Raw genomic sequence first — 55,667 nt, 5'->3', positions numbered from 1 at the left:
TTGCCAGCGCCCTGACGGCGGTATGCGCCTCCAGAGAATAATCGCCGAACTCCATGTAACCCCGAGCAGCGGCTGCGGCATCGTTTTTGACTTCTTTTGCTGAGTACCCCTCGGCGATACAGACGCTAAGCGCGTAGTTTTTGAGGTACTCGGCAGGGGAATAGTCAATTTCTGTCGCTGCATTGACGTTCAACGTTGCGGCGATGGCCACAGTCAGTGAGATTTTTTTCACTGATTATTTCCGAGGAGGATTTTCATTTACTCTGTCCGGATTGTCTTTCACCCAATTATCATTAGGGCGCTGTACATAATCTTTCGCAAGTTTATCAAGCTCTTCACTATGGTACATATCCATGCACTTCATTAAGTCTAAGCGGCTTTTCCCATCCTTAGCATTGTAATTCTTTTGCAAGTACTGCTTTGTCAGATTGATGATAGGGGATTCTTCATCACGAATTGCATAGTATGACCAAGCATCGATACCATTCGATGAGGTAATTGCATCTTTGCTAGCCTCTGGTGATGTCTTATAAGCGACGGAAATGCAGTAGGTTAGAGCAATATCCTTGTAGTTTTGCAAATAGCTTCTGTATGCCGCTTGCGGCGGCCAATTTTCAATCGACTCTTCTTGATTTTTCTGCGCTATAGCACAAGTGGCATATAGACAAAAAAAGGAGATAAGGATTTTTTTCATCTCAACACTCCAAAATCCGTATGGTTTGTGCAGAGTAATACATAACCAGCGCATGAGTATCTCAATGCTTGATGGCTAATACCCAGTGAAAATAATTAATAAAACTCTAATTTTCTTAAGTTGATGGTTTTATAAAATTGCAACTTACAATATTAATTATTAATTAGAGTAACGTTCGAAGATGGCTTTAGCCTCACTGGAACTCTGCAGCGAAAGGCAATCTAAAGTATGATAACTTCCTTTAACTGATCCTTGACTATTTTTATTTGCGTACTGTTCAGCCAGTTTTTCGCCTTGTTCGAATGCATCCATGGGGAGTTTACTGAATTCTAAATAGGCGGAAGCGGAACGGAAGGCATCTTGCTTGGTTTTTTCTGAGTCAGTAGATTTCCCAATGCAGCGGCTAATCAGCCAATTTTCATAAATTTCGCTTTGAGGTAAGTTTTCTATTTTTATATCTTCCGCCAGCAACATAGGAGAAACGAGAAGAAGAGCAAGGGCGATGTGGGTAGTCTTCATTTTAATATCCAAAGTGATGCGACTTCAGGAACAAAAGATCCATTCTCAGGATCCCCCATGAAATGACAAGAGTCAGAGCAAATGTCACCGTTCCATAATGTGACATGTCCTCTGGCATTTCGCCAGCCATTTCCTTGTATAACCATTATCCCTTTTTTACCTGAGAATTTAGCTGGGGTAGGGGATTTCACCGTGATATCAGGCTTGCCGAAGTTCTTTTCTAAAAAGAGAATCATATCGTTAACACGATAAAGATACCATTTTTTATCTTTACCAGACACAGTCGCATAACCGGAGTTAGAGGGAATTGGTATGCCTGTATAGTTGAGTACATAACTCATTCGTATAGGACAAGCATTTTCAAAAATACCGTTTTCAATATTGCTTTCTACTTTTCCACCAATCAATGCACCCACTTTTTTTACATTGATATTGACTTCAGAAAAACGAATCCATGCGGGTCCAAATAGAGGTTTTTTCATCCTGACTCTCCATTGTATCCATGTTATGAACCCCCGGCCGTAGCCGGGGGCAGACAAATTAAGCTTCGCGGTTTTCCTTGATGTTCCAACCTGCGCTGCTTTCGGCGCCTTTGCCGCCTTTGTCGCTCTGCTCCCAGTACTGCTGTTTCACTTTCGCCGCCTGGAAGGAGTAGGTGACGCCCACGGTGTCTTCGCCGCCTGCACCGGTGTACTGCACGGCGGTGACCAGCACGTCTTCCAGGGTGATTTTTGCGTATTCAACCTGGGTGCCGCCCGCCTTGCAAACCGACAGCTCAATCTTGGTCAGGTGTTTGCCGCTTGAGCAGTGTTTCAGCAAGGCCGGGGTTGACTTGTCGATCAGCGCGTTGACGTGCAGATCGTTGAAGCACACTTTACCGGCGCCACCGCCGCCGCCAACGCCCATATTGCCTGGTTGAGAGGCGCCCCAGGAGAAAGAAGTAATGTCGGTCCAGCCTTTGTGATTCGAATCTTTGGATTCGCCGCTGGCACCTTCAACTTTCAGGAACATATCAATAGCCATAGTTTCTTCACTCTTTATTAAGGGTTAACAGTAGTATTAACGTTACGTTGAAAAACTCAGGTAATAGCAGCAGGAATTGCAAGTGTGGTAATGCATTACCAATTTATATCCTTGTGCCATGCACCTTCTTAAATACCGAAAACTATCGGTACGGGTTACCGAGCCATTATTAAAATGATAATGGCTCAATGCTTAATTATTTCGCGTTATCTTGGTTCCACATGCGATCCGGGTTTTCTGCGATAGGCTGACGATGAGGTTGATACATCAGCCAGGCCGCGCGATCGCGGCCTGACTCCAGTCCATCAGGACGCGTCGTTTTGCTTCAGCGAAGGCAGCTTCGACACCAGGCGCAGGGAGACGGTCAGGCCTTCCAGCTGGTAGTGCGGGCGCAGGAAGAACTTGGCGCTGTAGTAGCCCGGGTTGTCTTCGATCTCTTCCACCTGCACTTCCGCCGCGGCCAGCGGTTTGCGCGACTTGGTTTCCTGCGATGAGTTGGCCGGATCGCCGTCCACGTAGTTCATGATCCAGTCATTCAGCCAGCGCTCCATATCGTCGCGCTCGCGGAAGGAGCCAATTTTGTCGCGCACAATGCACTTCAGATAGTGCGCGAAGCGGCAGCAGGCGAACAGGTATGGCAGGCGCGCGGAAAGCTGGGCGTTGGCAGAGGCGTCGGCGTCGTAGTATTCCGCCGGCTTCTGCAGCGACTGCGCGCCGATAAAGGCGGCGAAGTCAGAGTTTTTGCGGTGCACCAGCGGCATAAAGCCGTTTTTGGCCAGCTCGGCTTCGCGACGATCGCTGATGGCGATCTCGGTCGGGCACTTCATGTCCACGCCGCCGTCGTCGCTCGGGAAGGTATGGCACGGCAGGTTCTCCACCGCGCCGCCGGATTCCACCCCGCGAATGGCGGTGCACCAACCGAACTCTTTGAACGAACGGTTGATGTTGGCGGCCATGGCGTAGGCGGCGTTGGTCCAGGTGTAGTTGCCGTGGGTCGCGCCGTCGGTATCTTCTTCGAAGTCAAACTCGTCCACCGGATTGGTGCGGATGCCATACGGCAGGCGCGCCAGGAAGCGCGGCATCACCAGGCCCAGGTAGCGCGCGTCTTCCGATTCGCGCAGGCTGCGCCAGGCGGCGTATTCGGTGTTCTGGAAAATCTTGGTCAGATCGCGCGGGTTGGAGAGCTCCTGCCAGGACTCCATCTGCATCACGCTTGGCGCGGTGCCGGCGATGAACGGGCAGTGCGAGGCGGCGCCGATCTTGGCCATTTCACCCAGCAGCTCCACGTCCTGCGGGCTGTGATCGAAGTAGTAGTCGCCCACCAGGCAGCCGAACGGCTCGCCGCCGAACTGGCCATACTCTTCTTCGTAGATTTTCTTGAAGATCGGGCTCTGATCCCAGCCCACGCCTTTATAACGCTTCAGCGTGCGGCCCAGCTCCTGCTTGGAAATGCTCATGAAACGGATCTTCAGCATCTCGTCGGTTTCAGAGTTGTTGACCAGGTAGTGCAGGCCGTGCCACGCGCCTTCCAGCTTCTGGAAATCGTCGTGGTGAATGATCTGGTTGATCTGCTGCGACAGCTTTTCGTCGATTTCCGCGATCAGCGCCTGGATGGTGCGGTAGGCGTCGGAAGAAACGGTGACGGTATTTTCCAGCGCCTGCTGCGCCAGAGTTTTCACCGCGTTCTCGACCGCTTCTTTGGCCTGATCGGTCTTCGGCCGGAACTCTTTGTTCAACAGCGCGCTGAACTCATCGCTGGAAAAAGTCTCGGTGGTTTGCAACGCATTTTGTTGCTGAGGCGAGTTGCTCATCGATTAATCCTCACGCTCGTTGTTGTCATCGTTAACCGCCGGCTTCGGCGCGTCGGTCAGGGATTTCAGCAGCGCCGGGTTTTGCAGGATCTTGGAGATCAGCTCCTCGGCGCCGTTTTTACCGTCCATGTAGGACAGCAGGTTGGAAAGCTGGGTGCGGGCGTCCAGCAGATTGTCCAGCGCGTCGACCTTGCGGGCGATAGCGGCGGGGGAGAAGTCTTCCATGCTTTCGAAGGTCAGATCGATGTTCAGCTTGCCTTCGCCGGTCAGGGTATTGTCAACCTGATAAGCGACGCGCGGCTTCAGCGATTTCATGCGCTCGTCGAAGTTGTCTACGTCGATTTCCATGAACTTGCGCTCCTCCACGCTGGCTTGCGGATCGACCGCTTTCCCCACCAGATCCGCCATCACGCCCATCACGAACGGCAGCTGGATTTTGCGCTCTGCGCCATAAATTTCGACATCGTATTCAATCTGTACGCGCGGCGCGCGGTTGCGGGCGATGAATTTCTGCCCGCTGCGGGATTTCGAGTTTGACATGATTTACTCCATCTAATGGCGATTGGGAACGCGCCTCGTCCGGCTGGGAGAGTCAGGTTCTGATTCGGGTCTGCGCAGGGGCAGACGGTATCGGGTGTCGTCAAGAGAACAAAAGTCGGCGGCTAGCTGTTCTCCTCGTTGTCGGGGCGACCGAGAATGGTCTCCAGTTGGTTAAGCCCATCGGGCGCCAAATCGCGGACGATTTGCATAAAGTCCAGCGTAATCAGTCGCTGTACCCGATCGATCATCAGCGGCGCCGGGTGGCTTGGCTCATGAAGACGAAAATAGTTTTTCACCTTGTCCAGCATCAGCTGGGCGTCATCGCGCGACTGGATCTGCGCGCTGCGCCAGTTGAGTGGGGCAGAGGCGCTCTGCACGGCGGCCGGTGGCTGCTCAGCGGCGGTTTCCTGTGTGGCGTCCGCTTCGGTGGCGGCCGGGGCCTCGCTCTGGCCGGCAAGCGCCACCAGCGAAAAGACCTTGGTCAGCGCGCTCATTTCCGGCAGCGCGCTTTCACCCAGATGGCGGGTGACTTCGCTGCGAATGGCGGCCAGGGTGTTGGCGATATGCATCACCAGCGCGCCTTCGGGGCGATCCTGTTGCGCCAGCTCATCCTGCAGCCGTGCGCGGCCGCCGGGAAAGTTGGGGCACTCTTGCTTGCTGCCGTCGAGCAGGGCGCCGGCATCGCGCAGCGAGATTTCACCGGCGGCGCTTTTCAGCAGCGGCGCGGCGCGCACGCTGACGGCCAGCGCGGCCTTGTCGCCAAGGTCGGCCAGCGCGTTGATGCGGAACAGCGGGTCGGCCTCACCGTCGAACTCCAGCGGCGGCTGCAGGGCATCCCAGTAGCGGAGTATCGCCTGGTGGATCAGCGTCAGCCCGTCGGCATAGCCCGGCAATCCGCGCAGCTGGGTCCAGGCGCGGGTGAGATACAGCATGACGCGCAGGTCTTTGGTGCGCGCCAGCAGCGAGCTTGCGAGACGCTCGACCTGCACCCAATCCGGCGCCTCTTCCGGAATGATGGTGCTGCCGAATTGCTGTTCGGCTTTGCCGGTGGCGGCACGCGCCATGGCCAGAAAGTCGGCGTCGTATTCCAGGTTGTCGCCGCAGGGCGTATCCGCGTCAACCGGGGCCAGCAGGGTATCGGTGTCGATAGCCATAAGATTTCCTTCAACGAGCGATGTTAATCAAACATTTGCGGGTACTGGCCGCCGCGGCCTGGGCGCGCCCAGCCGTTGGGTTCGAACAGCAATGAAAACAGCTGCACGGTGAGGTTGCCGCTGTGCACGTGGGTGTAGAGCGGGTGCCCGTCGGCCTGATTGGTCCACCAAAAGCTGGTGTACTGCGCCGGATCGAAACAGTCGGCGGCCTGCTGCCAGCCGAGGCCCGGTACGTCCGGATGCTGGAAACCGATAATCGACAAGATCTCGGAGTCCGCTTCCGCCGGCGGGCTGGGCAGCGCCGGGATCGCCTGCAGCGTGCGGTCGATCTGTTCGGCGGAGAAGCCGTTGCGCACGCCGTTCAGCAGGGTATGGCCGAGCTGTTGGTACCAGCTCGCCGCCATGTTCAGCTGTTGCGGGCGCCAATCCTGTTGGCTGAACAGGCGCAGCGCGCAGATGGGGTAACGCCGCCCGACGCGGTCGCGCGCCGGCAACAGGCAGCCCATCTGCACGTACTGGCTGCCGAGCGTGGCGGGGATCACGAAGTTCCACACCGGCGCGTTGCTGAACGGGTGATCGTTTGGCCCCTGTGCATCGCGCTGCAAATTCACCAGCCCGTTATGGAACCAGTGGGCCCAGTTGTTGACCACCGGGTCAGGCAAACGGCGTTGCAGGAAGTCACCGGCGGAAGGAAGTTTGCCGTACCAGCCGATGCTCGTCGGGGCGCTTGAATCAGTGCTCATGGTCATGTCCTTTCGGGGCTACGGGCACGAGAAGGCCGGCAGTTGGAACGGATTGCGAATGCTGTTGGGCGTGAACTCCAGCGTGACGCGGTGGCCGTCGAGATTGAACGTCGCTTGACGGCCGAGGCCGCCGGTGCCCGAAGACTGCGCCATATCCACCAGGCGGTTCAGCGCCCACGGCCCGCTGGTCACCAGACTGGCGGTGGTGCCGTTGGCCAGCGCCAGCTGCAGATGCACCTGGTTGGTATTGCGGGTGCCCGGCCAGCTGACCACCAGCGGCACCTGCGGGCCGTGGCTGTATTTGAACAGCTGCCCGTCGATATCCAGCGTCAGGTTGAGGATGTCGTTATCCATCCGCACCGGCCGCACGGTCACGCGGTAAGAGGGCGTCGCCGTGCCGTTGGCGAAAAAGGCGTCGCGGATGCGCTGCGCCTGCTGGAACGACCGCAGGATGCCTTCGCCGCCGGGCAGCGTCTTGCCGTCCACGCCGGGCGTGAAACGCCAGTTGGCGCGGGTGGTATCGACCTTGCCCTGCAGGTTGTCGCGGAAGAAGCTGTCCATCAGCCCGCTGTTCGGCGCGAACATGCGCGCCAAATCGTCCGGCGTCACTTCCTGGCGCGCCCGGGCCACCAACGGATAACGCCCGGCGATCGCCTGGCGGCAGAAGCTGCCGACCTCGAAGCTGATGCGCTTTTTCACGTTCTCCATCTCTTTGCGCTGGGTGTCGCTGCTGGCGCCGATCGCCAGCGACAGCAGCATCTGTTTGAACGGCACCGGCAAGCGGCCGGATTCGGCCTGCAGGCGCGGGATGATGTCGCTCGGCGGCGCCGACATGCCGCTGTTGGCCGCGCCTTGCACCGCCGTCAGGTAGCTGTACAGCTCATCGACCTGTTTCAGCACGCTGTCGAAAGGGATCGCCTTATTGCCTTCGCCCTGGCTTTGCGCCAGCTCAAGCAGCGGCGCGAAGTGCGCCATCACCAGCTGTTCCGGCTGGGCCGACACGTCGCCGTCGGCGTTGGCCGGCCGGTTGGTGAACAGCGCCTCCAGCGTGCGGTTGGCGTTTTGATTCAGCTTGTCTTCGGTTTTGGCCAGCAGCGAGCGGGAATCGGCGTCGCTTTTCTCGTCGCGCAGGGTGACGTTTTTGCTGACGTTAACCAGCAGATTGCGCATCGGCGACGGATTGCCGGACAGCAGGCGCGCGCTGCTGATGCGCTGGGTCAGGTTGCCGATGTTGGCCAGTTGGATATCGCCCAGCAGCTCATCCCAGGCGCTGATAAAGTCCTGCATGTACAGTTGGCGGATGGTCTTGGTCAGATCGGCGCTTTTCTGCTCCGGCGTCTGGCTGTTCAACACCCAGACGTCTTCCTTGCGCAGGGTATCGGCCACCGGATCGATGTTGTCGTTGAACGCTTTCCAATACCCCTGCGAGGTGAACAGGCCCGGCACGCCGTCGGTCACCGGTTTGCCGCTTTTGCGGCTGAATGCCAGTTCGGTCTGCGGACCGGCCAAATCGACCAGGCTGACCGGCTTGATGTCGGTCTGTTTCAGCAGCAGACGCTTAAGGCGGCCGTAGACGCGTTGCGACAGCGGCGCCCGATTGAGCGCGGCCTGCGCCTGCGCCACCAACGGCTCGTCTTTGGCGTAAGGCGAGGCCTGGATCTGCGTATCCAGCAGTTGGCTCAGGTGCCATTCGATCTGCTGCAGCTGTTTTTGGGTACTGCCCTGCGGCAGGTTGCGCTGCAGGTTGAGCATCACCCAGGCGCGCAGGAATTTGCCGTCGTACTGCTTCGGCAGATACAGCATCTGGTAGGCCTTCAGCGCTTCATAGCTGAAGTCCGCGTCGCCGTGGTTATCGTTGCGCAGCGTGGCGGCGATCTGTTGCGCCACCTGCGGCAGCAGCAGTTCTTTCAGCGCTTTTTGGTACAGGGCATTGCCGGCGTCGCCGACCTGATCGCCGCGGAACAATCCCATGCGATAGGTGAACGGCGGATCGTCCAGCGAAAAGTTCTGGCTGTCCGGCAGATGCAGCAGGCTGTTGAGGAACGGCAGCAGCGAGAACATATCGCCGTTGCCCAACTGGGTCAGGCTTTGCCCCTGGCGCTCGACGCCGGGCACCTTGGCGGCCACTTCCGCCAGATAGGCCTTGTTGTTGCCGTAGCTGGTGAACCACAACATCGCCAGCACCGCCAGGATCACCGCCAGCGCGATGTACCCTGCCCAGTGCAGGGCGCGGTTGCGGTATTCCCACCAGCGGTTGCTGCCCGCCAGCCCGGACTCCTGGAAGACCACCGATTCCAGCGTCTCTTTCAGGAAGAAGCTCTGGCCTTTGGCTGCCGGGATCGGCGTTTCCTGGCCCACGCTGTCCCAGGCCGCGTTGGCCTGCGCCCCTGAGTTGGCCGGCGGCAGCTGCAGGTAGCGGTTCAGTTCGCCCATCACTCGGTCAAACGGCAGACCTTCCTGAGTGCCGCTGGTGAAGTAGATGCCGCGCGGGGTAAAGCGGGTTTCAAAACTGGAGGTGGCGAACACCTGTTCCAGGTATTGACTGAGCAGCGGGCGCAGGGCAGCGAACTCCTGCGGGAACAGATAACTTTCAGCGCGCTGGCGCGCGTCGTGCTCCATCAGCAGCGTATCCGGCAGCGCCGCGTCCAGCCGCTGTTGCAGCAGGGCGTATTGCTGTTCGAAAGCGGCGTTCAGATTGAAGTCCGGCTGCCGCGAGCGCTCGTAAGGGAAGGTGAACCCCCAGATCTGGTCGCGCTGTGCTTTGTCGAAGCTGCCGAAGTAGGCCATAAAGCCGTTGAGCAGGTCGGTTTTGGTCACCAGCACATAGACCGGGAAGTGAATGCCCAACTGCTCGTGCAGTTCGATCAGGCGTTTGCGCAGCGCGCTGGCCTGGGCGGCACGCGCTTCGGCGCTGTCGCTCAGCAGATCGGCCACGCTGATGGTCACCATCACGCCGTTGATCGGCTGGCGGGTGCGGTATTTTTTCAGCAGCGCGACGAAGCTTTGCCACTCGCCGGCATCTTCTTCGCGCTGGCTTTCCTGCGTGGTGTAGCGGCCGGCGGTGTCGAGCAGCACGGCGTCGTTGGTAAACCACCAGTCGCAGTTGCGGGTGCCGCCCACGCCGCGCAGCGCGGCTTTGCCGAAGCGATCCGCCAGCGGGAAGTGCAGGCCGGAGTTGACCAGCGCGGTGGTTTTACCGGCGCCGGGCGCGCCAATGATCACATACCACGGCAACTGGTACAGATATTGGCGGCTGAAGCGGGTCATCCAGCGATGTTTGCCGTCGCCTTGGCCCGGTGCGAAGCGCGCCTTTTTCAGCAGCTGCGCCGCTTCGTCGAAGCGCTGAGCCAGCTGATCGTCTTGTTTGATCTCGGGCTTGCCGTCTTCCGCCGGCACCGCTTCGGCGGCGCGCAGGTTGCTCAGCAGGCGACTGTTGAACCAGGCGCTGTAGAGGCGCGGGATCAGGCGGCACAGGAACCAGATCAGGTAGATAACGCCGATGGCGATCTGGCGGTTGAGTTCCGGCTCCAGCGGGCGATAGTCGCCGATGGCCACCAGCGGGCCGATCATCCAGATGATGAACGCCAGCGCGGTGATGCCGACAAAGCCCCACAGCAGGCGGCTGGTGATGATGGAGAATAACGTACTGAGCATTACTTTCCGGTTCCTTGCGGCAAGCCGTTGATTTCCGCCTGGGTATTTTCCGGGGCGACCAACAGCGTAATTTCTACCCGGCGGTTCAACGCGCGGTTCACTTTGTTATCGTTCGGCGCGACGGGGTTGCTTTCGCCGCGGCCCTCGGCCTTGACCCGCTGCGGGTTGGTGAGGTGCTTTTGCAAGCGGGCGCTGACCGCTTCGGCGCGCGCCAGCGACAGCTCCCAGTTGGAGGCGAAACGGGCGCTGCGGATCGGCACGTTGTCGCTGTAGCCGGTGACCAAGATCTTGCCGCTGACGCCGTTCATGGCGGCGGCGATGCGGTCGATGACCGGAATATAGTTGGCGCGCACCGTGGTGGCGGCGGAGTCGAACAGCCCGTCGCCTTTGAGGATCACCACGCTTTGCTGCGCTTCGTCGCGCACCACCACCAGCCCTTCGGCGATCTCTTTGCGCAGGAAGCTTTTCAGGCTCAGCGTCGGCGGCGCGGCCGGCGCCGGGTTACCGATCGCCACCTGCGGCAGATTGATTTGGTAAATCGCCGCCAGCACCGGGCTGGTGTTGTCGCCCAGCCGCCAGTTGAGGGCGATGAACAGCAGCGAAGCCAGGAAGCCGGTCAACGCCACGCAGGCCCACAGCGGCACCAGCGGGCGCCACAGCTTCTGCTGTACCGGCAGATCCAGCGCATGAGGCGACAGCGGCGGGGCATAACCGCCGCGCACCGACCGGATCAGCTGCAGCAGGCGCTGCTTCATGGTTTCCAGCTGCGAGCGGCCGTTTTCCATCACCCGGTAGCGGCCTTCAAAGCCCAGCAACAGGCAATAATTGATCAGCTCCAGCAGGTTGATGTGCTCGCGCGGGCTTTGCGACAGCTTGGCCAGCAGCTGGAAAAACTTCTCGCCGCCCCAGGTTTCGTTATGAAAGGTCACCAGCAGCCCGCTGCCGGACCACACGCTGTTGCTGCCCCACGGGGTCAGCGCCGCCGCTTCATCCAGCGCGGTGCACAGGCAATAACGCGCGCCGATGATCACTTCGTACGGCAGGTTGGCGCGTTGGCCGCGGATCTCGAAGCGGCGCATTTCGTCGATCAGCTGTTGGCGCAGCTGCGCCGGGTTGGCGTGCGTGGCCGACTGGCGGATCTGCGAAATGGCGTTCAGCAGCGGGTTGGCGGCGTCCACCAGCGGATTGGCCGCCGGTGCCATGCTATTTTCCTGAGTCATAGGTTACCGGTCCGTATGGCTGCGAATCGCCCAAAATTCCATGTCCAGCCCCGGGAATTCGCCGGCCAGGTGCAGGGCGAAGGCGCTGGATTTTTCCATCTGTTTCCACAGGTCGCCGCCTTTTTCCAGCTCGAAATAGGTGTAGCCGGCGTGATAAGGGATCTGGCGCGGCGCGACGGGCATGGTGCGTAGACCGATGCCCGGCAGCTGCAGCTGCACCAGATCGCGGATGCGCGTGACCGGGGCGATCTTCATCTGCGCCGGGAAGTGGGTCAGCAACACCTCGGCGGCCACGTCGGCGCGCACCGCCAGCACGAAGCCGAAGTCGCGCATCATTTTGGCGTCCTGCACGGTGGCGACGTTCAGCCCGTGGGAGCGTTCGACCAGCGTCAGCTGAATGGCGTTGTCTTCCAGCACCACCGACAGCCCCTGACGCAGCAACAGCATCAGCTTGCCGAAGCACAGCGCCAGGTTGTCGTGGTCATACACCGGCAGGCGCCCTTCCGGGGTGCGCTGCGCCGAGAAGCTGGCGAGCTCGGTGGCGAACTGCAGCCAATCGGCGAACAGACGCTCCGGGTGCAGATGGTCGAGGTGGTAGGCGTGGCTCACCTGGCCAAGATGGCGGTTGATCAGCTGCAGCAGCATGAAATCGACCATTTCGGAACTGCCGCCGCGGCCCGGCTGCAGCAGGCGTTGGCTCATCTGCTGGCTGCGCTGTTGCAGCAGGCCCTGCAGATCGTTGATGAAGGTTTTCAGGACCGGGTTGCCCTGGCAGTTCAGCATCGGCGGGATCTGCGCGGTATCAAGGCGCAGGCTGTTGTCGCCGCGTTTTTCCAGCACGCGGGTCACGCCGAGCGCGGTCCATTCGGCGTTGAGTTCGCTCTCCAGCATCAGCCGCAGGCGCAGGCGGCCAAACTGCAGCGCCGCGCTGCCCACCGAAACGGCGTTGAGATCGTCGACTTCGTTCTCGTAAGCCAGATAGCGCGCCAGCGCCTCCGGACTTTCCTGAAAGATCACGTCTTCACGTCCCGCGCGATAGGTCGGCAGGGCCAGCACCACGTTTTCACCGGTCTTGTTTTCGGCGATGGTCAGCGGCGCGGGTGCCTGCTGGGCGCCGGCGAAGCGAAACGGCGTGCCGTCCGGCATGATGCCGCTGGCGGCGTTGAGCGCAATCTTGCCCTGGCGCAGCAGCGTTTGGTCCAGATCCAGGGTCAGAAACCCCCAGAAACAGCCGCTGTGGGCCTGGCCCCAGTTGCGCATATAGCCTTCGAGATAGTTTTCCGCCTGCTGGAAATGGTGAGGGCGCAAAAACATTCCCTCAGTCCAGACAACCTTATGAGCATCTTTCATCATCACACCTATAGTTACTTCGCTTCAGCGCAGCGGTAGGTCAGTCGACCTTTTTTACGGGGCGCAGGCCATTCACGCCCGCGACGATATGCGCTTCCAGCTCATCCGGCGAGAATTGCCATACCTTGTAGAAATTGGTTTCGGTGGGTTCCGGCAGCGGCAGTGAAATGCGCCAGGTCTTGCCGTCCAGATTTTGATACTCGGCGATTACGCCGATGTAGCGCGCATCCAACGCGCTTTGCCCGCCGAGCTTCTTGCCGGTCTGGCCCGGCGTCAGGAAGAACTGATCGCTGTCCAGCAGGCTGTTGCCGAGCACGCTTTTGGCGTCGTTTTGCAGACTGAAGAAGTCGGCATCCATAAATTCCGCATCCGAACGCAGCACCAGCACGCGGATTTTGATCGGCGCCGGTTGCGCGCCGGCGGCGGCGTTGACCTGGCGATCGGCATCGAACACCAGGCTGTAACGCGACGGCACGCTTTTGGCGGAAGACATGCAGCCGCCGAGCGCCAACGCGCCCAGCAGCAGAAACAGCATCCCGCACCAGCGGGAAGCGATAGGAGTCGTCATCATGGGAATCTCGTCGCCCGCAGGCGTGCTGACTACTGGAGGATCCAGGTAGCTGAACCGGCGTTTTTACACGCCTTGCTGTCGCCGCCGACTTTGACGCAGTCCTGTTTGGCGGCGCGTGCGCGGCGCGGCAGATCTTTGCGCAGCGTCGATTTGTAGCGCGCTTCCGGTACGCCGGCGTTGGCCTGGATATACCCCACCAGATCGCCACCGCGGATGGCGGAGATCGCCAGCCAGTTGTTTTCCACTTCGCCCAGCGCGTAGAACGCGGCGGCGTTGTCCAGGCTGCCGACGGCGGTGCCGGTATAATTCGGGCTGCTCATGATGCTGGCGGCGTACAGGCTGCGGTACTCCTCACCGATCGGTTTGAACTGCTTCGGCGCGCTCACCGCGGCGCGGTGCTGCAGCGTGACGCCGTTGACTTCACTGCTGACGATAGCGTCGTTATTGAGCGCCGGCGGCGGTGGCGGCGGGGTGGAACAACCGGCAAGCGTCAGGGCGGTCAACAGCGTCAGGGTAATCCGTGTTTTCACAATGTCCTCTTTTCTTGATTGAATGGCTGTGTAATAAGGCGCCGTCATCAGGGCGCAAGCAGCAACACTTTTAATTGGCTCGGCACGATGCGCATGCCGAGCGCGTTGGTGGAATTCTGCAGGCTGAGGCTGGTCAGCCGGGTGGCCGGGGTGCCTTTGAGCAATACGGTAAAGGCGCCGGTCAGGTGGCGGGACGGCCCCATCACCGTCCCGGAAGCGACGCCGGTGGCCACGCCGGGGTTGTCGCCGTTGGTCAGCGGCGTCACCGTCGCCATGTTGTGCGCCGGGGTGCCGACGAACAGAATGTTGAACGCGTTCGGGATGGCGGTCGGCGCCAGGGCGATATCCGGGTAGGGCACGGGCACCGGCGCCGGGCTTGGCGTCAGACAGACGTCGGGAAACGCCAGGTCCACGCCGATCATTTGGCTGTTGGCAAACATAAAAGGCCTCCGCAGGTTATCCGACGTGGATTTGTTCCGAATCCAGCTTGGTAATGTCTTTTGAGGTAATGAGCGTGTTGCGGGCATGAATGCGGGCGTAATCTTCCGCCTGATAATCCAGCTGCCCGGCGCGCACGTGCTCGGTTTGGCGCACTTTGCGGAACAGCGAATGGCTGATCTGGCTGACCGAATGCCACAGCGACTCGCAGCGCTTGCCGACCAGGCGGCTGATACTGACGAAGGCCGACAGTTCCTCGCCGCTGTATTTCATCTTGTCGACGTGGCAGTCGCCGCTGTTGGCCTGCAGCGTCATGGCGTCGCCGCTCAGCTTTAGCGCCTGCGCGCTGTGCAGCGACAGCGAACCGCTCGGCGTTTCAATTTGCAGATCGCCTGTGACGCAGAGCCGCGCCGCGCTTTGCGGCTCCGCACGTTCGAGAACGGCGATCGCCCACAGCTGGTGGCCGCAGCCGGCGACCAGCACGTTATCGCCGAGGGCCGGCGTCAGCAGGCAGCTCGCCGCCCGGCGGCAATGCCAGCCGCGGCCTTCGCACTCCACCACCAGGCTGCCGTCCGGCAACAGGTTGACGACCTGGCCGGCGGCCTGCTGGGGCGGTGCGATGTTGACGGCGCGAGTTGTGTTGGCAACGCTCATGGTGATCCCCTCGTGAAGTGGTCAATGCATTCAGATTCGGCTCTGGCGCTGTGCGCTCCAGGTTTCGGCGGCGTACAGTTCTTCGTCGCGCTCGAGAATTCCGCTGCGATCGCCCCAGCGCGTTTGCTGCTGGTGGGCGCGGTGCATGCGGGTGCGCATGAAGCGCGCACGCCGAAAATCGGCGGCGCCGATGTCGGCATAACAAAAATCGGCGTAGGTCAGGTCGCTGTCGCTGAAATCACAGCGCGCCGCGCGGCTGTGCTGGAACACGCCCTGATACAGACGCGCCTGGTTGAAGTTGGCGGCGTCCAGCGTCGCTTCGCTGAAAATCGCCTGATCGAACTGCCCGCTGCGGCACTGCGCCTGAGTCAGGTTGGCCTCCAGCCACAGCGACTGCTGCGCCTGCACGCCCGTCAGGTTGGCGCGCCGCAGCGAAGCGCCCTTGAAGTTGCTTTGGCGCAGCGTCGCCTGGCTGAAGTCGACGTCGTCCAATTGGTTATCGGTAAACTGGCAGGCGATCAGGCGCTGCCCGGCGTAACTTTTGCCGCGATGGTCGCATTCGAAAAACGTGACGCGGTCGAAATCTGCCCCTGCAAATTCTGTGTTACAGAGGGTTAAGCGAAAAAACGTGACAAGCGAAAGTCGGGCATGCTCCAACGTAGCGCCGTCGAGCGGGCTTTCGTAAAACGTGGTGCGATCGTGCTGAGTGGCGGAAAAGTTCGCGCCGGCCAATTGGCATGACATCCAGTGGCTTTGGGTGAGCGGCAGACGGCTGAAATCACCCTGTTCAAGCCGGCATTCGTTGAACATCGTCAGCTCGATATGACTCTCACTGAAGCGGCTGGCGGACATGGCGCACTGATTGAAGGCCGTTTGCTTGAGGTTCGCCCGAGTAAACAGAGCGTGCTCGAGCCGGCAATCGCTGAATACGCTGTCGCGCAGATCGCAATCGGAGAAGTCCACGCCGTTCAGGTTCAGGGCGTTGAACATTGCGCCGGCCAAATCCATACCCGCGAATGACAGGCCGTGCAAATCCTCACCGGAAATCGGTTCGCCGCGTTTCACACGCTGGCGTATCTGCTCTGGCATTGAGGTCATACTTCTTTCCCGTTGTGGCGAGGCAATGTTTTCACTCTGGCGGTATAGGCATCGTCGAGCCGGGTCGCCTTGTCCACTTTCGACTGCGACAGATCGGCCCGGAACAGATTGGCGCCCTGCAGGTCGGCGCCTGACAGCACGCACTTTTGCAGGATCGCCGCAATAAAGTTGGCGTCGCGCAGGTTGGCGCGCGTCAGATCGCTGCGAATGAACAGGCTGCCGCTGCCGTTGGCCTGATTGAAGTCGGCCTCGTTCAGCCGCGTTTCCGACAGATCGCAATTGTTGAGGCGCGCGCGGCTGAAACTTGCCCGCTGCAACGGCATCTGACGCAAGTTGCACTGGTTCAGCGTCGCGTCGCTGAAATCCGCCTGGGGCAACAGCGTCTTTGCCGCAAAGGCGCAGGCCGTCAGGCGCGCGGCGCGGAAGCTGAGGTTTTGCGTTTCGGTATCAACCCAGGCGCAGCTTTCCAGCCGTGCCTGCTCGAATTTCACCGCCAGCAGCCGGCATTTGATGAAGCTGACTTTGTCGAGCCGGGCGTGACTGAATGTCAGTTGCTCCAGCTGCAGCTCCATCAGCGTAATGTTGGCCAACGTGGCGCGGCTGAAATCACACTGTCCGAGCAAGGTTTCGTACCCCAGCAAATCGCGTAAGGACGCCATCGTGAAGTCGCAGCGTTGAAACAACGTTTGTTGAATGTTGGTTTCATGCAGCTGCGCGCCGCCGAAATCCGCCGCTTCGCATTTCGCCAGGGCCAAAGAGGCGTGGCTCAGATCCGCCTGCTGCAAGACGGCACCGCAGAGATCGGCGCGCGCCAGCATTGCCTCGCGAAGGTCACAGCCCACCAACCGGGCTTGGCGCAGATTGGCGTTTTCCAGCAACGTGCCGCGCAAGGTGGCATGGCTGAGGTCCATGCCGGACAGATCGGCGCCGGTGAGGTCCAGGCCGCTGAGATCTTTATCGCGCTGCATGGCCGCGGTGACGCGTTGGCGAATGATCTGTGCCAGATCGCCGCTTAAACGCAGCGCCGGGCTTTGCGCCTGTGCCGACATTAAATACATTTGGTGCAGCGCGCGCTCGCTTTCCCCCAACTGCTTGTCGCTAAACGCGTCGGGGCGTTGACGCGCCTGTTGAAACAGCTGGTCGCGCTGCTGTTGGTAGCTTTCCGCGCCGGAAAGGTCGGCGGGGCCAGGGCCGTCAATATCAATGCCGTTTGCCTGCGCGTCATCGCGGATTTCACGGTAATGCGCTTCAGCGCGCTGTTCCATGCCCTCGACAAACTCGGCCAGCTGATCCAAAGCGGGCATCGGTTCAGCTGGCGGCGCGGCAAACATGTCGTCGATGTCTCGGCCTTCGCGCTGCAGACGTTGGCGGTGTTGTTCGCGTTGGTGATGCTCGTAGGCGGCGATGTTTTCCACCATCGGGCTTTGCTGCGTCGGCGTTTCCGTATCGAGCCAGGGGCCAATACAGCACTCCGGCAGCAAATCTTTTTCACGAAAAGCGTGCAGAGCGCCATGCTCTTTATCAAGCCGCCGATCGAGCACCTGCCGATAATGCCCGACGGTGCGGCTTTTACCCTCAATTTCCAGCGCCGGCATGAGCTGCATGACGTCTGCGGCATCGTCTTCATTGATGTGAAGGCTGCCCTGGTAGATCAACAGCATTTGTTCGCGATGGGGAAAGAACCACACGGTGGTGTGGCGCATCGCGACTTCCCCGAAATGCGCTTCGCCGCCGCGCAGCCGGTTAATGAAGCAGCGTGCGCGCCACGGCGGCAAACGGCCTTGCTGAACCGGCTCTGAAGGGTGCATGTTCCATATCCGGTAGGCAGCCTGAAGCGGCAAGCTGTCGCGTTGGGGAAACTGCTGATCGCTTTCCGCCATGTTGAACAGGCGCCAGTCGATATCGTTGGCGAAGCCGGGAAAACCGTGTTTCAACCAGTCGGCGTCGTAGTTTTTACCGATGCGTGAGAAGCGGCGCGGCCAGGTGATCTCCAACGCGTCAAAGCTTGCCGGCTGCGCGCTTTGCCGAGGAGACGCGAGGCGCTCCTGCAGCGGTTCAACATTGGGTAGGCGATGAATGCGGCCCTGCGGAAATGTTTCTGGAGTGGCGCCGATGCCGTGCGGATTATCGGCGAACTGAGCCCCGCCGTAAGCCCGGCGCCAGTCCAGACGCATTTCTGCAAAAGGGAGAGGAGAGGAGGGGCGATCGTTGATCCAATGACGATCGCCGAAAACCACCAGCGTTTTCTCCAGCGAATCAAGCTGGATCTTCACGGCGCAGGCGGTTTTGTCTTGTTGATGGTGGGTGTAAGCGTTGCCGGTGGCGAGAAACTCCGCACAGGCTTTCGGAATAGCCAAATCGAGCACGCCGCCGCTCAGCGTAAGTTCGTCGGCGGCCAACTGCCACAGCTCCGGTTCGGGGCGCAGGCGCGGGGAAGCCCCCATGTCGGCCAAGGCCAAAATGGAAACGCCCAGATGATTTTGCCCTTGCCAAGAGAAGGGGCGATGAAGCGCGCTGAGGCGCAGAGGTTTTACGACTTTCATTGTGTGTGTAAAGCTTCCTGTGGATATCAGCCGGCAGCCAGGCTGCTTGCTCAAAAACAATCCGTTTTTCGGTTTAATAGATATCAGGCTATGTCACAACAGATGAAGAAAACGATGCGGCGTCCAGAGCCGATCGCGAATGCGGGGAGCATTTCCTCGCGTCAAAGGGATTATCAAGAGGACAGTGCGTTGTCCTTCCCGCTTATTTTACGAGCCAGCAGTACGACGGCGACGGACAATGCCGCGGCGATCGCCTTGGCGGTAAATTGGCCTGTGCTCTCCAGATGATAGGGGGCAAAAAAGCCGACGCCGGCGGTGCCCAGAATCAGCAGCGCGGCGAGCGGGGCAAAACAGCACAGTTCTATCGCCAGCGCCAGTCTGCCGGGGGCCGCCGCACCCAGGTAACCCATCAAAAAACCGGGCAAAATCAGGAACCCGATCAGCTCCGCGGGCGCGTTCACCGCAGACATCACCTGCTGGTTGTACTTCAGGATCGCCAGCATCAGTGCGACAAAGATCAGCAACCGGACGGACAATGCCGCCGTTCTGCCCGCGGGTAAGACGGTCTTGCAAATGGCGGCGATCAATACGCCGCCAACCAGGATGCCTAAGAAGGTAAACAGGATTTGTCCCCAGAGGCTGTCCTGAGTCGAAAAGGCAATAAACGCGCCCATCGTGACACTTCCTTATGCAAGGTAATTTAGCGAGCTGATGGACGACAAGTCGTTTTCACAACGTTGAAATCGGATCGCGTTGATTGAAAAGGTTCTTTTCGCTCAAAGTCGGGATAACTCTTCGATCACCGCTTTTTTGGGGTTCTTGGGATCGTACTTTATCGCGGTGAAATGACCCGGCTGATAACGCGGCAGATCAACGACGCTGATCGGGCCTTTCGCGACGGCCGTATGGTTTTTTCCGTCTTGGGCGATGTATTTGACTTCCACTTCGCAGACCGGCCGATTCCCGTCCCACAGGTTGGTCTGGCGGATGCTGACGATTTGCCCGGAGGCGGAAACTCCGTTCTCCATCACGCTGAGAGAGGAACCGATGTGTTTGAAATAGCCCCAGATATCGACCGTGATGAATTTGAAAAAACCCACCAGGCTGAGAATAGGGGCCAATAAAATCAAACCGATTACGGTGAAGATATTTTTGGCTTTGGACATGGGCATCCCTACTTATAAAAAGATCGCCAGCGCCTTGCTGCTCAATCGCAAAGAACCGTTGGTTATTAAGGCCCCAAGCTGCGTGAACGTCATGGGATCGTTGCTTAGCTTGAAATTGGTTTTGCTGATCGAAAGCGGGTTATGGGAAACATCGAACATCGTGTGCTTGACGCTCAGCCCCGTTAAGGCAAGGTTGGCGCCTATCGCGGTCCACTTATAGCCGTGGCAGTTATCTTTCCAGGTGGGCGCCGAAATAGACACGCCGTCCTCACTGGTAATGCTGATGGTTTTTGCCGTGATGGTCAGCGAACCGCTAATGGTCGTTTGCTGATCGTTTTTGTAGGTTTCTTTGACATTCCCCGTGATGTCGGTGGTCTGGCCGCCGGCCTCCACCGTCAGCGTCTGACCGCCTGCGGTGACGGTAGTGGTTTGCCCGCCGGCGGTGATGGTGGTGTGCTGCCCGCCGGAGGTGATGTTGACCGTCTGCCCCTTGTTGATGGTGTTGGTCTGTTGCCCCTCGGTAATGTCGAGGGTCTGGTCGCCCTTCACCGTGACATGCTGGGTTTGCGTAATGTTTTGCGTCTGCGCGCCGTCAAGCTTGAAGGACTGATTGCCGGTGATGTCGATCTTATCGCCGCCGTCGATAATCGTCAGGGCGCGGCCGCCTTTGATGTTCACCGTCTGGTGAGCGTTCAGGTTGGCGGTTTCCAGCCCATCGACGGTGGTGGTGCGTTTCGCTTTGTACAGGAACGTGGCGTCGCCGGTGACGGTATCGTTCTGCTGGCGACCGATGGTGGTGGTGCGACTGCCGTCAATATTGACGTTCTTGTCGTTTTCCACCGTCATGTTCATGTTGCGTTCGGCGTGCATGTCGAAAGATTCGTTGCCGGGCGAGTCTTCCAGGAACAGGAAGCTGGCATTGTCGACGCCGCCGCCTTTGCTGCGGCTCATAAAGCCCATTTTGGTGGCGTCGCCGGGAAGATCCCAAGGCGGCATGCTGTCTTCGTTGTAAACGCGGCCGGTGATGATGGGGCGATCCGGATCGCCGTTGATAAAGTCGACCACCACTTCCTCACCCACGCGCGGGATTTGGATCCCGCCGTATTTCCAGCCGGCCCAGGCGCTGGAGACGCGCACCCAGCAGGAGCTGGTTTCATTGCCGCTGCCGTGGCGATCCCAACGGAACTTGAGTTTCACCCGGCCATATTTATCGGTCCAGATGCTTTCGCCTTCCGGGCCAACCACTTCGGCGGTCTGCGGGCCATGGGTTTTCGGCCAGGGTGTGGTGCGCGCCGGGCGCCAGTTGATGTCCGCCGGCACCACCTGAAATTCGGTATGTTGTTCGCCAACGTCGTTATCGTTGCTGGCGTAGCTGTTTTCCTGCATGAAGTAACGCGCGCTGACCACCAGATAGGCGCGGTTGTCTTCCATGCGCGGCGCCTGGATCAGCTGAAAACGGTAGCCGGGCGCAATGCCCTGCGAACTGCCTTCGCCGCTCATCTGCTCATGCTGCGCTTCGAACTCCTGTTGGCGCACCTTGACGTAAAACTGGCCGTGGGCGTGATCGGTATAACGCCCGGGCCAGTCGAACACCTCGGCTTTATCCTGTGCGAACGAGGCGGGATTCTGCCGGGCCTCGAGCAACCGCGCGCGCGGTTTGCGAAAATCGTAGTCATCCAGGCTATACAGGCTGGGCGTGATGGCGTCCGAGACGCTCCAGCTGTTGATGCTGTCCTTGTTTTCCACCAGACCGCCTTCCGCGAGCTGATAGGGGATGCTGGCATAGCCGGCGAGTTCCTGATGCGCCGCCGGCGCGTCGGCCAGCACCAGCGTATGGCCGTCCTGCTGGTGCGTGAAATAGTAATAGATGCCTTCATGTTCCATCAGACGACTGATGAAATCGAAATCGCTCTCCTGATACTGCACGCAGTACCCCCAGATGCGGTAGTCGTAACTCAGACGGTTATCGATCTTCACCTGATACTGCCCCAGCACCTGGGTCAGGATGTCGGGAACGGTCTTTTCCTGATAGATGCGAAAATCGCGGTTTTGCGTCAGGTACCACAGCGTGGGGCGCAGCACGGCGCGGTAGATATAGTAGCGGTTGCCGCCGGCTTCTCGTCCGGAGAGGGTCATACGCGTGATATTGCCGTTGAGATAACGCGGGGCCATCGGGTTGCCCCGCAGCTCCAGCGTGATTTTTTGTCCCAGCAGCGATTTCAGATCGAGGCGATTGTCAGGGCTGAGCAGCTCGACGTCGAACTCGAACAGCCCGGCCAGTCTTTCCTCACCGGAAAGGCTTCTGAACAACAGCTGATAGGCGGGCAAAGGTGTGTGCGCAATGATAAGGCGATCCATACTATATCCCCGGTTTAGGCATAGCTACCGCACGAGATTTGACGCGCGATCCCGATGGCGTATCTGTCACGAATTGAGACAGGGGCTGACGAAAGATTTAACAAAGTTTACACAAAGGCACGATTTGTGCAGTCTACAATAGAGCTCTGCATTTGCAAAATAGCCTTGTGGATCAATGCTCAATTCGTTAACTTGCTCACGATCTGGTTTTTTATTATCTAAAACATATGGATACGAGCAGATCTTTTTTTATCCAAAATTATTGGGAAAATGGTAATACCAAATAATAAATCTGTAACACTTAAGTCAACGTGTTTATAAAACAACTCTTTTTTTCCGTGAAAAAAGTCACTGAGTATTTTTTATCCTTACCATTCGTTAGTTAAAGATGATCAAATATATAAATTTACCGAATGTTAATTCGGATGATTCCTATTTGGCCTGCGTGAAAAGCCCGCGGTGTGGGCCTCCGACGGTGAGTCTGAATGGTTGATAAAGCAGCAATTGATGCGGTTAGCGCGGAAGGGGATCGAGGGAAAGTCGGCTTATCAGGTCACAGAGCCAGATTAAGGCCGGGTCGCGTTGCGCCTGTCGGCCGGCGATCAGCTCAATGGGGAAAGGCGCGATGGCCAACTCCTCAGGCAGCGGGAGAATGCGTACGCGTTGCGGATCGGAAAAACGCCGGGCCACGCTGGCGGCCAGGGTGGCGATCAGATCGCTGTCGGCGACCACCGCCGGCAGGGCGACAATGTGTGAAAAGGTCACGGCGACGCGCCGCTGGCCGCCGATTTCCGCCAGGCGGCGGTCGACCAAGCCTCTGGCGGAGCCGTCGTCAGCCGGCGCGTACAGCCCGTGCGGCAGGCTGAGGTAGCGGGCCAGATCCCAGCGGCCATCCGCCAATTGCGGGTGTGAACGGCTGGCGATACAGACCAGATGCTCTTCAAACAACGTGCGCACATAGTGACTTTCCGCCCCGGAAAGATGCCCTCCCAGCGCGACATCCACCTCCCCGCTATCCAACTGACGGTAAATATTGCGGCGATCCAGACGCGAAACGCGAATATCGATGCCGGGTGCCGCCTGACGCAAACGGCTGATGATGGCGGGCAGCAGCAAGATATCCGCATAGTCGCCGGCGGCCAGCGTAAAACGCCGCTGCCCGGCGGTGGCCGGATCGAAACGGGCAGGGGGCGCCAACGCCAGATGGATTTGCTCAAGCACCCGCTGTATCTGCGGCATAAGCTGGTGGGCGCGCGGCGTGGGCGCCATGCCGCCGCCGCTGCGGACAAACAGCGGATCGTTGAGCAGAATGCGCAGTCGCGCCAATGCATTGCTGACGGAAGGTTGCGCGCGGTTAAGACGCCGGCCCGCGGCGGTGACGTTACGAGTCTGATACAGCGCTTCAAACACCACCAGTAAATTGAGATCGACGTTGGCTAAATTCATTTTATGAATACTCTATATACAGATAATCCATTTCCAGAATCTTACAGCGTTCCCTAGGCTGGTAGCACACGTATTTAGCCTTCAATCAGGGGAAATGATGAACAAAGTGTTAATCACCGGCATTGAGCCGTTCGACGGTGACGCGGTGAACCCTTCCTGGCAGGTCGCGCAGGCATTGGCCGGAGAGCGTATCGCCGGCGCGGAGATCGCGGTGCTCGAGTTGCCGTGCGTATTGGGCGTGGCCAACCAGCAGCTGATCGCGGCGATTGAGGCATTGCAGCCGCTGGCGGTGATCTGTCTGGGGCTGGCCGGCGGCCGAGCCGAAATATCCCTGGAACGGGTAGCCATCAATTTGATCGATGCCCGCATTCCCGACAATGCCGGTAAACAGCCGATTGACGTGCCGGTGGTTGCCGGCGGGCCGGTGGGCTATTTCAGTACGCTGCCCGTCAAGGCCGCGGTGCAGCAACTGCGCCGGCAGGGGATCCCGGCGGGTGTTTCTTACACGGCGGGCACCTATAACTGCAACCATATTTTTTATGGTCTGCGTCACTATCTGGAGACGCGGCATTCGCGGGCCAGGGGCGGATTCGTGCACATTCCGTACAGCCATGAACTGGCGGCGGCGCATCCGGGCAAGCCGAGTATGGCGCTGGCGACGATGGTGGAAGCGGTGCGCACTCTCGTGCAGGTGACGCTCACGGTAGAGGAGGATGTGCAATTCGGCGACGGTGCCGTGCATTGACAAGCAGGGCGTGGCGCGCCACGCCCTGATGCGCGTTATTCGTCAGCGACGCGGATCACCAGTTTGCCGAAGTTTTTGCCCTGCAGCAGGCCGATAAAGGCCTGCGGCGCCTGCTCCAGTCCATCGACGATGTCCTCGCGGAACTTGATCTTTCCTTGCTCGACCCAACTGCTCATCTGTTGCAGGAATTCATCAAAGCGTGAACCGTAATCGTCGAAGATGATAAAGCCCTGCATGCGGATACGTTTACGTAAGATCAGCCCTTCCAGCAACGGTAAGCGGTCCGGCCCGGCGGGTAACCCGGTGGCATTGTAATGGGCGATGATGCCGCAGACCGGAATGCGCGCTTTGGCGTTCAACAGCGGCAACACGGCGTCGAATACGGCGCCGCCGACGTTCTCATAATAGATGTCGATGCCCTGCGGACAGGCGGCGGCCAGCTGTTCGGCAAAGTCGGGGGCACGGTGATCGATACAGGCGTCGAAACCCAACTCTTCCACCACATAGCGGCATTTGTCCGCACCGCCGGCGATGCCGACGACGCGGCAGCCTTTTAGCTTCCCGATTTGGCCGACCACCGAACCGACCGCACCACTGGCGGCGGCCACCACCAGCGTTTCACCCGCCTGCGGTTGGCCGATGTCGAGCAGCCCCATGTAAGCGGTAAATCCCGGCATACCCAGCACGCCGAGCAGGCGGGAAGGGTGCGGCAGGTGCGGGCCGAGGTTGCGCAGGCCGCTGCCGTCAGACAGGGCGTAATCCTGCCAGCCGTCATAACCCAACACCCAATCGCCGACGTTGAAATCGGGATGCTGTGAAGCCGCCACGCGCGATACCGTGCCGCCCACCATGACCTGACCGATCTCCACCGGCGGCGCGTAGGAGGGGGCATCGCTCATGCGCCCGCGCATATAAGGATCCAGCGACAGATATACGGTGCGCAGCAGCAGCTGGCCGGCCTCGGGTTGTGGCACGGCGACCGTGTCGAGACGGAAGTTCGCCGCCGTCGGTTCGCCGTGCGGACGCGAAGCCAGCAGGAAGCGGCGGTTCTGTTGAGAAGGGGACATCGAAAGCTCCTTTGCGTTGCGACAAACAAGATTCGTTAAGCCTAGTCCAGGGGCGGCAAGGCAACGTTACCGAATGTGCTTAGCCTTAGAGCGGAACGATCAGCACGTCGATATGGCTTATATTGATAAAGCGGGCGGCGGAACAGGAGACCTTATTCATCATGCCGTCGCGATGATTGCCGCAGAGCAGCAGGTCGAACGGCTGATGCCGGCTGGCGTATTCCAGGCTGTCGCCAAGCTCGCCATGCACGATAAGGGTATCGGCGATCGGGTAGCCGGCGCGTTGGCGCAGTTCCTCCATAAACAGCCGGGTTTCCTCTTCCATCAGCGTGCGCAAATCGGCCAGCATCGGCCCGGCGAAATTATTGTACATTTCCGGATTGGCGAGGGTGCTTAACAGGGTGATGTTGCCGCCGTAGGGGCGGACGATAGAGACGGCCTTTTCCACCAGGCGATGGCTGTCAGGCGCGACGGCGACGGTAACCAGAACGTTTTGATACCCCATATTCCACTCCTTGTTGCATCCGTCGTGTTTCAGGCTGCCGCGTCGGGGCCTTGGATGAAATGCTGCGCTCGGATAAAGGGTAGAACCTGGCGGGGGGAATAAATGTGTTTCGCATCACGCGCGGCAATAAAAGCTGAGTTTGCTCCGGTTATATAGCAATAAAAGATAAAACCGTTGCCGCACGTAATTTCACTGAATTAAAGCACCTGCGCCCACAGCGTTTTCGGCACCTTGCCCAGATCGAACAATTTACCGGCAACCAGCTCGGCGCGACGGTGGTCGGCAGCACGGTACATATTGCTCATTTCTGTATCGTTTTCAATGGAATAGTTCAGTTTGTCGTACACCTTCTCCAGGCTGTCCAAAGAGGAGCATTTACGGAATGTCAGCAGATATTCGAGCGTATCGGTCATGATTAAAATATAGCCTGTTAATAGTTAAAGCCGGGTGAATAACACATAGCGGCTCACGGCGACGCCGTCGAGGCAGCGATGTACGACCTGACAAAAATCATTTCAAGTGAATAAATTGCACTGGGTAATAATGTGACGCCGCCCGTGGCGGCGCTGGGATAAATCATAATATGCAAGTGCGCCATCAGCAATCTCATCCTGCTGATAAATGAAGAAATAGGGAAAGTCTCAGGGCGATGCGTCACGAACGAGAAGCTTAAGCGTCGACGTTTCGCTGCATGCAAGCGCGCGAAGCCGCGCTCGCTCTCCTTTGGCGGCGTTTTTTTCGCCTGTCCGGAGGGCGCTCGCAGCACGAGGCGATGTATGTTGCCGCTGTCGGCATTGAAACTACGCCTGTTTGGCCTGCGCGATTATGGCAAGTAAAACAAAACTGCGTTTTATTTTATTGCAATGAAACGATGGGGCGCGGGAATTTTAATAACGTCTGGAACGGCGTGGTAATTAATGCGCCGGCAAAAAAGAAATAAAAAAACGCTAAAGCTTTAGGATGTGCTGCCGATATGTCGTTTTGGGGCAATTTAACGTTAAAAAAACATTCTTGCGCCGCGCTAATACGGAAACATATCGTTACGTCTATTGGCTTGTTCACTACGCCAGCGAATCATTGATAAGCCATAATCACCTGATGTTGAAAATTAGAACAACCCTCTGCGGAGGGTTTAAGTCAAATCCGATAGCTAATAACCTTATAGTTTACATTGGTTATTTTTCACCTGGGATATTTTTTAGCGGCTCAAATGGTTATTTATACTAAGATTGTTGCCTATATGCAGATTTTTGTTCTGTTATTTTGGTTTGGTGATGGTTTTGTTCGAATTGATCTAAAAAAGATAATTTTTTGGCTGATAAACATTGTTTTTAAGACGTTTTTTTACCTAAGGCGATTTTATGAGCAAAATGCGGGTCATAAAATGTGCGAATTTAGGGGTATTTGGCTTAATTATTTTTTATTTTTGTGATCTATGTCACATTGTATTTAAAATTGCCTCTCACTTACATTGTGTGTGCTAATGGTTCGGGGGTAGAGTTGCGCTGCTTTAGGAATAATCTTATTAAATTTGTAAAAATAGTTTCATGGTGACTAAACACTATCGAAGCAGAATGCTGTACATCCATACACGTTGGTTTACGCTCGTAGCAAATACTGAACAGTGGTCGAATTTAGCGATTGGCGAAAATTATAGCAGTCGTTTTTGAGAGATTAATTTGCCAACTTTGGGAAACAACCCAGGTCACGGGCGATAAAATTTATCACCCAGCGTATGTTTTTAAACATAGTCTGTCGGGATGGGGAATATGGGTACGTCTGAATTACTTAAGCATATTTATGACATCAATTTGTCATATTTACTTTTAGCACAGCGTTTGATCAACGATGAAAAAGCGTCCGCGATGTTCCGCCTTGGTATTGATGAGACCATGGCCGATGCGTTGGCGCAGCTGACTTTGCCGCAAATGGTCAAACTGGCCGAGACCAACCAGCTGGTTTGCCACTTCCGCTTTAACGATCACCAGACCATCGAACGCCTGACCAAAGAGTCGCGCGTCGACGATCTGCAACAAATCCATACCGGCATTTTGCTATCAAGCCATTTACTGCAAGAGCTATCGAGTAAAGACGCTAGCCCGACGAAGAAAAGAGCCTGATGATGGTTGAGAAAAGCATTGTTCAAGAAGCCAAGGACATTCAGCTCGCCATGGAGCTGATTTCGCTGGGGGCCCGTTTGCAGATGCTGGAGAGTGAAACCCAGCTCAGCCGCGGGCGCTTGATTAAACTTTACAAGGAGTTGCGCGGCAGCCCGCCGCCAAAAGGAATGTTGCCGTTCTCAACCGACTGGTTTATGACTTGGGAACAGAATATTCATTCCTCGATGTTTTATAACGCCTACCTGTTTCTGATGAAAAGCGGACAGTGCAGCGGGGTGGAAGCGGTGATCAAAGCCTATCGCCTCTACCTGGAGCAGTGCCCGCAGCAGGCCGGCGAGGCGCCGTTGCTGGCGTTGACCCGCGCCTGGACGCTGGTGCGCTTCGTCGACAGCGGCATGTTGCAGCTCTCCGCCTGCAGCTGCTGCGGCGGCGCATTTATCACCCACGCGCACCAGCCGCTGAACGGTTTCATCTGCAGTTTATGCCAACCCCCATCCCGCGCCGTAAAAAGACGTAAACTTTCGCCGCAACTGGCCGATATTATTCCTCAACTGCTGGACGAGCAGGTCAAACGCGCCATTTGAGCCGCCACGTTGCCGGCTCTCGGCAATGAATACCGACGTGTGATACGCAGGGGCGGCATGCCGCCCCCAGACATGCAGCCTGGTCTGTCGCGCCAGGGCGCGTTTGCCCCACCTTCCATCCACATTGTTAATTTAAGGAATGCGTGTGCTAGTTATTTTGGGTTATCTCGTGGTATTGGGTGCGGTGTTTGGCGGCTACCTGATCGTGGGCGGTCATCTCGGTGCGTTATATCAGCCGGCGGAGTTTCTGATTATCGGCGGGGCGGGGGTCGGCGCTTTCATCGTCGGCAACAACGGCAAGGCGATCAAAGCGACGCTGCGCGCCCTGCCGCGCCTGATGCGCCGTTCCAAATACAACAAAGATCTGTATATGGATCTGATGGCGTTGCTGTTCCGTCTGCTGGCCAAATCGCGTCAGCAGGGCATGCTGTCGCTCGAGTTCGATATCGATAATCCGCAAGAAAGTGAAATTTTCTCTAATTATCCGCGCATCCTTGCCGATAACACCCTGGTGGAGTTCATTACCGACTATTTACGGCTGATGGTGAGCGGCAATATGAATGCGTTCGAGATCGAAGCGCTGATGGACGAAGAGATCGAAACCTACGAGCAGGAAAGCGAAGTGCCCGCCGGCAGTCTGGCGATGGTGGGCGACTCCTTGCCGGCGTTCGGCATCGTCGCGGCGGTGATGGGGGTGGTGCACGCCCTGGCTTCGGCTGACCGTCCGGCCGCTGAACTGGGCGCGCTGATCGCTAACGCCATGGTCGGTACTTTCCTCGGCATTTTGCTGGCCTACGGCTTCATCTCGCCGCTGGCGACGTTGCTGCGTCAGAAGAGCGCCGAAAACGTCAAGATGATGCAGTGCATCAAAGTCACGCTGTTGTCGAGCCTGAACGGTTACGCGCCGCAGATCGCGGTCGAGTTCGGCCGTAAAACGCTGTATACCACCGAACGTCCTTCTTTCGTTGAGCTGGAAGAACACGTGCGCCGCGTGAAAGCGCCGGCGCAGCAGGCGACGGAAGAAGAAGAAGCATGAAACAGAATCATCCGGTCGTTTTGGTCAGAAAGCGCAAGTCGCATCATGCCGCCCATCACGGCGGCTCCTGGAAGATCGCTTATGCCGACTTTATGACGGCGATGATGGCGTTCTTCCTGGTGATGTGGCTGCTGGCGATCGCCAGCCCGCAGGAGCTGACGCAAATCGCCGAATACTTCCGCACGCCGCTCAAGGTTGCCCTGACCAGCGGCGACAAGAGCAGTTCCGAAAGCAGCCCCATTCCTGGCGGCGGCGACGATCCAACGCAACAGCATGGCCTGGTGAAAAAACAGGTCGATTCGCCGGACTCGCGCGCCGAAGAGCTGCGCCTGAACAAGCTGCGTGAAAAGCTGGATGAGTTGATTGAGTCCGATCCGCGCCTGAAGGCGCTGCGACCGCATCTGTTGATCAACATGATGGACGAAGGGCTGCGCATCCAGATTATCGATAGCCAGAACCGGCCGATGTTCAAAACCGGCAGTGCGCAGGTCGAGAGCTACATGCGCGATATTCTGCGGGCGATAGCGCCGATCCTTAACGACTTGCCGAACAAAATCAGCCTGTCCGGCCACACCGATGACATCCCTTACGCCACCGGCGAACGCGGCTACAGCAACTGGGAACTGTCGGCCGATCGCGCCAACGCGTCGCGACGCGAGCTGATCGCCGGCGGCCTGGCGGAAGGTAAAGTGCTGCGGGTGGTAGGCATGGCGGCCACCATGAGCCTGAAACAGCATGGCGCCGATGATGCGATTAACCGCCGCATCACCGTACTGGTGTTGAACAAGCAAACGCAAGAGGGCATCGAGCACGAAAATGCCGAAAGCAACGCGCTGGATATTGCCCAGCCGGACAGCCTGAAGCAGCTGGCGCCGTCGGCGACCGCGCCGGCCAGCCAAGCGCCGGAATCCTCGACGACAGCCCCGGAACCCGCGGCACCAACGCCGAGCGTTCCCCCGCAGGCGTCCCCGGCGATAGCCCCGGCCGACCAGGCGCCGGAACCACCGGCGGCCGCACCCGCACCGACTAACCGCGACTCACAGCCAGAGGTGACCCCGTGAGCATGGACATTAGCGATTTTTATCAGACCTTCTTTGATGAGGCGGACGAGTTGCTGGCCGACATGGAGCAACACCTGCTGGAGCTGGATCCGTTGGCCCCCGATATCGAGCCGTTGAACGCCATCTTCCGCGCGGCGCATTCGATCAAGGGCGGCGCGGCGACCTTTGGTTTTTCGGTGCTGCAGGAAACCACCCATCTGCTGGAGAACCTGCTGGACGGTGCAAGACGCCAGGAAATGAGCCTGAGCACCGAGATTATCAACCTGTTTCTGGAAACCAAAGACATTATGCAGGAGCAACTGGACGCCTATAAAACCTCGCAACAGCCTGACGCTGAAAGCTTTGAATACATTTGCCAGGCGCTGCGTCAGCTGGCGTTGGAAGCGCAACAGCAGCAGGAGGCGCCTGCGGCTCAACCCGCCGTTCAGCAGCCGGTCGCTCAGCCATCGGCCGCGCCGGCGGCGATCGAAGGCGGCATGCGCATCAGCCTGAACGGGCTGAAAGCCAGTGAAATCCCCTTGATGTTGGAAGAGCTGGGCAACCTCGGCGAAGTTAAAGACCCGCATCAGACGGAACACAGCCTGGACGTGACGTTGCTCACCTCCGCCAGCGAAGACGACATCAGCGCCGTGCTGTGCTTCGTGCTGGAACCGGAACAAATCAGCTTCTCGACGCCGACGCAAAGCGCGCCGGCCGTCGCGGAGGCGAACTTGCCGGAGACGGTCGCTGCGCCGGAACCGGCGCCGGTCGCCAGCGCTGCGCTGCCTGCCGCCAAACCGGCGGCCGCAGCGGCCGAAGCGCCGAAAGCACGCGCCAAGGCGAGCGAATCTACCAGCATTCGCGTAGCGGTGGAAAAGGTGGATCAGCTGATCAACCTGGTGGGCGAGCTGGTGATCACCCAGTCGATGCTGGCGCAACGTTCCGGCACGCTGGATCCGGTGAACCACGGCGATCTGCTGAACAGCATGAGCCAGCTGGAGCGTAACGCACGCGATCTGCAGGAGTCGGTGATGTCGATCCGCATGATGCCGATGGAATACGTCTTCAGCCGCTACCCGCGTCTGGTGCGCGATCTGGCCGGCAAGCTGAACAAACAGGTGGAGCTGACGCTGCAGGGCAGCTCGACCGAACTGGACAAGAGCCTGATCGAACGGATTATCGACCCGTTGACGCACCTGGTGCGCAACAGCCTCGATCACGGTATCGAAGAGCCGGCCACCCGCATCGCCGCCGGTAAATCGGCGGTGGGCAATCTGGTGCTGTCGGCCGAACACCAGGGTGGCAACATCTGTATTGAGGTCATCGACGACGGCGCCGGTCTGAACCGCGAAAAAATTCTCGCCAAGGCCGCTTCGCAAGGGCTGGCGGTGAGCGACAGCATGAGCGACGAAGAGGTCGGCATGCTGATCTTCGCGCCGGGCTTCTCCACCGCCGAGCAGGTGACCGACGTTTCCGGCCGCGGCGTCGGCATGGACGTGGTGAAAAGAAATATTCAGGAGATGGGCGGCCACGTCGAGATCCGTTCGCAGGCCGGTAAAGGCACCACCATCCGCATTCTGCTGCCGTTGACGCTGGCGATCCTCGACGGCATGTCGGTCAAAGTGAACGACGAAGTCTTTATTCTGCCGCTGAACGCGGTGATGGAATCGCTGCAGCCGCAGGCGGAAGACTTGCACCCGCTGGCCGGCGGCGAGCGCGTGCTGCAGGTGCGCGGCGAATACCTGCCGCTGGTGGAACTGTATCGGGTATTCGAAGTGGAAGGCGCCAAAACCGACGCCACCCAGGGCATTGTGGTGATCCTGCAAAGCGCCGGCCGCCGCTATGCGTTGCTGGTGGATCAGCTGATTGGCCAGCATCAGGTGGTGGTGAAGAATCTGGAAAGCAACTACCGCAAAGTGCCGGGCATTTCCGCCGCGACCATTTTGGGCGACGGCAGCGTGGCCTTGATCGTCGATGTCTCGGCGTTGCAAACCTTGAACCGTGAAAAGCGTCTGACGGACGCCGCCGCATAATAATGAGTTTATTGATTTAAAAGGTGAATGATATGGCAGGATTGGCAGCCGTCAGCAAATTGGCTGGCGAAACGGTAGGGCAAGAGTTTCTGATTTTTACCCTGGGCAACGAGGAGTACGGCATCGACATCCTCAAGGTGCAGGAAATTCGCGGCTACGATCAGGTGACCCGCATCGCCAACACCCCGGCGTTCATCAAGGGCGTCACCAACCTGCGCGGCGTGATTGTTCCCATCATCGATCTGCGGGTGAAATTCTCCCAGCAGAGCGTTTCCTACGATGAGAACACCGTGGTGATCGTGTTGAACTTTGGCCAGCGCGTGGTGGGCATCGTGGTTGACGGCGTCTCCGACGTGCTGTCATTGACCGCCGAGCAGATCCGTCCGGCGCCGGAGTTCGCGGTGACTCTGGCGACCGAATACCTCACCGGCCTCGGTTCGCTGGGCGAGCGCATGTTGATCCTGGTGGATATCGAAAAGCTGCTGAGCAGCGAAGAGATGTCGCTGGTCGACAGCGTGGCGAAAAGCGTCTGATCCAAGACTCAAGGGGGCAGGGCGCTGCCCCCTTCAACCTTCACGTTCCCTGACCTGTCGCGATGCCGCCCGCCGCGCCCGGAACCCCCACTAAAAATAGTTACTTTCCCGCATAAAGTTTTGCCGCGCTGCGCCGATAACTCTCACATTCAACGTCATCAGAGCCTGTCTGCGCGGGCTTCAACAAGGGAAATCATGTTAAATCGTATGAAGGTGGTCACCAGCCTGTTGCTGGTGTTGGTGCTGTTTGGCGCCTTGCAGTTGATTTCGGGCGGACTCTTTTTCTCCTCGCTGAAAAGCGATAAGGAAAACTTTACCGTCCTGCAAACTATTCGTCAGCAGCAGCTGCAGCTGAGCGAAAGCCGCGTTGACCTGCTGCAGGCGCGCAACTCCCTGAACCGTGCCGGTATTCGCTACATGATGGATACCAACAAGATCGGCAGCGGCGCCACCATTGATGAACTGCTGGCCAAGGCGAAGGAAGAGCTGGGCGAAGCGGAAAGACACTATGCCGCGTACGAGAAAATCCCTCAGGACCCGCGTCAGGATCCTCAGGCGGCGGAACGCCTCAAGCATCAGTACGATGTGCTGTACGGCGCGCTCTCCGAGCTGATCCAACTGCTGGGCGAAGGCAAAATCAACGCGTTCTTCGATCAACCTACGCAGAGTTACCAGGACAACTTTGAGCAGAGCTACAACGTTTACCTGGAGCAAAACGGCAAGCTGTACCAAATCGCGGTCGACGGCAGCAACAGCTCATACAACTCGGCCATCTGGACGCTGATCGTGATCCTGGTGGTGGTGCTGGCGGTGATCGTACTGGTCTGGACCGGTATCCATCACATCCTGGTACGCCCGCTGAACCGCATGATCGAGCACATCAAACAGATCGCCGCCGGCGACCTGACTCAGCAGATCGTCGTCAACAGCCGCAACGAAATGGGCGTGCTGGCGGCCAGCCTGAAACACATGCAAGGCGAACTGATTGAAACCGTCAGCGGCGTGCGCCAGGGCGCAGACGCCATCTACAGCGGCGCGTCCGAAATCGCCGCGGGCAACAACGATCTCTCTTCCCGCACCGAGCAGCAGGCCGCGTCGCTGGAAGAGACCGCCGCCAGCATGGAACAGCTGACCGCGACGGTGAAACAGAACGCCGAAAACGCGCGTCAGGCTTCGCAACTGGCGCTGAGCGCCTCTGAAACCGCGCAGAAAGGCGGCAAGGTCGTGGCTAACGTGGTGCAGACCATGCATGACATCGCCGGCAGCTCGCAGAAGATCGCCGATATCACCGGCGTGATCGACGGCATTGCCTTCCAGACTAACATCCTGGCGCTGAACGCCGCGGTGGAAGCGGCGCGCGCCGGCGAGCAGGGCCGTGGCTTCGCGGTGGTGGCCGGTGAAGTGCGTAACCTGGCGCAGCGCAGCGCACAGGCGGCGAAAGAGATCAAAGGCCTGATCGAAGATTCGGTCAGCCGCGTCGATATGGGTTCCGTGCTGGTCGAGAGCGCCGGGGAAACCATGGGCGACATCGTCAACGCCGTCACCCGCGTGACCGACATCATGGGCGAAATCGCCTCGGCGTCGGACGAGCAGAGCCGCGGCATCGATCAGGTTGGCCAGGCGGTGGCGGAAATGGACCGCGTCACCCAGCAGAACGCCTCGTTGGTGGAAGAATCCGCCTCGGCGGCGGCGGCGCTGGAAGAACAGGCCAGCATGCTGACCCAGTCGGTAGCGGTATTCCGTCTGAGGCAGGAAGGCCAGGAAGAATTTAAAGCGCCTGTCACCAGCAAGGCGACGGTAACACCGGTAATCAATCATAAGAAAATGAACGCCAGCGATCTGCAGGATAACTGGGAAACGTTCTGACCGGTATCGGGCCTCTCTCGCAGAGGCCCTTTTCCCTACGTAGGCCGGTCGCCGGCCGGCTGCAAGGAGGTTCAAGTGTTTAACCGAATCCGTATCTCTACCAGCTTATTCCTGTTGTTGATGACCTTCTGCATTCTGCAGTTGGCCAGCAGCGGCCTGTCGTATTCCGCGTTTCGCTCCGATAACCACAACCTCGACATCATCACCCTCGGCAGCCAGCAGCGCGATTCGCTCAGCCTGAGCTGGGTGTCGCTGTTGCAGGCGCGCAATACGCTGAACCGCGCCGGCACCCGCGCGGCGCTGAAACTGCCGCAGGAGCAGGTGAACGAGCTGATGAGCAACGCCCGCAGTTCGCTGCAGAAGGCCGATCTCTATTTCAATCAGTTTATGGCGGTTGAACGCAGCAGTGAACAGCAGAACCAGCAGACGGCCACCACCAAGGCCAGCTACGAGCGGCTGCGCGGCGCGCTGCGCGAGCTGATCGGTTTCCTGGAAAAGGGCGAGCTGCAGGCGTTTATGGATCAGCCGACGCAGAAAACCCAGGACCTGTTCGAGGCCGACTTCGTGCAGTACCTGCAGTTGGTGAACGGTGACATCAGCGAGGCCAGAGACGCTAATCAGTTCTCCTTCACGCTGGCGGGCCTGATGTTGGCGGGGGCGGTATTGATGCTGATCGTGGTGACCGGCAGCGCCATGTGGTGGTTGCGCACCATGCTGATACAGCCGCTGAACCAAATCCGCAGCCACTTTGAACGCATCGCCGCCGGCGATCTGGCGACGCCGATTCAGGTGTACGGCCGTAATGAAATCAGCATGCTGTTCGCCAGCCTGCAACGAACGCAGCAGTCGCTGATCGGCACCGTCGGCGCGGTGCGCGACGGGGCGGAGTCGATTCTGATCGGCCTGCAGGAGATCGCCGAAGGCAACAACGATCTCTCTTCCCGCACCGAGCAGCAGGCCGCGTCGCTGGAAGAAACCGCCGCCAGCATGGAACAGCTGACCGCGACGGTGAAACAGAACGCCGACAATGCGCGGCAGGCGTCTCAGCTAGCGCGTGACGCCTCGGCCACCGCGGCCAAGGGCGGCGAACTGGCCGGTGACGTGGTCACCACCATGCACGATATTGCCAACAGTTCGCAGAAAATCGGCGCCATCACCAGCGTGATCGACGGCATCGCCTTCCAGACCAACATTCTGGCGCTCAATGCGGCGGTGGAAGCGGCGCGCGCCGGCGAACAGGGGCGGGGTTTCGCGGTGGTCGCCGGTGAAGTGCGCAACCTGGCGAGCCGCAGCGCTCAGGCGGCGAAAGAGATCAAGGTGCTGATCGACGAATCGGTCAGCCGCGTCAAACACGGCTCGGTGCTGGTGGAAAACTCCGGCGCCACCATGCAGGACATTGTGCGTTCGGTAACTCGCGTGACCGACATCATGGGCGAGATCGCGTCGGCTTCGGATGAACAAAGCCGCGGCATCGAACAGGTGACGCAGGCGGTGACCCAGATGGACCAGGTTACCCAGCAGAACGCTGCGCTGGTGGAAGAGTCCGCTTCTGCCGCCACCGCGCTGGAAGAGCAGGCCATTACCCTGGCCGACGCGGTCGCGGTATTCCGTCTGGCGGACGATAACGTCGTCGCGCCAGGTAACAGCAACAACGCAGTTTCACCCGTGGTAAAGGAAGCCCAAGATTGTTAAACCGCATAAACAGCACGTTTTTCTCCGGTGAGGCGGCATGAAACAGGCACCGTCAACTTCTAACCGGGATACTGCGTCGATGTTGACGCAAATGGTGCAGCGCCTGCCGCTGTCGGACGTGCATTTTCGCCGTATCAGCCAGTTGATTTATCAACGCGCCGGCATCGTGCTGGCGGAGCATAAGCGCGAGATGGTTTACAACCGCCTGGTGCGCCGGTTGCGGCTGCTGGGATTGCACGATTTCGGCGACTATCTGGCGCTGCTGGAAAGCGATCCGAACAGCGCGGAGTGGCAGGCGTTCATCAACGCATTGACCACCAACCTGACGGCATTTTTCCGCGAGGCGCATCACTTCCCGATCCTGGCGGAGCATGCGCGCTCGCGGCCGAACGGCTACAGCGTCTGGAGCACTGCGGCCTCGACCGGCGAAGAGCCGTATTCGATCGCCATCACGCTGAGCGATGCCCTGGGGCAGCGGGCCGGCAGTTGCCAGGTCTGGGCCAGCGACATCGACACGCAGGTGTTGGAAAAAGCGGAAGCGGGCGTTTACCGCCAGGAAGATCTGCGCACCCTGACGCCGACCCAAATGCAGCGCTATTTTCTGCGCGGCACCGGGCCGCATCAGGGGCTGGTGCGCGTGCGGCCGGAACTGGCGGCGCGGGTGAACTTCCAGCCGTTGAACCTGCTGGCGCCGGAATGGGCGCTGCCGGGGCAATTTGACGCCATTTTTTGCCGCAACGTCATGATCTATTTCGATAAGGCGACGCAGGAGCGCATCCTGCGCCGCTTCGTTCCCTTGCTTAAGCCGGGGGGGCTGATGTTCGCCGGCCACTCCGAGAACTTCAGCCAGATCAGCCGGGATTTCTACTTGCGTGGGCAGACCGTGTATGGGCTGACCAAGGAGAGGTAATGAGTAAAATCAGAGTGTTATGCGTAGACGATTCGGCACTGATGCGTCAGCTGATGACGGAAATCGTGAACGGCCACCCCGACATGGAAATGGTGGCGACCGCGCCGGATCCGCTGGTGGCGCGCGATCTGATCAAAAAATTTAATCCTCAGGTGCTGACGCTGGACGTCGAGATGCCACGCATGGACGGGCTGGATTTCCTCGAGAAGCTGATGCGCCTGCGGCCGATGCCGGTAGTGATGGTTTCTTCGCTGACCGGTAAAGGCTCGGAGATCACGCTGCGAGCGCTGGAGCTGGGCGCGGTGGATTTCGTTACCAAACCGCAGCTCGGCATTCGCGAGGGCATGTTGGCCTACAGCGAACTGATCGCCGAGAAGATCCGCACCGCCGCCAGAGCGCGCCTGCCGCAGCGATCCAGCAGCCCGGCGCCGGCGATCCTCAGCCATGCGCCGCTGCTGAGCAGTGAAAAACTGATCGCCATCGGTGCTTCCACCGGCGGCACCGAAGCGATCCGCCAGGTGCTACAGCCGCTGCCGGCCACCAGTCCGGCGCTGCTGATCACCCAGCACATGCCGCCGGGGTTCACCCGTTCGTTCGCCGAACGGCTGAACAAGCTGTGCCAGATCACGGTGAAAGAAGCGGAGGACGGCGAGCGCGTACTGCCGGGCCATGCTTACATCGCCCCGGGGGATCGCCACCTGGAGCTGGCGCGCAGCGGCGCCAACTATCAGGTGAAGCTGCATGACGGCCCGGCGGTCAACCGCCATCGTCCGTCGGTCGACGTGCTGTTCCGCTCGGTAGCGCAATATGCCGGCCGCAATGCGGTGGGGGTGATCCTCACCGGCATGGGGAACGACGGGGCGGCGGGGATGCTGGAGATGCACCGCGCCGGGGCCTATACCCTGGCGCAGAACGAGGCGAGCTGTGTGGTGTTCGGCATGCCACGCGAGGCGATCGCCGGCGGCGGCGTCAGCGAAGTGGTCGAGTTGGACAGGATGAGCCAGCGCATGCTGGCGCAGATTTCCGGCGGCCAGGCATTGCGCATTTGATTTCAGTCCGCAGGGTTTGCCCGGCGGCGATATGACCTACGGTCGCCGCGCGGCGGCCTGCGGTTTTGCATCATTAAACGGTTAACTATTTCAGGAGTAACAATGGCAGACAAGAACCTCAGATTTCTGGTTGTGGACGACTTCTCCACCATGCGCCGCATCGTCAGAAATTTGCTGAAAGAGCTGGGCTTCAACAACGTCGAAGAAGCTGAAGATGGCGCAGATGCGCTGAACAAGCTGCGCGCCGGCGGTTTCGACTTCGTGGTGTCCGACTGGAACATGCCGAACATGGACGGGCTCGAACTGTTGCAGACCATCCGCGCCGATAGCGCGCTGGCCGCGATGCCGGTGCTGATGGTGACGGCGGAAGCCAAGAAAGAAAATATCATCGCGGCGGCGCAGGCCGGCGCCAGCGGTTATGTAGTGAAACCTTTTACGGCGGCGACGCTGGAAGAAAAGCTCAACAAGATTTTTGAAAAATTGGGCATGTAAGGAGAGGGCGATGAGAGACATTCCAATGCCTGCCAGCGATGCAGCGACCGCGGGAGAGATCATCTCCCGCATCGGCCAACTGACCCGAATGCTGCGCGACAGCATGCGCGAACTGGGGCTCGATCAGGCGATTGCCCAGGCGGCAGAGGCGATCCCGGATGCGCGCGACCGTCTTGACTATGTCGTAACCATGACGGCGCAGGCGGCGGAACGGGCGTTGAACTGCGTGGAGGCGGCGCAACCGCGCCAGGCGGAGCTGGAGTCCGGCGCCAACGCGTTGAAAGGGCGCTGGGACGAGTGGTTCGCCAATCCCATCGAACTGGACGACGCGCGTTCTCTGGTCAACGACACGCGTCAGTATCTGGATCAGGTGCCGGGCCATACGGCCTTCACCAACGCTCAGCTGCTGGAAATCATGATGGCGCAGGACTTCCAGGATCTGACCGGTCAGGTGATCAAGCGCATGATGGACGTGGTGCAGGAGATCGAAAAGCAGCTGCTGATGGTGCTGATGGAAAACATGCCGGAGCAGCCGGTGAAGGAAAAACGGCCGAACGACAGCCTGCTGAACGGCCCGCAACTCGACCAGAACGGCGTCGGCGTGATCGCCAACCAGGCGCAGGTCGACGATCTGCTCGACAGCCTCGGTTTCTGAGGTCTTTCGGGGCGCGCGACGGCGCGCCCCGACAACAAGCCACGCAGTTTTGGTCTCATCCCCTAAATAACCCGCCTTTTTCCCCGTTGTTCCGCCAATGACATCGCCAATTTTTTGGCATGCTGACCGCCATTCTTTACCCTCCCGACACAGGAACGGCGTTTCGTGGCTGAAGACAGCGATCTGGAAAAAAGCGAGGCCCCCACGCCCCACAGGCTGGAGAAGGCGCGTGAAGACGGCCAGATCCCGCGCTCCCGCGAGCTGACCTCGGTACTGATGCTGCTCTCGGGCCTGGCGATCATCCTGATGTCCGGCAGCAACATGGCGCAACAGCTGGCGGCGATGCTCACGCAAGGGCTGAACTTTGACCACGGCATGGTCAGTAACGACAAGCAGATGCTTCGCCAACTGGGCATGTTGCTGCGTCAGGCGGTGCTGGCGCTGCTGCCGATCATGGCGGGGCTGGTGCTGGTAGCGCTCGCCGCGCCGATGCTGTTGGGGGGCATCTTGTTCAGCGGCAAGTCGATCAAGTTCGATATGAAGCGGCTAAACCCTCTGTCCGGGTTGAAACGCATCTTTTCCAGCCAGGTGTTGGCCGAGCTGCTGAAAGGGATCCTGAAAGCGACGTTGGTCGGCTGGGTCACCGGTCTTTATCTGTGGCACAACTGGGCGGCGATGCTGCATCTGATGACCCAGCAGCCGCTCGATGCGCTGGGCAATGCGCTGCAGATGATCCTGTTCTGCGGTTTTCTGGTGGTGCTGGGGCTGACGCCGATGGTGGCGTTCGACGTGTTCTATCAGCTGTGGAGCCACTTCAAAAAGCTGAAGATGACCAAGCAGGATATTCGCGACGAATTCAAGGATCAGGAAGGGGACCCGCACGTCAAGGGGCGCATTCGTCAGCAGCAGCGGGCAATCGCCCGGCGCCGCATGATGGCCGATGTGCCCAAGGCGGACGTGATCGTCACCAACCCGACGCACTACGCCGTCGCGTTGCAGTACAACGACAAAAAAATGAGTGCGCCGAAGGTGCTGGCCAAGGGGGCCGGCGAAATCGCCTTGCGCATTCGCGAGCTCGGCGCGGAGCACCGCATTCCGATGCTGGAGGCGCCGCCGCTGGCGCGCGCGCTGTATCGGCACAGCGAGATTGGACAACACATTCCGGCCACCCTGTATGCCGCGGTCGCCGAAGTGCTGGCCTGGGTGTACCAACTGCGCCGCTGGCGGCGCGAGGGTGGCCTGATCCCGAAAAAACCTGAACGTTTACCGGTGCCGGAAGCACTGGATTTTGCAAGAGAGAGTGACTCTGATGGCTAATTTGGCCTCCCTGCTTCGTTTGCCGGGCAATTTTAAAGATACGCAGTGGCAGGTGCTGGCCGGCCCGGTGCTGATCCTGCTGATTTTGTCGATGATGGTGTTGCCGCTGCCGGCGTTTATCCTAGACCTGCTGTTTACCTTCAACATCGCGCTGTCGATCATGGTGCTGCTGGTGGCGATGTTCACCCAGCGTACGCTCGAGTTCGCCGCTTTCCCGACCATCCTGCTGTTCTCCACATTGCTGCGTTTGTCGCTCAACGTCGCCTCGACGCGCATCATCTTGCTGGAAGGCCACACCGGTTCCGCCGCCGCCGGGCGCGTGGTGGAAGCCTTCGGCCACTTCCTGGTGGGCGGCAACTTCGCCATCGGCATCGTGGTGTTCATCATCCTGGTGCTGATCAACTTTATGGTAATTACCAAAGGTGCAGGGCGTATCGCCGAAGTGGGCGCGCGCTTCGTGCTGGACGGCATGCCGGGTAAACAGATGGCGATCGACGCCGATTTGAACGCCGGATTGATTGGCGAAGACGAAGCGAAGAAACGCCGCGCCGAAGTGACCCAGGAGGCCGATTTTTACGGCTCGATGGACGGCGCCAGTAAATTCGTGCGCGGCGACGCCATCGCCGGCCTGATGATCATGGTGCTGAACGTGGTCGGCGGCCTGTTGGTCGGCGTGGTGCAACACGGCATGGAACTGGGGGCGGCGGCGGAAAGCTATACGCTGCTGACCATCGGTGACGGCCTGGTGGCGCAGATCCCGGCATTGGTGATCTCCACCGCCGCCGGTGTCATCGTCACTCGCGTCGCGACCGATCAGGATGTCGGCGAGCAGATGGTGGGCCAGCTGTTCAACAATCCGCGCGTGATGCTGCTGAGTGCCGGGGTGCTGGGCCTGCTGGGCCTGGTGCCGGGCATGCCGAACCTGGTGTTCCTGCTGTTTACCGCGGCTCTGCTGGGCCTCGCCTGGTGGCTGCGCGGCCGTGAACAACAGGCGCCGAAAACGGTGGAAGATCCGGTGATGCCGGAGAATCCGCAGGCCGCCGAGGCCAGCTGGGCCGACGTGCAGTTGGAAGATCCGCTGGGGATGGAAGTGGGCTACCGGTTGATTCCGATGGTCGACTTTCAACAGAACGGCGAGCTGCTTGGGCGTATCCGCGGGATCCGCAAGAAATTCGCCCAGGACATGGGTTATCTGCCGCCGGTGGTGCACATTCGCGACAACCTGGAACTGCCGCCAGCCAGCTATCGCATCCTGATGAAAGGCGTCGAGATCGGCAGCGGTGAAGCGCAGCCGGGCCGCTGGCTGGCGATCAACCCCGGCAATGCCGTGGGCGAGCTGGCGGGAGACAAAACCGTCGATCCCGCCTTCGGGCTGGAAGCGGTGTGGATAGACAGCGCCTTGCGCGAACAGGCGCAAATCCAGGGCTTTACCGTGGTGGAAGCCAGCACCGTGGTGGCGACGCACCTCAATCACCTGATAGGGCAGTTCGCCAGCGAGCTGTTCGGCCGCCAGGAGACCCAACAGCTGTTGGATCGCGTGTCGCAGGAGATGCCGAAGCTGACCGAAGACTTCGTGCCGGGCGTGGTGTCACTGACGACGCTGCACAAGGTGCTGCAAAATCTGCTCGCCGAGCGCGTGTCCATCCGCGATATGCGCACCATCGTCGAAACGCTGGCGGAACATGCCCCGGCGCAGAGCGATCCTTACGAATTGACCACCGTGGTGCGGGTGGCGCTGGGCCGGGCGATCACGCAGCAGTGGTTCCCGGGCAACGGCGAGATTCAGGTTATCGGCTTGGATACCCAGCTGGAGCGCCTGTTGTTGCAGGCGTTGCAGGGCGGCGGCGGTCTGGAGCCGGGGCTGGCTGACCGTCTGCTGGAGCAGGCGCGTCAGGCGCTGCAACGGCAAGAGATGCTCAGCGCGCCGCCGGTGCTGTTGGTTAACCATGCGCTGCGTCCTTTACTGGCGCGCTTCCTGCGTCGCAGCCTGCCGCAGCTCGTGGTGCTGTCCAACCTGGAGATCAACGACGATCGCCAGATTCGCATGACCTCGACCATTGGAGCCGCCTGATGAAACGCTGTCTGTCCTTGTTGTGTTTGCTGGCGCCGCTAGCCGCCGGCGCGGTGTCCGGCTCCTGGGTGGCTGAAGGGGCGGGGGTCACGCTGGAACAGGGCGGGATGCGCGATGAATCCGCCGGTTTGCGGCCGCCGAACGCGCTGCCGGATGCCAATGCGCGCATCACCAGCGTCAGCTGGCGCTACCGTTTGCTGGGGCCGGAGCCCGTGGGGCTGCAGGCCCAACTCTGCACGGTAAACCGCTGCATTCCGCTCGGCGGCGGCAGCGGCAGCAGCATCGGTCTGCAGGGCGAGCCGGCCAATGCGGAATTGCGTTTTGTCTATTACGTGCAGTCGCAAGGCGGGCTGAATCCGCCGCTGCGGGTGATTGGCAATCAGGTGATCGTCAATTATCAGTAAGATCAGGCCAGAATTTGCAGGCCGTTGCGTTCCACCAGCGTCAGCAGTTTCATCGCGGCGGAGTTCGGTTGCGCTTCGCCGCGCTCCCATTTCTGCACCGCCTTTTTGCTGACGTTGAGATACAGCGCAAACACCGGCTGACTGACGTTTTCCCGTTCGCGCAACGCGCGGATCTCGGCCGGCCCGAACTGCTTCACCGGCCGCAGGCACAGCATGTCGAAAGTGCGCATGGTCACGTCGTCGACGAAACCGGCGCGGTGCAGGCCCTGAACTTCCTGGTGGATCTCGGCAAGAATTTTACTCATCGCTTAGCCTCCGTAACTCCCTGTTGTTGACCAGCTGGTAGAGTCTGAATGGCGAATAATCCAGATACAGCGCAGCCAGATGTTTCAATCCCTGTAACTCATCCGCACTGATGTTTTCTCTCTCGCTTTTGGCAAAGCCGCGCATAAAAAACAGGCGGTCTTCATCGCGAAAAACGATCAGTACCCGATAGCCGCCACGTTTGCCCGCACCAGCCCGAGCGATGCGCTTTTTGTCTACGCAACCGCCAAGATTGGCGTCGTACAGCTGATGTTGCATCTCTTGCGCCGCTTTCACTATCGTGGCGTCGCTAATGCGCTCGCGTGCGGCAAAACCCTGAAAGGTTTTGGTGAGATAAATGTCGACCATTCGCTCTCCCTGCGAATCTATACCCGTTAAGGGTATATTTCAAGTGGTTTAAAAATAACCACAGGGTGACAAGCGGCCAAAGGGAAAGAAACAGCCAAATTCACGCCATGCGCAGCCTGGCGCAAAGCCTTAAGTGAATTCAAAGAGTAATAGGGTGAAAATGTGACGGGATGCGCAGAAGTCGGTTAACGCATGCCCGGTGATAGGCTCACCGGGCAAATGAGTCAGGTCAGACGCCGATTTTTCTGCCGAGCAGGCTGCCGGCGTGCGACTGGCCGTCCGGGCCATACAGCGATTTGTTGTTTTTGCTGAGGATGGCCAGCGCCTGAGCGTTATGGTCGATCTGCTGATTGAGCAGCAGGCCGTTGTGCTGGTTCTTTTCGCGCAGCGTTTGGCTCAGCAATTGAACGCGCTGCCAACGGTCGGCCAGGGGAGCGTGGCTGGCATAGGGCGCGCGTTGCCCGCAGGTTTTTTCCTGCCCCAGGCGCTGTTGCTCGAGGTAGGCGACCGTCGCCAGCAGTTGGCTTTTGGCATCGGTTACGCGCTGCAAGGCCACGCCCGGCAGCTGGCCGGAGCATAACAGATCGTGCTCTTCTTCCAGCACGCCATTGAGCGCCTGCAGCGTTTCCAACAGTTTGTCCAGCAGTTGTGCCAGCTTTTCCATAGTGATGACTTATCCTTTACCGCTACCCGCCGCCGCGTTGTCAGTCGCGTCCGGCGATCCATTGAACATCGCTCTGCGCGTCTTGCAGCAGTGCGTCGGCGATTTTGCCGGCGTCCATCTTCAGTTCACCGTTGCGGATCGCCTGCTTGATGGCCTCGACCCGGCCCATATCGATATCCTGGGTGCCCGGCTGCATCAGGCGCGCCTGCGCCTCGCTCAGTTTGACCTGCGTACCGCTGACGGCGGTTTCGGCCACGGCGGCCTTATGCGGCTGGAGCGGGTTGTCGGCCGGGGTTTCACGCGGTTGCACAGTGGAAACCGGCTGTAACCGCTGGGTGCGATCGATACTCATGGTCCATCTCCGTTTACGCCGTGACCGCACTCGGGCGACGACGCTGCAATGAAAGTGTTGCGGCCCTGATGGCCAATAAAATGCTGCTTGATTTGTCTTATCGGCAAGGTTTGCGGAACCTTTACTTTTTTATAACGTAATGCGAATCGCGCCGTCGTCCCCGACCACGCCACTGACGATTTGCCCGGACGCCATGCGCACGCGCACGCTGTCTTCGGCGGCGGCGTTGTTCATCGCCTTGCCCGCGCCGCTAATGCTGAATCCTTCGCCCTGTGCATTGACCTGCACCGGTTGCCCGGCCTTGATAATCCAGGCCCGGCGCAGCATGGCGAGGGTCAGCGGCTGGCCGGGGCTGATGTTGCGCAGGCTGACGGCGCCTAACGCTTTGCCCGCTTCGGTCAGCGCGCGCGGCGGCAGGGTATCGAGCCGACCTTCTTTCAACGTCAGGTCCGCCGCCGTCAACCGGCTGCCGGCGGTGATGCCGCGCGCCGAAACGAGATAGCGGCCGAACACCTGCACCTGCGTCTGGATAAAACGCCGCTCCTGGCCACAGCGCGCCGAAATGCTGACGTTGCCGCCGATCCGCGCGTTGGGCGGCAGCGACAGCTGCGGCAGTTCGCAAGCGGGCCATTGGTTCGGCGGCGTGCGCACCCGCACTTTTACCTGTACCGGTTCGCCGCTGAACTTGCCTTGGATGAAGCTTTCGATTTGCGTCGCCAGATCGTCGGCGCGCGCGTTCAGACTGCACAGCAGGCCGATAAGCAGCAGCATTTTACCTTTCATCGTCATCTTCTCAAGCTTCATCGGGATACGCGTAAGTGTACCCGCAGCGCGCGCAGGCTAAGCAGATAAATAGCGCCCCATTTTGCGTTTATTCCCGCGATAGGGTAGCGCGGGGGGCGTTTATGCTGTCGACTCCAAATTCTAACCTCGCGGAGGGAGCATGCTCGACAAACTGGACGCGGCTCTGCGCTTTGGCCAAGAGGCGCTGAACTTGCGCGCCCAGCGGCAGGAAATTCTGGCCGCCAACATCGCCAACGCAGACACACCGGGTTATCAGGCGCGGGATATCGATTTCGCCAGCCAATTGAACAAAGTGATGGAGCAGGGGCGCGTCAGCGGCAACGGCATGGCGCTCAACCTGACGGCGGCGCGCCATATCCCGGCGCAGACCCTGCAGCCGCCGCAGCTCGATCTGCTGTTCCGGGTGCCGGATCAGCCGTCGATGGACGGCAACACGGTGGACATGGATCGCGAACGCACCAACTTTGCCGATAACAGCCTGAAATATCAGACCGACCTGACGCTGCTCAACGGTCAGATCAAAGGGATGATGTCCGTACTGCAACAAGGATAAGGCGCATGTCTTTACTGAATATTTTTGATATCTCCGGCTCGGCGTTATCGGCGCAATCCCAGCGCATGAACGTCAGCGCCAGCAACATGGCCAACGCCGACAGCGTGACCGGCCCGGACGGCGAACCTTACCGCGCCAAGCAGGTGGTGTTCCAGGTCGCAGCGGCGCCGGGACAGCCGACCGGCGGCGTGCGCGTTGCCCAGGTGGTGGACGATCCGGCGCCCGAGCGTCTGGTGTATCAGCCGGGCAACCCGCTGGCGGACGCCAAGGGGTATGTGCGCATGCCGAACGTCGACGTAGTGGGGGAAATGGTCAACACCATCTCCGCTTCCCGCAGCTATCAGGCCAACGTCGAGGTGCTCAACACCACCAAGTCGATGATGATGAAAACCCTGACGCTGGGTCAGTAACCGGAGGTTCCCATGGCTATCGCCCCAACCACGAACGAGTCGTTGGACAATACCGTCATCGGTAACAACAGCAAAAATACCAACAGCCAGGATCTGCACAACAGCTTCCTGACGCTGCTGGTGGCGCAGTTGAAAAACCAGGACCCGACCAATCCGATGCAGAACAACGAACTGACCTCGCAGCTGGCGCAGATCAACACCGTTCAGGGCATCGAAAAACTCAACACCACGCTGGGGTCGATCTCCGGTCAGATCAACAGCAATCAGTCGCTGCAGGCCACCGCGCTGATCGGCCACGGCGTGATGGTGCCGGGCAGCAACATTCTGGTCGGCAGCAAGGACGGCAAAGTCAGCACCACGCCGTTCGGCGTGGAACTGGAGCGCGCCGCCGATCAGGTAACCGCCACCATCACCAACGCCAGCGGGCAGGTGGTGCGCACCATCGAAATCGGCGGTCTGACCGCCGGCGTGCATGCCTTCACCTGGGACGGTTCGCTGGATGACGGCTCCACCGCGCCCGACGGCGCCTACAAAGTGGCGATTAACGCCAAAGGCAACGGCGAGCAGTTGGTGGCGCGCAGCCTGCACTTCGGCCTGGTGAACGGCGTGATCCGCGACGGCAACGGCGCCAAGCTGGATCTCGGTCTGGCGGGCAACGCCACCCTGGAAGACGTGCGACAGATCTTATAACCCTAAGCATCAGGCTCAATCGGACGATAGCCTGACCACTATTCGGAGAATAACATGGCCTTTTCTCAGGCAGTCAGCGGCTTGAACGCGGCAGCAACCAACCTGGACGTGATCGGTAACAACATCGCCAACTCCGCGACGGCGGGCTTCAAATCCGGCAGCGTCTCCTTTGCCGACATGTTCGCCGGTTCACAGGTCGGTCTGGGCGTCAAAGTGTCCGGCATCACCCAGAACTTCAAGGGCGGCACCACCACCGGCACCAGCCGTTCATTGGATGTGGCCATCAACGGCAACGGCTTTTTCCGCATGCAGGATAAAGACGGCGGCATCTTCTATACCCGCAACGGCCAGTTCAAGCTGGACGAGAACCGCAATCTGACCAACATGCAGGGTCTGCAGCTGACCGGCTATCCGGCGGCCGGCTCCCCGCCGACCATTCAGCAGGGCGCCAACCCGGTGCCGCTGAGCATTCCTGAAGGCATGATGAACGCGAAAGCGTCCACTTCCGGCCAGATGGTCGCCAACCTGATGTCGACCCATAAGGTGCCGGAAAACAAGACCTTCGATCCGACCAAACAGGACAGCTACAACTATACCAATACCATCACCGCCTACGACTCGCTGGGTAACGCGCACAACATCAACGCTTACTTCGTGAAGACCGAAGACAATAAATGGCAGGTCTACACCCAGGACGGCAGCGCAGCGCCAGTGAACGCCGGCACCATGGAGTTCAGCACCAGCGGTACCCTGGTGAAAACCACCAGCACCAACGGCGCGCCGGGCGAGTTCAGCATGGTGATCCCGATGACCGCCAAAGACGGCGCGCCGGCGCAAAACTTCACCCTGAGCTTCGCCGGCAGCATGCAGCAGAACGTGAGCAGCGACTCGGTGAGCAAGGTATCGCAGGACGGTTATGCCGCCGGTGAATACACGGGCTATCAGATCAACAACGACGGCACCATCGTGGGCGTCTACTCCAACCAGCAAACCCAGCTGTTGGGCCAGATCGTCATGGCTAACTTCTCCAACCCGGAAGGGCTGGCGTCGCAGGGCGATAACGTTTGGCAGGAAACCGGCGCGTCCGGCCAGCCGCGCGTCGGTCTTGCGGGCGGCGGCGGCTTAGGCAAGCTGACCAGCGGCGCGCTGGAGTCTTCCAACGTCGATCTGAGCCAGGAGCTGGTGAACATGATCGTCGCACAGCGTAACTATCAGTCCAACGCCCAGACCATCAAGACGCAGGACTCCATTCTGCAGACGTTGGTTAGCCTGCGCTAATAGGGTCGAGTTATGGATCACGCGATTTATACCGCGATGGGCGCGGCTCGCCAAACGCTGGAGCAGCAGTCCATTACCGCCAACAACCTGGCCAACGCGTCGACGCCGGGCTTTCGCGCTCAGCTCGCCGCGCTGCGCGCGGTGCCGGTTGACGGGCCGAGCCTGGCGACGCGCACATTGGTGGCCGCGTCGACGCCGGGCGCCGACATGAGCCAGGGGGCGCTGAACTATACGGCGCGCCCGCTGGATGTGGCGCTGCAGCAGGACGGTTTCCTGGCGGTGAGCCTGCCGGGCGGCGGTGAAGCCTATACCCGCAACGGCAACATCCAGATCTCCTCCACCGGGCAGTTGACGGTGCAGGGGCTGCCGGTGATGGGCGACGGGGGGCCGATCGAGGTGCCGCCGTCGGCGGAGATCACCATCGCCGCCGACGGCACCATTTCGGCGCTGAACGCCGGCGATCCGCCGAACACCATCGCGCAGATCGGCCGCCTGAAGCTGGTGAAAGCCGACGCGCGCGAAGTGATGCGCGGTGACGACGGGCTGTTCCGCCTGACGCCGGAAACCCAACAGCTGCGCGGCAATCAGTTGCAAAACGATCCGCAGGTGCGGGTGATGCCCGGGGTGCTGGAAGGCAGCAACGTCAAGCCGATGGAGACCATGGTCGACATGATCGCCAACGCCCGCCGTTTTGAAATGCAAATGAAGGTCATCCACAGCGTGGATGAAAACGAACAGCGTGCCAACTCACTGCTCTCAGTGAGCTAAGCAGCAAGGAAATAACCGATGATTCCATCCTTATGGATTGCCAAAACCGGTCTGGACGCGCAGCAGACCAACATGGACGTGATCGCCAACAACCTGGCGAACGTCAGCACCAACGGCTTCAAACGCCAGCGTGCGGTATTTGAAGATCTGCTGTACCAGACCATGCGTCAGCCGGGGGCGCAGTCCTCCGAGCAGACCACGCTGCCTTCCGGTCTGCAGATCGGCACCGGCGTGCGTCCGGTGGCGACCGAGCGGCTGCACAGCCAGGGCAACCTGTCGCAGACCAACAACAGCAAAGACGTCGCCATCAAGGGGCAGGGGTTCTTCCAGGTGATGTTGCCGGACGGCACCCAGGCCTACACGCGCGACGGCTCGTTCCAGATCGATCAGAACGGCCAGTTGGTCACTTCCAGCGGTTTCCAGGTGCAGCCGGCGATCACCATTCCGGCGAACGCGCTGTCCATCACCGTCGGCCGCGATGGCATCGTCAGCGTCACCCAGCAGGGGCAAACCGCCGCCCAGCAGGTGGGCCAATTGACGCTGACGACCTTTGTCAACGACAGCGGTCTGGAGAGCGTGGGCGAGAACCTGTATCAGGAAACCGAAAGCTCGGGCGCGCCGAACGAGAGCACGCCGGGGCTCAACGGCGCCGGTCTGCTGTATCAGGGCTACGTGGAGACCTCCAACGTTAACGTGGCGGAAGAGCTGGTCAACATGATCCAGACTCAGCGCGCTTACGAGATCAACAGCAAAGCGGTATCGACTTCCGATCAGATGCTGCAAAAGCTGACGCAACTGTAATCTGTCATTGACGGGCCCGGCTTGCCGCGCCCGTCATTCTCTTTCGTGAAACAAAGGCGATACCCGTGGTAACCACATATTCGATGGCAATCCTGCCGCGGCAGGGACAACGCTGGCTGGCGGGAATGGTGATGCTGACGCTGAGCGGCTGCGCTTATATTCCGCATAAACCGCTGGTGGACGGTGCGACCACGGCGCAGCCCGCGCCGGCCAGCGCGCCGATGCCGAACGGCTCGATCTTCCAGACGGTGCAGCCGATGAACTACGGCTATCAGCCGCTGTTCGAAGACCGCCGTCCGCGCAACGTCGGCGACACCCTGACCATCGTGCTGCAGGAAAACGTCAGCGCCAGCAAGAGCTCCTCCGCCAATGCCAGCCGCAACGGCGCCAGCAAGTTCGGCGTCGCCACCTCGCCGCGTTACCTTGACGGCCTGTTGGGCAATGCGCGCGCCGATATGGACATTTCCGGCGACAGCACCTTCGGCGGCAAGGGCGGCGCCAACGCCAACAACACCTTCAACGGCACCATTACGGTGACGGTCAACCAGGTGCTGGCCAACGGCAACCTGCACGTGGTGGGGGAAAAGCAGATCGCCATCAACCAGGGCACCGAATTCATTCGTTTCTCCGGCGTCGTCAACCCGCGCACCATCAGCGGCAACAACTCGGTCACCTCGACGCAGGTGGCGGACGCGCGGATCGAATACGTCGGCAATGGCTATATCAACGAAGCGCAGACCATGGGCTGGCTGCAGCGCTTCTTCTTAAATGTTTCACCGTTCTAAGGATTGACTGATGCTGAAAAAATGGTTTATCGCGCTGTGCGTCGGGCTGGTGTGCTTGCCGGCGGCGGCGGAGCGCATCCGCGATCTGGTGACGGTGCAGGGCGTGCGAGACAACGCCCTGATCGGCTACGGCCTGGTGGTGGGGCTGGACGGCTCCGGCGACCAGACCATGCAGACGCCGTTCACCACCCAAAGCCTGAGCAACATGCTGTCGCAGCTGGGCATCACCGTGCCGCCGGGCACCAACATGCAGCTGAAAAACGTGGCGGCGGTGATGGTGACCGCCAAACTGCCGCCGTTCTCGCGCGCCGGGCAGAACATCGACGTGGTGGTCTCATCAATGGGTAACGCCAAGAGCCTGCGCGGCGGCACCTTGCTGATGACGCCGCTGAAAGGCGTGGATAACCAGGTCTATGCGCTGGCGCAGGGCAACGTGCTGGTCGGCGGCGCGGGCGCGGCGGCCGGCGGCAGCAGCGTGCAGGTCAACCAGCTGGCGGGCGGGCGCATCAGCAACGGCGCCACCATCGAGCGCGAACTGCCGACTACCTTCGGCAGCGGCGGCGTGCTCAACCTGCAGCTGAACGACGAAGACTTCACGCTGGCGCAGCAGATCAGCGACGCCATCAATCGCCAACGCGGCGGCGGCACCGCGACGCCGCTCGACGCCCGTACGATCCAGGTGCTGGTGCCGCAGGGCAACAGCTCTCAGGTGCGCTTCCTGGCGGAGATTCAAAACATCACCGTCAACGTCGGCGCGATGGACGCCAAAGTGATCATCAACTCGCGCACCGGGTCGGTGGTGATGAACCGCGATGTGATCCTCGATTCCTGCGCCGTCGCTCAGGGCAACCTGTCGGTGGTGGTCGATCGGCAGAACACCGTCAGCCAACCGACGACGCCGTTCGGAGGCGGCCAGACGGTGGTGACGCCAAACACCCAGATCTCGGTGCAACAGCAGGGCGGGTCGCTGCAGAAGGTGAACGCCAGCGCCAACCTGAACAACGTCATTCGCGCGCTGAACGCGCTGGGCGCCACGCCGATCGATCTGATGTCGATCCTGCAGGCGATGCAGAGCGCCGGCTGCCTGCGCGCCAAGCTGGAAATCATCTGATGGCGGGCGATCTGATGGCGATGTCGGGCGCGGCCTATGACGCCCAGGCGCTGAACGGCCTGAAGCGCGACGCGGCGGCCGACCCGCAGGGCAACCTCAAGCAGGTGGCCCAGCAGGTGGAAGGCATGTTCGTGCAGATGATGCTGAAAAGCATGCGTTCCGCCTTGCCGCAGGACGGGGTGTTGAGTAGCGATCAAACGCGGCTCTATACCTCGATGTACGATCAGCAAATCGCCCAGCAGATGTCGCAAAAAGGGCTGGGGCTGGCCGACATGATGGTCAAGCAGATGAGCAACGCCAACGCGGTGCCGAGCGAAACTGCGGGCATGTCGCCGATGGCGCTGGACAACGAGGTGCTGCAAACGCTGCCGAACCAGGCGCTGGAGCAGATGGTGCGCCGGGCGATGCCGAAAGCCCCGCCGGCCGCCGCGCCGCTGTCGCTCAACAACGGCAACTTCGTCGCTCGTCTGTCGATACCGGCGAAGGTCGCCAGCCAGCAGAGCGGCATTCCGCATCAGCTGATCGTCGCGCAGGCGGCGCTGGAATCCGGCTGGGGGCAGCGCGAGATCCCAACCTCAGACGGCACGCCGAGCTACAACCTGTTCGGCATCAAGGCCGGCGGCAGCTGGAGCGGGCCGGTGACGGAGATCACCACCACCGAGTTCGAACAGGGCGCGGCGAAGAAGGTGAAGGCGAAGTTCCGCGTTTACGGGTCGTACGTCGAAGCGATCGCCGATTACGTCAAACTGCTGACCAACAACCCGCGCTACGCCGACGTGGCCGCCGCGCGCAGCCCGGAGCAGGCGGCGCATGCGCTGCAGCGCGCCGGGTACGCCACCGATCCCCAGTACGCCAGCAAGTTGGTCAGCGTGATTCAGCAGATGAAGAGCGCGGGGGAACAGGCGGTGAAAGCTTACACCCACGATCTGAAAGATTTGTTCTAAATCCCCGTCATTCTTGACGCCGCTGCGGCGCCAATTATTTAGGGGGTAGGCGGCAATGGAGGCTCGCTGGATGCTGACCGCATTGCCGCTTTTTTTCCTCAAGTTCTTCTCATTTTTGCCGATAACCGAAACAGGCTGAGCGAACAGGCTCAGCAGCTCAATTAAGAACCCTGTGGGCCACCGGCGCCGCAGCATAAGGAATTCCGATGTCCAATAGCTTAATCAATACCGCGATGAGCGGGCTGAATGCGGCTCAGGTGGCGCTCAGTACCGTCAGCAACAACATCTCCAACTACAACGTGGCGGGCTACAACCGTCAGACCGCGATCCTGGCGCAGAACGGCGGCATGGCCACCATGAGCGGCTTTATCGGCAACGGCGTGACCGTCACCAGCGTTAACCGCGAGTACAACCAGTTCATCACCAACCAGCTGCGCGGCGCGCAAAGCGCATTCGGGGCGCAAAACGCCTATTACGAGAAGATTTCGCAGATCGACAACCTGTTGGCGAGCAAGACCAACCCGCTGTCGACCAACATGCAGGATTTCTTTACCAACCTGCAGAACCTGGTGAGCAACGCCGGTGACGACGCCGCGCGCCAGACGGTGCTGGGCAAGGCCAACGGCCTGGTGAACCAGTTCAACAACACCGATAAATTCCTGCGCGACATGGACAACGGCGTCAATCAGCAGATCAGCGATACGGCGCAGCAGATCAACAGCTACGGCCAACAGATCGCCAAGCTGAACGATGAGATCACCCGTTTGCGCGGCAGCGCCGGCGGCGAACCGAATGCGTTGCTGGATCAGCGCGATCAGCTGGTCACCGAATTGAACCAGCTGGTGGGCGTACAGGTCACGCAACAGGACGGCGACGCCTATACCGTTTCCTTCGCCAACGGTTTGACCCTGGTGCAGGGCAGCAATACGTATCAGGTGGAAGCCGTGCCTTCCAGCAGCGATCCTTCCCGTCTGACCATCGGCTATAACCGCGGCAACGGCGCCAGCGAAGTGCCGGAAGGCCAGATCACCAGCGGCACGCTGAGCGGCGTGCTGAAATTCCGCAGCGAAACGCTGGACGGCGTGCGCAATCAGCTGGGCCAGTTGGCGCTGGCGATGGCGGACAGCTTTAACCAACAGCATCGCGCCGGCTTCGATCTGAACGGTGACGCGGGCGGCGACTTCTTCAGCTTCAGCGGCGGCCGAGTGGTGGATAACACCCGCAACACCGGCGACGCGTCGCTGTCGGTCTCTTACACCGATACCGGCAAGGTGAAGGCCAACGATTATCGCGTCGAGTTCGACGGCAGCAACTGGCAGGTCAGCCGCCTGCCGGACAACGTGAAAGTTAACGCGACGCCGGGCACCAGCGCCGACGGTAAACCGACGCTGAACTTCGACGGGTTGGAAGTGAGCATCGACGGCAATGCGCAGGCCAAAGACAGCTTCACCGTGAAACCGGTCAGCGACGTGGCGGGCAACCTGAAAGTGGCCATCACCGATTCGTCCAAGATCGCCGCCGCCGGTAAAGACGACAGCGGCCGCGGCGATAACGAGAACGCCAAGAAACTGCTGGATCTGCAAACCAAAAACCTGGTGGACGGCAAAGCGACCCTGAGCGGCGCTTACGCCGGCATCGTCAGCGGCGTCGGCAACCAGACCGCCGCCGCCAAGGCCATCGCCACGTCGCAGGCCAAAATCGTCACCCAACTGGGCGCGCAACAGCAGTCGATGTCCGGCGTCAACCTTGACGAAGAGTACGGTGAACTGCTGCGTTTCCAGCAGTACTACATGGCCAACGCGCAGGTGATTCAGACCGCCAGCTCGCTGTTCGACGCGCTGCTGAACATTCGTTGATTTCATTGTTAATCGGCGCCGATAACGGCGCCGGTCGCTCAGAGTAAGGAACCCACAGCATGCGCATGAGTACCGGCATGATGTACCAACAAAACATGAACGGCATCACGGGCAACCAGTCGCTGTTCATGAAGGCCGCCGAGCAGCTTTCCTCCGGCAAGCGAGTGATCAACCCGTCCGACGATCCGTTGGCGGCGTCGCGCGCGGTGATGCTGTCGCAGTCGCAGGCGGAAAACAGTCAATACACGCTGGCGCGCACCTTCGCCCGTCAGAACGTGTCGATGGAAGAAACGGTATTGGCCGGCGCGACCTCCACCATCGCGGACATGAAGGCGTTGATCGTCAACG

At 59.8% G+C, this 55,667-nt stretch carries 58 protein-coding genes (2 of these 58 only partly in view); 28 read left to right on the top strand and 30 right to left on the bottom strand.

Annotated features, from left to right (window positions below; genetic code table 11):
* The 22 genes from ACP3TA_RS20910 to ACP3TA_RS20805 all read right to left on the bottom strand — a co-directional run.
* Nucleotides 1-223, bottom strand: the 5' portion of a protein-coding gene (locus tag ACP3TA_RS20910) for a T6SS amidase immunity protein Tai4 family protein (RefSeq protein ID WP_050594451.1). It extends 131 nt beyond the left edge of the window; the window shows 223 of its 354 coding nt (coding positions 1-223); its start codon is at nucleotides 221-223; its stop codon lies beyond the left edge, outside the window.
* A gap of 12 nt (nucleotides 224-235) precedes the next feature.
* Nucleotides 236-694 (bottom strand): T6SS amidase immunity protein Tai4 family protein, encoded by a 459-nt coding sequence (locus tag ACP3TA_RS20905; RefSeq protein WP_197816309.1) that lies wholly within the window; start codon nucleotides 692-694, stop codon nucleotides 236-238.
* Nucleotides 695-853: 159 nt separating this feature from the next.
* On the bottom strand, nucleotides 854-1,213 hold the full coding sequence (locus ACP3TA_RS20900) for a T6SS amidase immunity protein Tai4 family protein (RefSeq protein ID WP_033643555.1): 360 nt from the start codon (nucleotides 1,211-1,213) through the stop codon (nucleotides 854-856).
* The gene (locus ACP3TA_RS20895) at nucleotides 1,210-1,695 is read right to left on the bottom strand and encodes a type VI secretion system amidase effector protein Tae4 (protein ID WP_071796739.1); all 486 of its coding nucleotides are present in this window, start codon (nucleotides 1,693-1,695) and stop codon (nucleotides 1,210-1,212) included. The genes ACP3TA_RS20900 and ACP3TA_RS20895 overlap by 4 nt, the downstream gene beginning before the upstream one ends.
* 58 nt (nucleotides 1,696-1,753) lie before the next feature.
* Nucleotides 1,754-2,236 carry an Hcp family type VI secretion system effector gene (locus tag ACP3TA_RS20890; RefSeq protein WP_004934962.1) on the bottom strand — a complete coding sequence of 161 codons (483 nt, stop codon included), beginning with the start codon at nucleotides 2,234-2,236 and terminating at the stop codon, nucleotides 1,754-1,756.
* 305 nt (nucleotides 2,237-2,541) lie between these two features.
* Entirely contained in the window at nucleotides 2,542-4,047 is a 1,506-nt protein-coding gene (tssC, locus tag ACP3TA_RS20885; RefSeq protein WP_004934958.1) for a type VI secretion system contractile sheath large subunit, read from the bottom strand.
* A gap of 3 nt (nucleotides 4,048-4,050) precedes the next feature.
* Entirely contained in the window at nucleotides 4,051-4,587 is a 537-nt protein-coding gene (tssB, locus tag ACP3TA_RS20880) for a type VI secretion system contractile sheath small subunit (protein ID WP_015378282.1), read from the bottom strand.
* A 122-nt stretch (nucleotides 4,588-4,709) separates the two neighbouring features.
* On the bottom strand, nucleotides 4,710-5,741 hold the full coding sequence (gene tssA, locus ACP3TA_RS20875; RefSeq protein WP_142075683.1) for a type VI secretion system protein TssA: 1,032 nt from the start codon (nucleotides 5,739-5,741) through the stop codon (nucleotides 4,710-4,712).
* Nucleotides 5,742-5,764: 23 nt separating this feature from the next.
* Nucleotides 5,765-6,484, bottom strand: coding sequence for a type VI secretion system-associated protein TagF (tagF, locus tag ACP3TA_RS20870; RefSeq protein WP_033643553.1), 720 nt, complete (start codon nucleotides 6,482-6,484; stop codon nucleotides 5,765-5,767).
* Nucleotides 6,485-6,502: 18 nt separating this feature from the next.
* The gene (gene tssM, locus ACP3TA_RS20865) at nucleotides 6,503-10,138 is read right to left on the bottom strand and encodes a type VI secretion system membrane subunit TssM (protein WP_426784418.1); all 3,636 of its coding nucleotides are present in this window, start codon (nucleotides 10,136-10,138) and stop codon (nucleotides 6,503-6,505) included.
* Nucleotides 10,138-11,340, bottom strand: coding sequence for a DotU family type VI secretion system protein (locus ACP3TA_RS20860; protein WP_198808921.1), 1,203 nt, complete (start codon nucleotides 11,338-11,340; stop codon nucleotides 10,138-10,140). Before ACP3TA_RS20860 ends, tssM begins: the two co-directional genes overlap by 1 nt.
* A 21-nt stretch (nucleotides 11,341-11,361) precedes the next feature.
* Nucleotides 11,362-12,708 carry a type VI secretion system baseplate subunit TssK gene (tssK, locus tag ACP3TA_RS20855; protein WP_089195494.1) on the bottom strand — a complete coding sequence of 449 codons (1,347 nt, stop codon included), beginning with the start codon at nucleotides 12,706-12,708 and terminating at the stop codon, nucleotides 11,362-11,364.
* A 40-nt stretch (nucleotides 12,709-12,748) separates the two neighbouring features.
* The gene (gene tssJ, locus ACP3TA_RS20850; RefSeq protein ID WP_197816311.1) at nucleotides 12,749-13,279 is read right to left on the bottom strand and encodes a type VI secretion system lipoprotein TssJ; all 531 of its coding nucleotides are present in this window, start codon (nucleotides 13,277-13,279) and stop codon (nucleotides 12,749-12,751) included.
* A gap of 29 nt (nucleotides 13,280-13,308) precedes the next feature.
* Nucleotides 13,309-13,809 (bottom strand): type VI secretion system accessory protein TagV, encoded by a 501-nt coding sequence (gene tagV, locus ACP3TA_RS20845; protein WP_019452982.1) that lies wholly within the window; start codon nucleotides 13,807-13,809, stop codon nucleotides 13,309-13,311.
* Between the two features lie 47 nt (nucleotides 13,810-13,856).
* Nucleotides 13,857-14,249, bottom strand: coding sequence for a DUF4150 domain-containing protein (locus ACP3TA_RS20840; protein WP_004934933.1), 393 nt, complete (start codon nucleotides 14,247-14,249; stop codon nucleotides 13,857-13,859).
* A gap of 16 nt (nucleotides 14,250-14,265) precedes the next feature.
* The gene (locus ACP3TA_RS20835; protein ID WP_060420752.1) at nucleotides 14,266-14,901 is read right to left on the bottom strand and encodes a DUF3540 domain-containing protein; all 636 of its coding nucleotides are present in this window, start codon (nucleotides 14,899-14,901) and stop codon (nucleotides 14,266-14,268) included.
* Nucleotides 14,902-14,931: 30 nt separating this feature from the next.
* Nucleotides 14,932-15,999, bottom strand: a complete 1,068-nt coding sequence (locus ACP3TA_RS20830; protein WP_197816313.1) for a pentapeptide repeat-containing protein — start codon at nucleotides 15,997-15,999, stop codon at nucleotides 14,932-14,934.
* Nucleotides 15,996-18,542 (bottom strand): DUF2169 domain-containing protein, encoded by a 2,547-nt coding sequence (locus ACP3TA_RS20825; RefSeq protein ID WP_426784417.1) that lies wholly within the window; start codon nucleotides 18,540-18,542, stop codon nucleotides 15,996-15,998. The genes ACP3TA_RS20830 and ACP3TA_RS20825 overlap by 4 nt, the downstream gene beginning before the upstream one ends.
* Before the next feature lie 173 nt (nucleotides 18,543-18,715).
* Entirely contained in the window at nucleotides 18,716-19,216 is a 501-nt protein-coding gene (locus ACP3TA_RS20820) for a hypothetical protein (RefSeq protein ID WP_060660577.1), read from the bottom strand.
* Nucleotides 19,217-19,318: 102 nt separating this feature from the next.
* A complete protein-coding gene (locus ACP3TA_RS20815) occupies nucleotides 19,319-19,708 on the bottom strand; it encodes a DUF3592 domain-containing protein (RefSeq protein ID WP_033643543.1) in 390 nt (129 codons plus the stop codon).
* Between the two features lie 12 nt (nucleotides 19,709-19,720).
* Nucleotides 19,721-22,066: a type VI secretion system Vgr family protein gene (locus ACP3TA_RS20810; protein WP_047574740.1), complete on the bottom strand. Its 2,346-nt coding sequence runs from the start codon at nucleotides 22,064-22,066 to the stop codon at nucleotides 19,721-19,723.
* Nucleotides 22,067-22,579: 513 nt separating this feature from the next.
* Nucleotides 22,580-23,512 (bottom strand): LysR family transcriptional regulator, encoded by a 933-nt coding sequence (locus ACP3TA_RS20805; protein ID WP_033643541.1) that lies wholly within the window; start codon nucleotides 23,510-23,512, stop codon nucleotides 22,580-22,582.
* Nucleotides 23,513-23,609: 97 nt separating this feature from the next.
* Between ACP3TA_RS20805 and pcp the strand changes: the two genes are divergently transcribed.
* Nucleotides 23,610-24,257: a pyroglutamyl-peptidase I gene (pcp, locus tag ACP3TA_RS20800; protein WP_046688505.1), complete on the top strand. Its 648-nt coding sequence runs from the start codon at nucleotides 23,610-23,612 to the stop codon at nucleotides 24,255-24,257.
* Nucleotides 24,258-24,292: 35 nt separating this feature from the next.
* On the opposite strand, the gene ACP3TA_RS20795 is transcribed toward pcp, so the two are convergent.
* From ACP3TA_RS20795 to ydgT, 3 genes are all read right to left on the bottom strand, one after another.
* Nucleotides 24,293-25,324, bottom strand: coding sequence for an NADP-dependent oxidoreductase (locus tag ACP3TA_RS20795; protein ID WP_046687338.1), 1,032 nt, complete (start codon nucleotides 25,322-25,324; stop codon nucleotides 24,293-24,295).
* Between the two features lie 85 nt (nucleotides 25,325-25,409).
* On the bottom strand, nucleotides 25,410-25,829 hold the full coding sequence (gene uspC, locus ACP3TA_RS20790; protein ID WP_033643538.1) for a universal stress protein UspC: 420 nt from the start codon (nucleotides 25,827-25,829) through the stop codon (nucleotides 25,410-25,412).
* 197 nt (nucleotides 25,830-26,026) lie between these two features.
* Nucleotides 26,027-26,242, bottom strand: coding sequence for a transcription modulator YdgT (ydgT, locus tag ACP3TA_RS20785; protein WP_004934895.1), 216 nt, complete (start codon nucleotides 26,240-26,242; stop codon nucleotides 26,027-26,029).
* A gap of 278 nt (nucleotides 26,243-26,520) precedes the next feature.
* Here ydgT and ACP3TA_RS20780 point away from each other — a divergent pair, with 278 nt between their 5' ends.
* The 16 genes from ACP3TA_RS20780 (at nucleotide 26,521) to ACP3TA_RS20705 (ending at nucleotide 43,631) form a co-directional block, all read left to right on the top strand.
* The gene (locus ACP3TA_RS20780) at nucleotides 26,521-26,769 is read left to right on the top strand and encodes a hypothetical protein (RefSeq protein ID WP_127897182.1); all 249 of its coding nucleotides are present in this window, start codon (nucleotides 26,521-26,523) and stop codon (nucleotides 26,767-26,769) included.
* An 829-nt stretch (nucleotides 26,770-27,598) separates the two neighbouring features.
* Nucleotides 27,599-27,949 (top strand): flagellar transcriptional regulator FlhD, encoded by a 351-nt coding sequence (gene flhD / locus ACP3TA_RS20775; RefSeq protein WP_033643537.1) that lies wholly within the window; start codon nucleotides 27,599-27,601, stop codon nucleotides 27,947-27,949.
* Entirely contained in the window at nucleotides 27,949-28,533 is a 585-nt protein-coding gene (gene flhC / locus ACP3TA_RS20770; RefSeq protein WP_016927281.1) for a flagellar transcriptional regulator FlhC, read from the top strand. The genes flhD and flhC overlap by 1 nt, the downstream gene beginning before the upstream one ends.
* 145 nt (nucleotides 28,534-28,678) lie before the next feature.
* Nucleotides 28,679-29,569 carry a flagellar motor stator protein MotA gene (motA, locus tag ACP3TA_RS20765; protein WP_015378266.1) on the top strand — a complete coding sequence of 297 codons (891 nt, stop codon included), beginning with the start codon at nucleotides 28,679-28,681 and terminating at the stop codon, nucleotides 29,567-29,569.
* On the top strand, nucleotides 29,566-30,630 hold the full coding sequence (motB, locus tag ACP3TA_RS20760; RefSeq protein ID WP_206196321.1) for a flagellar motor protein MotB: 1,065 nt from the start codon (nucleotides 29,566-29,568) through the stop codon (nucleotides 30,628-30,630). The genes motA and motB overlap by 4 nt, the downstream gene beginning before the upstream one ends.
* Nucleotides 30,627-32,642: a chemotaxis protein CheA gene (gene cheA / locus ACP3TA_RS20755; RefSeq protein WP_033643535.1), complete on the top strand. Its 2,016-nt coding sequence runs from the start codon at nucleotides 30,627-30,629 to the stop codon at nucleotides 32,640-32,642. The genes motB and cheA overlap by 4 nt, the downstream gene beginning before the upstream one ends.
* 32 nt (nucleotides 32,643-32,674) lie before the next feature.
* Entirely contained in the window at nucleotides 32,675-33,175 is a 501-nt protein-coding gene (gene cheW, locus ACP3TA_RS20750) for a chemotaxis protein CheW (RefSeq protein WP_025303271.1), read from the top strand.
* 195 nt (nucleotides 33,176-33,370) lie between these two features.
* Nucleotides 33,371-35,041: a methyl-accepting chemotaxis protein gene (gene tsr / locus ACP3TA_RS20745; protein WP_033643534.1), complete on the top strand. Its 1,671-nt coding sequence runs from the start codon at nucleotides 33,371-33,373 to the stop codon at nucleotides 35,039-35,041.
* Between the two features lie 75 nt (nucleotides 35,042-35,116).
* Nucleotides 35,117-36,733, top strand: coding sequence for a methyl-accepting chemotaxis protein (locus ACP3TA_RS20740; RefSeq protein WP_033650861.1), 1,617 nt, complete (start codon nucleotides 35,117-35,119; stop codon nucleotides 36,731-36,733).
* 37 nt (nucleotides 36,734-36,770) lie between these two features.
* On the top strand, nucleotides 36,771-37,643 hold the full coding sequence (gene cheR / locus ACP3TA_RS20735; RefSeq protein ID WP_025159837.1) for a protein-glutamate O-methyltransferase CheR: 873 nt from the start codon (nucleotides 36,771-36,773) through the stop codon (nucleotides 37,641-37,643).
* On the top strand, nucleotides 37,643-38,692 hold the full coding sequence (locus ACP3TA_RS20730) for a protein-glutamate methylesterase/protein-glutamine glutaminase (protein ID WP_033643532.1): 1,050 nt from the start codon (nucleotides 37,643-37,645) through the stop codon (nucleotides 38,690-38,692). The genes cheR and ACP3TA_RS20730 overlap by 1 nt, the downstream gene beginning before the upstream one ends.
* A 102-nt stretch (nucleotides 38,693-38,794) precedes the next feature.
* Nucleotides 38,795-39,184: a chemotaxis response regulator CheY gene (gene cheY / locus ACP3TA_RS20725; protein ID WP_004934862.1), complete on the top strand. Its 390-nt coding sequence runs from the start codon at nucleotides 38,795-38,797 to the stop codon at nucleotides 39,182-39,184.
* Between the two features lie 10 nt (nucleotides 39,185-39,194).
* The gene (cheZ, locus tag ACP3TA_RS20720; protein ID WP_004934858.1) at nucleotides 39,195-39,839 is read left to right on the top strand and encodes a protein phosphatase CheZ; all 645 of its coding nucleotides are present in this window, start codon (nucleotides 39,195-39,197) and stop codon (nucleotides 39,837-39,839) included.
* Nucleotides 39,840-40,004: 165 nt separating this feature from the next.
* A complete protein-coding gene (gene flhB, locus ACP3TA_RS20715) occupies nucleotides 40,005-41,156 on the top strand; it encodes a flagellar biosynthesis protein FlhB (protein WP_033640021.1) in 1,152 nt (383 codons plus the stop codon).
* Nucleotides 41,149-43,227, top strand: a complete 2,079-nt coding sequence (gene flhA / locus ACP3TA_RS20710; RefSeq protein ID WP_033643531.1) for a flagellar biosynthesis protein FlhA — start codon at nucleotides 41,149-41,151, stop codon at nucleotides 43,225-43,227. Before flhB ends, flhA begins: the two co-directional genes overlap by 8 nt.
* On the top strand, nucleotides 43,227-43,631 hold the full coding sequence (locus ACP3TA_RS20705; protein WP_033643530.1) for a flagellar protein FlhE: 405 nt from the start codon (nucleotides 43,227-43,229) through the stop codon (nucleotides 43,629-43,631). The genes flhA and ACP3TA_RS20705 overlap by 1 nt, the downstream gene beginning before the upstream one ends.
* A 2-nt stretch (nucleotides 43,632-43,633) precedes the next feature.
* Here ACP3TA_RS20705 and ACP3TA_RS20700 read toward each other — a convergent pair whose 3' ends face one another.
* From ACP3TA_RS20700 to flgA, 5 genes are all read right to left on the bottom strand, one after another.
* The gene (locus ACP3TA_RS20700; RefSeq protein WP_015378258.1) at nucleotides 43,634-43,936 is read right to left on the bottom strand and encodes a helix-turn-helix domain-containing protein; all 303 of its coding nucleotides are present in this window, start codon (nucleotides 43,934-43,936) and stop codon (nucleotides 43,634-43,636) included.
* Entirely contained in the window at nucleotides 43,929-44,303 is a 375-nt protein-coding gene (locus ACP3TA_RS20695) for a type II toxin-antitoxin system RelE/ParE family toxin (protein WP_047574752.1), read from the bottom strand. The genes ACP3TA_RS20700 and ACP3TA_RS20695 overlap by 8 nt, the downstream gene beginning before the upstream one ends.
* Nucleotides 44,304-44,532: 229 nt before the next feature.
* Nucleotides 44,533-44,967, bottom strand: a complete 435-nt coding sequence (locus tag ACP3TA_RS20690) for a flagella synthesis protein FlgN (RefSeq protein WP_033650863.1) — start codon at nucleotides 44,965-44,967, stop codon at nucleotides 44,533-44,535.
* 40 nt (nucleotides 44,968-45,007) lie between these two features.
* The gene (gene flgM, locus ACP3TA_RS20685; protein WP_426784416.1) at nucleotides 45,008-45,319 is read right to left on the bottom strand and encodes a flagellar biosynthesis anti-sigma factor FlgM; all 312 of its coding nucleotides are present in this window, start codon (nucleotides 45,317-45,319) and stop codon (nucleotides 45,008-45,010) included.
* Nucleotides 45,320-45,448: 129 nt separating this feature from the next.
* Nucleotides 45,449-46,102, bottom strand: a complete 654-nt coding sequence (flgA, locus tag ACP3TA_RS20680) for a flagellar basal body P-ring formation chaperone FlgA (RefSeq protein WP_033650864.1) — start codon at nucleotides 46,100-46,102, stop codon at nucleotides 45,449-45,451.
* 160 nt (nucleotides 46,103-46,262) lie between these two features.
* Between flgA and flgB the strand changes: the two genes are divergently transcribed.
* The 11 genes from flgB to flgL form a co-directional block, all read left to right on the top strand.
* Nucleotides 46,263-46,676 (top strand): flagellar basal body rod protein FlgB, encoded by a 414-nt coding sequence (gene flgB / locus ACP3TA_RS20675; protein WP_033643526.1) that lies wholly within the window; start codon nucleotides 46,263-46,265, stop codon nucleotides 46,674-46,676.
* A 5-nt stretch (nucleotides 46,677-46,681) separates the two neighbouring features.
* Nucleotides 46,682-47,086 carry a flagellar basal body rod protein FlgC gene (gene flgC / locus ACP3TA_RS20670; RefSeq protein WP_004934826.1) on the top strand — a complete coding sequence of 135 codons (405 nt, stop codon included), beginning with the start codon at nucleotides 46,682-46,684 and terminating at the stop codon, nucleotides 47,084-47,086.
* 12 nt (nucleotides 47,087-47,098) lie between these two features.
* Nucleotides 47,099-47,776, top strand: coding sequence for a flagellar hook assembly protein FlgD (gene flgD, locus ACP3TA_RS20665; protein WP_033643523.1), 678 nt, complete (start codon nucleotides 47,099-47,101; stop codon nucleotides 47,774-47,776).
* Nucleotides 47,777-47,830: 54 nt separating this feature from the next.
* A complete protein-coding gene (gene flgE / locus ACP3TA_RS20660) occupies nucleotides 47,831-49,054 on the top strand; it encodes a flagellar hook protein FlgE (protein ID WP_033643522.1) in 1,224 nt (407 codons plus the stop codon).
* 12 nt (nucleotides 49,055-49,066) lie between these two features.
* Nucleotides 49,067-49,822 carry a flagellar basal body rod protein FlgF gene (locus ACP3TA_RS20655; protein ID WP_033643521.1) on the top strand — a complete coding sequence of 252 codons (756 nt, stop codon included), beginning with the start codon at nucleotides 49,067-49,069 and terminating at the stop codon, nucleotides 49,820-49,822.
* 18 nt (nucleotides 49,823-49,840) lie between these two features.
* On the top strand, nucleotides 49,841-50,623 hold the full coding sequence (gene flgG / locus ACP3TA_RS20650; RefSeq protein ID WP_004934819.1) for a flagellar basal-body rod protein FlgG: 783 nt from the start codon (nucleotides 49,841-49,843) through the stop codon (nucleotides 50,621-50,623).
* A gap of 83 nt (nucleotides 50,624-50,706) precedes the next feature.
* Nucleotides 50,707-51,408: a flagellar basal body L-ring protein FlgH gene (gene flgH / locus ACP3TA_RS20645; protein WP_004934817.1), complete on the top strand. Its 702-nt coding sequence runs from the start codon at nucleotides 50,707-50,709 to the stop codon at nucleotides 51,406-51,408.
* A 10-nt stretch (nucleotides 51,409-51,418) separates the two neighbouring features.
* On the top strand, nucleotides 51,419-52,519 hold the full coding sequence (locus ACP3TA_RS20640; protein ID WP_004934816.1) for a flagellar basal body P-ring protein FlgI: 1,101 nt from the start codon (nucleotides 51,419-51,421) through the stop codon (nucleotides 52,517-52,519).
* Nucleotides 52,519-53,463, top strand: coding sequence for a flagellar assembly peptidoglycan hydrolase FlgJ (gene flgJ / locus ACP3TA_RS20635; RefSeq protein WP_033643520.1), 945 nt, complete (start codon nucleotides 52,519-52,521; stop codon nucleotides 53,461-53,463). Before ACP3TA_RS20640 ends, flgJ begins: the two co-directional genes overlap by 1 nt.
* Before the next feature lie 206 nt (nucleotides 53,464-53,669).
* On the top strand, nucleotides 53,670-55,319 hold the full coding sequence (flgK, locus tag ACP3TA_RS20630) for a flagellar hook-associated protein FlgK (protein ID WP_033643519.1): 1,650 nt from the start codon (nucleotides 53,670-53,672) through the stop codon (nucleotides 55,317-55,319).
* Between the two features lie 59 nt (nucleotides 55,320-55,378).
* Nucleotides 55,379-55,667: the 5' portion of a flagellar hook-associated protein FlgL gene (gene flgL, locus ACP3TA_RS20625; protein WP_033643518.1), read on the top strand. The gene runs 671 nt beyond the window's last position; only the first 289 of its 960 coding nucleotides appear in the window; its start codon is at nucleotides 55,379-55,381; the stop codon falls past the right edge of the window.

Origin of the sequence: Serratia sp. 2C06, assembly GCF_050037615.1 — a bacterium.
GTDB lineage: Bacteria > Pseudomonadota > Gammaproteobacteria > Enterobacterales > Enterobacteriaceae > Serratia > Serratia ureilytica.
Note: the sequence above shows the minus strand (reverse complement) of the source record. Positions and strands in the feature narration are given on the sequence as shown.

Excerpts from the sequence above, each read along its gene's own strand:
- ACP3TA_RS20905 (WP_197816309.1), bottom strand. The coding sequence starts at position 694 with ATGAAAAAAATCCTTATCTCCTTTTTTTGTCTATATGCCACTTGTGCT.
- ACP3TA_RS20900 (WP_033643555.1), bottom strand. The coding sequence starts at position 1,213 with ATGAAGACTACCCACATCGCCCTTGCTCTTCTTCTCGTTTCTCCTATG.
- ACP3TA_RS20895 (WP_071796739.1), bottom strand. The coding sequence starts at position 1,695 with ATGAAAAAACCTCTATTTGGACCCGCATGGATTCGTTTTTCTGAAGTC.
- ACP3TA_RS20890 (WP_004934962.1), bottom strand. The coding sequence starts at position 2,236 with ATGGCTATTGATATGTTCCTGAAAGTTGAAGGTGCCAGCGGCGAATCC.
- tssC (WP_004934958.1), bottom strand. The coding sequence starts at position 4,047 with ATGAGCAACTCGCCTCAGCAACAAAATGCGTTGCAAACCACCGAGACT.
- tssB (WP_015378282.1), bottom strand. The coding sequence starts at position 4,587 with ATGTCAAACTCGAAATCCCGCAGCGGGCAGAAATTCATCGCCCGCAAC.
- tssA (WP_142075683.1), bottom strand. The coding sequence starts at position 5,741 with ATGGCTATCGACACCGATACCCTGCTGGCCCCGGTTGACGCGGATACG.
- tagF (WP_033643553.1), bottom strand. The coding sequence starts at position 6,484 with ATGAGCACTGATTCAAGCGCCCCGACGAGCATCGGCTGGTACGGCAAA.
- tssM (WP_426784418.1), bottom strand. The coding sequence starts at position 10,138 with ATGCTCAGTACGTTATTCTCCATCATCACCAGCCGCCTGCTGTGGGGC.
- ACP3TA_RS20860 (WP_198808921.1), bottom strand. The coding sequence starts at position 11,340 with ATGGCACCGGCGGCCAATCCGCTGGTGGACGCCGCCAACCCGCTGCTG.
- tssK (WP_089195494.1), bottom strand. The coding sequence starts at position 12,708 with ATGAAAGATGCTCATAAGGTTGTCTGGACTGAGGGAATGTTTTTGCGC.
- tssJ (WP_197816311.1), bottom strand. The coding sequence starts at position 13,279 with ATGATGACGACTCCTATCGCTTCCCGCTGGTGCGGGATGCTGTTTCTG.
- ACP3TA_RS20840 (WP_004934933.1), bottom strand. The coding sequence starts at position 14,249 with ATGTTTGCCAACAGCCAAATGATCGGCGTGGACCTGGCGTTTCCCGAC.
- ACP3TA_RS20835 (WP_060420752.1), bottom strand. The coding sequence starts at position 14,901 with ATGAGCGTTGCCAACACAACTCGCGCCGTCAACATCGCACCGCCCCAG.
- ACP3TA_RS20830 (WP_197816313.1), bottom strand. The coding sequence starts at position 15,999 with ATGACCTCAATGCCAGAGCAGATACGCCAGCGTGTGAAACGCGGCGAA.
- ACP3TA_RS20825 (WP_426784417.1), bottom strand. The coding sequence starts at position 18,542 with ATGAAAGTCGTAAAACCTCTGCGCCTCAGCGCGCTTCATCGCCCCTTC.
- ACP3TA_RS20820 (WP_060660577.1), bottom strand. The coding sequence starts at position 19,216 with ATGGGCGCGTTTATTGCCTTTTCGACTCAGGACAGCCTCTGGGGACAA.
- ACP3TA_RS20815 (WP_033643543.1), bottom strand. The coding sequence starts at position 19,708 with ATGTCCAAAGCCAAAAATATCTTCACCGTAATCGGTTTGATTTTATTG.
- ACP3TA_RS20810 (WP_047574740.1), bottom strand. The coding sequence starts at position 22,066 with ATGGATCGCCTTATCATTGCGCACACACCTTTGCCCGCCTATCAGCTG.
- ACP3TA_RS20805 (WP_033643541.1), bottom strand. The coding sequence starts at position 23,512 with ATGAATTTAGCCAACGTCGATCTCAATTTACTGGTGGTGTTTGAAGCG.
- pcp (WP_046688505.1), top strand. The coding sequence starts at position 23,610 with ATGAACAAAGTGTTAATCACCGGCATTGAGCCGTTCGACGGTGACGCG.
- ACP3TA_RS20795 (WP_046687338.1), bottom strand. The coding sequence starts at position 25,324 with ATGTCCCCTTCTCAACAGAACCGCCGCTTCCTGCTGGCTTCGCGTCCG.
- uspC (WP_033643538.1), bottom strand. The coding sequence starts at position 25,829 with ATGGGGTATCAAAACGTTCTGGTTACCGTCGCCGTCGCGCCTGACAGC.
- ydgT (WP_004934895.1), bottom strand. The coding sequence starts at position 26,242 with ATGACCGATACGCTCGAATATCTGCTGACATTCCGTAAATGCTCCTCT.
- ACP3TA_RS20780 (WP_127897182.1), top strand. The coding sequence starts at position 26,521 with ATGCAAGCGCGCGAAGCCGCGCTCGCTCTCCTTTGGCGGCGTTTTTTT.
- flhD (WP_033643537.1), top strand. The coding sequence starts at position 27,599 with ATGGGTACGTCTGAATTACTTAAGCATATTTATGACATCAATTTGTCA.
- flhC (WP_016927281.1), top strand. The coding sequence starts at position 27,949 with ATGATGGTTGAGAAAAGCATTGTTCAAGAAGCCAAGGACATTCAGCTC.
- motB (WP_206196321.1), top strand. The coding sequence starts at position 29,566 with ATGAAACAGAATCATCCGGTCGTTTTGGTCAGAAAGCGCAAGTCGCAT.
- cheW (WP_025303271.1), top strand. The coding sequence starts at position 32,675 with ATGGCAGGATTGGCAGCCGTCAGCAAATTGGCTGGCGAAACGGTAGGG.
- tsr (WP_033643534.1), top strand. The coding sequence starts at position 33,371 with ATGTTAAATCGTATGAAGGTGGTCACCAGCCTGTTGCTGGTGTTGGTG.
- cheR (WP_025159837.1), top strand. The coding sequence starts at position 36,771 with ATGAAACAGGCACCGTCAACTTCTAACCGGGATACTGCGTCGATGTTG.
- ACP3TA_RS20730 (WP_033643532.1), top strand. The coding sequence starts at position 37,643 with ATGAGTAAAATCAGAGTGTTATGCGTAGACGATTCGGCACTGATGCGT.
- cheY (WP_004934862.1), top strand. The coding sequence starts at position 38,795 with ATGGCAGACAAGAACCTCAGATTTCTGGTTGTGGACGACTTCTCCACC.
- cheZ (WP_004934858.1), top strand. The coding sequence starts at position 39,195 with ATGAGAGACATTCCAATGCCTGCCAGCGATGCAGCGACCGCGGGAGAG.
- flhA (WP_033643531.1), top strand. The coding sequence starts at position 41,149 with ATGGCTAATTTGGCCTCCCTGCTTCGTTTGCCGGGCAATTTTAAAGAT.
- ACP3TA_RS20705 (WP_033643530.1), top strand. The coding sequence starts at position 43,227 with ATGAAACGCTGTCTGTCCTTGTTGTGTTTGCTGGCGCCGCTAGCCGCC.
- ACP3TA_RS20700 (WP_015378258.1), bottom strand. The coding sequence starts at position 43,936 with ATGAGTAAAATTCTTGCCGAGATCCACCAGGAAGTTCAGGGCCTGCAC.
- ACP3TA_RS20695 (WP_047574752.1), bottom strand. The coding sequence starts at position 44,303 with ATGGTCGACATTTATCTCACCAAAACCTTTCAGGGTTTTGCCGCACGC.
- ACP3TA_RS20690 (WP_033650863.1), bottom strand. The coding sequence starts at position 44,967 with ATGGAAAAGCTGGCACAACTGCTGGACAAACTGTTGGAAACGCTGCAG.
- flgM (WP_426784416.1), bottom strand. The coding sequence starts at position 45,319 with ATGAGTATCGATCGCACCCAGCGGTTACAGCCGGTTTCCACTGTGCAA.
- flgA (WP_033650864.1), bottom strand. The coding sequence starts at position 46,102 with ATGAAAGGTAAAATGCTGCTGCTTATCGGCCTGCTGTGCAGTCTGAAC.
- flgB (WP_033643526.1), top strand. The coding sequence starts at position 46,263 with ATGCTCGACAAACTGGACGCGGCTCTGCGCTTTGGCCAAGAGGCGCTG.
- flgC (WP_004934826.1), top strand. The coding sequence starts at position 46,682 with ATGTCTTTACTGAATATTTTTGATATCTCCGGCTCGGCGTTATCGGCG.
- flgD (WP_033643523.1), top strand. The coding sequence starts at position 47,099 with ATGGCTATCGCCCCAACCACGAACGAGTCGTTGGACAATACCGTCATC.
- flgE (WP_033643522.1), top strand. The coding sequence starts at position 47,831 with ATGGCCTTTTCTCAGGCAGTCAGCGGCTTGAACGCGGCAGCAACCAAC.
- ACP3TA_RS20655 (WP_033643521.1), top strand. The coding sequence starts at position 49,067 with ATGGATCACGCGATTTATACCGCGATGGGCGCGGCTCGCCAAACGCTG.
- flgG (WP_004934819.1), top strand. The coding sequence starts at position 49,841 with ATGATTCCATCCTTATGGATTGCCAAAACCGGTCTGGACGCGCAGCAG.
- flgH (WP_004934817.1), top strand. The coding sequence starts at position 50,707 with ATGGCAATCCTGCCGCGGCAGGGACAACGCTGGCTGGCGGGAATGGTG.
- ACP3TA_RS20640 (WP_004934816.1), top strand. The coding sequence starts at position 51,419 with ATGCTGAAAAAATGGTTTATCGCGCTGTGCGTCGGGCTGGTGTGCTTG.
- flgJ (WP_033643520.1), top strand. The coding sequence starts at position 52,519 with ATGGCGGGCGATCTGATGGCGATGTCGGGCGCGGCCTATGACGCCCAG.
- flgK (WP_033643519.1), top strand. The coding sequence starts at position 53,670 with ATGTCCAATAGCTTAATCAATACCGCGATGAGCGGGCTGAATGCGGCT.